We start from the raw sequence: 57,671 nt of genomic DNA on the forward strand, positions 1-57,671 counted from the left end.
ATTTGAATTTTTTAGGTGCTGGTTGTTGGCAGCATTTTGTGCCAGCGGTGTGCGACGAAATTAATTCAAGAGCTGAGTTTTTAACTGCATATGGTGGTGAACCTTACGAAGATCATGGCAGATTCCAAACACTTTTTGAATATCAAAGTCTTGTAGCTGAGCTTGTTGATATGGATGTTGTAAATGTTCCTACTTTTGATTGGGCACAAGCGGCTGCAACTTCTATTAGAATGGCATTTAGAATAACAGGAAGAAATGAAGTTTTAGTTGCTGGAACAATTGATGCAGATAAATTACTTATTATAAAAAATTATTGTGCACCACAAATTAAATGCATACTTGTGGATTTTGATTCTAAAACAGGACAGATAAATTTAACTGATCTTGAAAATAAGTTATCACAAAATACTGCTGCTGTTTATTTTGAAAATCCATCTTTCTTAGGATTTATAGAAGATGCAGGAGCGGAAATATCAAGAAAAGCACATGAAGCTGGAGCAATTAGTATTGTTGGTGTTGATCCAAGTTCCCTTGGAATTCTCCAGCCACCTAGAAAATATGGTGCGGATATAGTATGTGGAGACTTGCAGCCACTTGGAATTCATATGAACTATGGTGGTGGCCAATCAGGATTCATTGCAACCAGAGATGAAGAAAAATACGTAATGGAGTTTCCTTCCCGTTTATTTGGTATGGCTCCAACAATAGTTCCAGGAGAATATGGTTTTGGTGATGTTGCCTATGAAAGAACTTCCTTTGCATTAAGAGAAGGTGGAAAGGAATACGTAGGCACACAAACAGCTAGTTTGGGTATAACTGCAGGTGTTTATCTATCTTTAATGGGACCTAAAGGAATGGAAGAATTAGGACAGACAATAATGCAGAAATCCCAATATACAATAAAAGAATTAAATAATATTAAAAATGTAACAGGGTCATTATTTACTTCAGTATCTTTCAAAGAATTTGTTGTTGATTTTAATAAAACTGGAAAAACAGTTAAAGAAATAAATAATAGGCTTCTTAATAAAGGAATATTTGGAGGTTTAGATCTTTCTAAAAAATTCCCAGGGCTAGGTCAAGCTGCTTTATATTGTGTAACTGAGATTCATTCAAAGAGAGATATAGACAGACTTGTAGGTGCTATAAAGGAAATTGTTGAAGAATAGTAGTTATATTTTTAGGAAGGGAGTATTGTAATGAAAAGAATTGATAGAAGCAATACACTAAGAAAGTTTCATCAGGCAAAATGGGATGAGCCAGTAATATTTGAGCTTAGCAAGAGCGGCGAAAGAGGAGTACTTATACCAAAAGCAGAGAAAGAAATAGTGTCTTCAATTGGAGATGGTGTATCAAAAATTCCTGAAAGCATGAAAAGAGAGGACTCAGTAAACTTACCTGAAATCTCACAGGTAAGAGTTTTAAGGCATTATCTTAGATTATCACAGGAAACACTTGGAGCAGATCTTAATGTGGAAATAGGCCAGGGAACTTGTACTATGAAGTACAGTCCTAAAGTAAATGAACAATTAGCTAGAATGTCAAAGGTTACAGAACTTCATCCTCTGCAGGAGGAGAGCACAGTTCAGGGGACTCTTGAAATAATGTATAAACTAGATCATATGATGAGAGAAATTTCTGGTATGGGGAGATTTTCATTCCAGCCAGGTGGTGGAAGCCAAGCAATTATGACTATGGCATCAATTATAAAGGCTAAGCATATTTTTACTGGTGAAGATAATAAAAGAGATGAAGTTATAACAACAATCTTCTCACATCCATCAGATGCAGCAGCGGCAGCTTTAAAAGGATATAAAATAATAACAATCTATCCTGATAAGGATGGATATCCAGATATAGAAGCACTAAAACATGCAATTTCAGATAGAACAGCAGGACTTATAGTTGCAAACCCTGAAGATACAGGAGTATATAATCATAAAATAAAGGAATTTACAAGGCTAGTACATGAAGCCGGCGGAGTATGCTGCTATGATCAAGCTAATGCTAATGGATTATTAGGTGTAACAAGAGCAAAAGAAGCAGGTTTTGACATGTGTTTCTTTAATTTACACAAGACTTTCTCAAGTCCACATGGCTGTGGCGGCCCAGCTTGTGGAGCAGTTGGAGTGACAAAGGAATTTGAGCAGTTTTTACCTGTTCCATTAGTGGATTTAAAAGATGACAGCTATTTCTTAAACTATAACTTACCAAATAGCATCGGTAAGGTAAGAGCATTTTATGGAGTGCCACAGGTAGTTTTAAAAGCATATTCATGGATTATGAGTCTTGGTGCTGAAGGACTATATGAGGTTGCAAAGATTGCGGTGCTTAATAACAACTATTTATTTAAAAAGGTTCTTCAAATCAAAGGTGCAAGTGCTCCATTTATTGAAGGAAAGCAAAGAATTGAACAGGTTAGATACAGTTGGGAAAAACTTACAGAGGATACTGGTATCACAACAGAAAATGTCCAAAATAGAATGTTTGATTTTGGACTGCACTATTGGACTAGTCATCATCCATACATTGTGCCACAACCATTTACTCTTGAGCCTACAGAATCATATTCAAAAGAAGATCTTGATGAATATATTAATGTATTAACTGAGATTTCAAGGGAAGCCTATGAGGAGCCAGAAATCCTTAAAAATGCTCCACATAATAGTGTTGTCCATAAAATAGATGATTCAGAATTTGAGGACCCTGAAAAATGGGTGCCAACCTGGAGAATGTATTTGAAGAAGACAGAAAATTATTAGTAGTTAGGATGAGTGCTATGAAAAAAGTAGGATTAATTATAAATCCAATCGCAGGAATGGGTGGAAGAGTTGGCCTTAAAGGAACAGATGAGTCAGAAATTGTTGAAAAGGCCCTAAGGCTTGGAGCTGTCCCCGAGGCTCCAGAAAAGGCAACAAAGGCATTAAAGGAATTATTAATACTCAAGGATGAGATTGAAATTTTAACTCTTTCAGGTGAAATGGGTGGAGTTGAAGCAGAAGAGCTGGGTTTTAAAGTGAAACTAATAGGTAATATATTTTCTGATAAAACAACCCGAGAGGATACTATTAGTGCTGCTAAAAAATTGCTTGAGGAAAATGTGGATTTGCTATTATTTGCAGGTGGTGATGGAACTGCAAGAGATATTTATAAGGCAGTAGGAACCAATCTTGTAGCTATAGGAATTCCAACTGGAGTTAAGATGCATTCTGCAGTATACGGAGCTACACCATCTAAGTCCGGTGAGTTAGCACTACAATATCTACAAAATAAAATTCGAAAAGTACAGGATGTAGAGGTAATGGATATTGACGAAGAAGCTTTTAGACAGGGGATAGTTACCGCAAAACTTTTCGGATATTTGAAGGTACCTTCAAGTAAAAAATTTTTACAGGGGCTTAAATGTGGAGCTATTTTAAATGAGGAAGTATCAAAGGAGGCCATTGCTGTAGATATAATAGATAATATGCAGGAGGATGTTTATTATTTAATTGGCCCAGGCAGTACAACAGTTCCAATTATGAAAAAACTCAATCTTCCATATACATTGCTTGGTATAGATGTTATCTATAATAAAAAAGTTATTCAGCTTGATGCAACGGAAGAACAAATCTTAAACATAATCACTGATAAGCCTTTTAAAATTATTGTTACTCCAATTGGTGGACAGGGATATATATTTGGAAGGGGTAATCAGCAAATTAGTCCTAGGGTAATAGAAAAGTCAGGTAAAGAAAATATAATTGTAGTAGCAGTAAAACAAAAAATATACTCACTGGGAGGTCAGGAATTTCTAGTGGATACTGGTAACTCTGAAATAGACAAGATGCTTCAGGGATATATAAATGTTGTAGTAGGGTATGGTGAAAGAATAATTTATAAAATTGGATAATGAAAGTTTAAAACGCAATAGAGTAAAATTTTTATTAAAGTCTGAAGTAATTTGTTTGCTTAAATATTTACTAAGTGTAGAAAATATCTCAATAAAAAGCAGGTATAAGAATTAAATGATTCTTATATCTGCTTTTTTTAATATAAGAGTATTGTGAAAAAGAAAGGAATTTTAAACATCATCAATAAGACTATCAAAGCCAGAACCCTTGCCCCAAACAGATATAACAGGAATAACATTTACAAAGGCATCTGCATCCTTGTGGGCTATAAATCTTTTAATTAACATAGATTCACGTGGGGAGCAAATTGTAACCAACTTAGTTCGGTTCAGATTCATATAGCCACCCTTAATTTGATAGGTACTAACCCCTCTTTTTATTTTATGAAGTATATAATCTGTTATCTCCTCATATTTTTCACTTATTATTTCTATTTGGACCTTTTTAGAGCCAAATCCAAAAAGGACTGTATCTATTGCTTTCATAAGTATTATTTGAGAGATAACTGCATACAAGGCTATATTCATACCATAAATAATGGCTGAAGATATAATTATTGCACCATCAATACCAAGTAAAATCTCACTAATACCAATAAAAGGGAAAAATTTATAATGAAAGATTTTTGCTAAGGTGTCAGTTCCACCAAAAGAAAATCCTCTTTTTAGTATAAGTCCACAACCTAGTCCACTTATTATTCCGTAGTAAACTGAGGCTAGCATTAAGTCATTGTGTATAAAAGAAATATGCAACTTATCAAAGATAATTAGAATTATTGGAAAAAATAGAGATACAGTCATTATTTTAAATCCTTCTCTTTTTCCAAGAGTCATCCATGCGATAGTAAGCACCAATATTGATAGCGCATAGTAAATGTAGGTATACCTTATGTGTATTAACTTGTCCGTTATGATTGATATACCAGTAATTCCTCCAGTGATTAAACCAGCTGGTTTTAAAATTGAAGTAGTTGAAAATGCGCAAAGTATGCATCCAGTTATTAAAAATACTAAGTCCAGCGCAAGTTTTTTATAGTCAATTTTTTGCATATTACCACCCTCTATAATGATTTCATACTGGACTAGTATATCACAGGATACTTTAATATAACATATGTAGAATATTAAATTTATGTTAAGGCATCTGAAAGAAAATTCACATTATGCTCTAAAAATAACATTTTCTTTACTAAACATGTATCTCGAAAATAAAACTGCAGCAACTATATATACTATCATCCATCCAAAGGTTATAGCTATATGTGTTGTATTATGTATACCCACTAAAAACTCTTTTGTTAAACAAGAAACATTAGCTAAAGGTATACTAAAATAATAAGTTTCTATACTTTTACCATCCTTCATCATTGTGGCATAAACTAATATCATAGCTATTATTGTAACAGGACTTAAGTAGGTTTGAGCTTCCTTTGAAGATTTTGCATAAATGCTTATAGATAGACCTAAGGCTCCAAAAACCATTGTTAGCATTATAGGTAAAATCAATATTAAAAGGATAGTTCCTATTCCAATGTTAATGTCCTTTGCGTTTTGAAATATTCCATTAGGTTGGTTCATAGTAATAAGCAATCCGACTAAATACGCTAATGATACTATCATTCCCATTATAGTAATTGCAAGAAATTTACCCCAAAGTAAAGACATTCTGCTTGCTTTAGTAGTTAAGAGTGGTTCTAAAGTACCTCTTTCTTTTTCAGCTACGCCTAACTCCAAAGATGGTGCCACTGTACTACTAACGCTTCCTATTATCAATAACAAAGGTATCATAATATTAAGCATTAACATTCCGGCACCGCTTTCCTTTTTGGCTATAGTATCTTCTATAACGTTTATTGGTGTCAATATTTTTGAATCTATATTTCTTTTTTCTAATCTATTTGAAACTATATATTTTGAATATTTAGTTATGTAAGAATCTAATATTTCAACAGCCCGCATACCATCACTGCTGGAGTTATCATAAGTTAGTGTAATATTTTCACTCATATCCTTACTTATGGTCTCATCGAAACCTTCTGGTATAGTTATTCCTGCTAAGATTTTACCATCTTTTACATCCTGTTTTATATTATTAGAACTAACTATTTTTATATTCTTTTGTGCTTTTAGAAATTCTGTAAAATTGCTATTGCCTTTATCAACTATAGTTATTCTCAAATTATTTTCTACATTTTTATAGCTGTTGCTTGTGGCCTTTCCAATAACGAATGAAAATATAGGGAGAATAAGCATAGGGATTAATATGCTCATTATTATTGTCTTTTTGTCTCTAAACAAATCTAAAAGTTCTTTTTTTAATACTACAGCTATAATATTATTTTTCATTTTTATCACCTACTAACTTCATGAATATTTCTTCCATGTCATTATTATTGTATTTAGATTTTAGACTTTCTATAGTTCCTGTTTCTATAATTTTTCCTTTATGAATTATTATAATTCTATCGCAGAGTTTTTCCACTTCAGCCATACTGTGGCTTGAAAATATAACAGCTTTGTTATCTAATTTACATTTTTTTATAAAATCCTGTACTATTCTAGCTGCAGTAACATCCAAGCCTGATGTTGGCTCATCAAACAATACTACTGATGGATTATGTACTATGGACCTAGCTATAGAAATTTTTTGTTTCATCCCTCTTGAAAATTTACCCACTCTTCTATCTAAATATTCCTTCATCTCAAGATTTTCTGCTAAATATTCTATACTTTTTTCTGTCTCTTCTTTTGACATTCCATTAAGTTCGGCAAAATATTTTATATTTTCTCTTCCGGTCAATCTATCGTAAAGCCCAACTTCTCCACCGAAAAGTATTCCTATTTCTCCTCTCACCATTTCAGGGTCTTTATTTACATCATAATTGTTTATTAAAGCTGTTCCTGATGTAGGCTTGAGCATAGTTGCAAGCATTCTAAGTGTAGTTGTTTTTCCGGCTCCATTTTCTCCAAGCAGTCCTACTATTTCGCCGTTATTAACTTCAAAGCTAATATTATTTACAGCTGAAACTTCCTTAAATGTTTTAGTCAATGATTGAACTTTAATCATATTTTTCCTGCCTTTCTTTTGTATTTAGAACTAATAATAACTATTATAGTAATTAACTAAACTACTGGCAAACATATTTTGTCAGCAATTTGAATTAACAGAATAAAAATTTTTGAATTTTGTATGTTATAGTGTATAATATATGTTATAATATACTCGTAATAAAAAATGACAACATTAAGAAAGGTTGATCTAAATTGAAGGATCCAACATATAATATAGGTTCTGTTTTGAAAAGAGTGCGATTTGAAAGAGAATTGACTTTAGAAGAAACATCTAATATAACTGAAGTAAGTAAAGCAATGCTAGGTCAAATCGAAAGAGGCGAATCAAATCCTACAATATCGGTGTTATGGAAAATTTCTACCGGTTTGCGTATTTCATTTTCTGAGTTATTAGGAAGTGAAGCGAATAATTACGAAGCGGTATCAATAGATGACATAAAACCGGTATATGAGTCAGATGGGAAAATGCTATTATATGATGTATTTCCTTTTAATCCAATGTCAGGATTTGAATACTTTTATATTAAACTACTTCCAGGTGCTGAACATGCTTCTACGCCACATCAAAGTTCAGTAGAAGAATATATTGTGGTAACAAAAGGTACACTAAAGCTCACATTGGAAGATCAAACTTTTGAACTTGCGGCTCCAGCAGCATTAAGATTCAAACCAAATAAGAGTCATATTTATAGTAATCCCTATGATACTGAAGTCATATTTCAAAATGTAATTAAATATTAAAATTGATCTAGAGTATTATGGGGTTTCTAGGCGGTCAGTTAACATATACATTTGTATAAGCTAACTTTCTAGCTAGTTTCCCTATAAAGAGATACTCTGGATTAATTTTAAAAATCTTGTACGTTATAACGCATAAAATATGTTATAAGATAAATATGTGAAGATGAAAGGAGATAATTATGATTACAGAAAGAATCGAATCCGCAAGACAGAATTATATCAATGCAAAGCCAGCAATTTCTTATGAGAGGGCAAGAATTTGGACAGAGTCCCACAAGAAAACAGAAGGGGAATCAGTTGCTATTAGAAGAGCTAAGGCTTTTAAGGACACTTGTGAGCAAATTCAGGTTACAATTTTTGAAGGAGAGCTGATTGTCGGTGCTATTGGCGAATTTAGAAAATGTGGTATTTTAACTCCTGAGTTCTCATGGACATGGGTAGACAGAGAAATGGATAACTTTGATAAAAGAGTCCAAGATCCATATGTTATGACAGATGAACAAAGAGCATTTGTTAGGGAAAATATATTTCCTTATTGGAATGGAAAATCTTTAGAGGAGGCATTTTTAGCCCAATTATCTAAAGAGACTGCAAAAGTTGCTGTTGATACTGGTATAGTTGATAATGATTCAAAATGGAGGCAAGCTGTTGGTGAAATAACACCAGACTATCAAGATGTTTTATTTAAAAAAGGCTTTGGTGGAATTATTAAAGAGGCAAAAGAGCATATGTCAAGGCTTTCTCTTACTTCAGCAGAAGATATGAAAAAGAAAGACTTTTACAATTCAATTATAATCACCTCAGAAGGAATTATTACTCTTGCAAATAGATATTCTGAGAAAGCTAAAGAAATGGCTGAAATAGAAAATAATGTTGTAAGAAAAGATGAACTCTTAAAAATAGCTGAAATATGTAGTAAAGTACCAGAGAATCCTCCTACAACTTTTTACGAAGCTATTCAATTCCTTTGGTTTACTCAAATTGGTGGAATAATATCTGAGAATCCTTTGGCACTAAATATCGGAAGATTTGACCAGTTCATGCATCCATATTATAAAGCTGATATGGATAAAGAAATAATGACAAAGGATCAAATTCAAGAGCTTATCGAGGCACTTTGGATAAAGTTGTCTGAGTGGGTTTGGACAATTTCTGCCAATACTGCTGAGTTCTTTGCCGGTTACAATCAATTCCAAAACCTCACAGTTGGCGGAAAGACAAGAGAAGGTAAGGATGCTACAAATGATCTTTCATATATGTGTTTAAAAGCTACTGAAAGAGTAAAAACCCATCAACCAGGACTAAGTGTTAGAGTTCATCAAGATTGTCCAAGCAGCTTTTTAGAGGAAGTTACTCATCTAGTAAGTAAAGGCACTGGATTTCCGGCAATTCATAATGATAATGCAGGTTATCAAATGCTTATAAATGCAGGTTACGAACCAGAGGATGCTAGGGACTGGAATAACTGTGGTTGTGTAGTGCCTCATTTTCGCAAGACTGGTGAATGGACTTCAGCAGTAAACATTAATTTTACTGCAGCTTTAGAATTTGCATTAAATAAAGGCAAAAGCAGGATTACTGGTGAAGAAATAGGGTTGGACGAAAAAGATCCAGTAAACTTTACATCCTATGAAGAAGTTGAAGAAGCTTTCTATAAACAGTTTGATAATTTAATTGAACACTCAATTATAGCCACTTTAGTAGCACAAAAACTCCATAAGGAGATGGTTCCAAGACCATTTTTATCCTCATGCATAGAAGAGTGTATGATAAAAGGAAAAGATCTAGTTGATGCTGGTGCTAAGTATAATCTAGGTCCTGTGCTTACCGGAATTGGCCTTGCTGTTACATCTAATTCATTAGCTGTAATAAAGAAACTTGTTTTTGAAGATAAGGTTACAACAATGGAAACCTTAGTGAAGGCCCTTGATACAAATTGGGAGGGTTATGAAGAGTTAAGAAGGCTGGCTCTATCTGTACCTAAGTATGGAAATGACATTGACTATGTAGATGATATTGCTATTAAAATGGCAAATCATTATTACAAAGAAGGGCATAAATATAAAGATATTAATGGCAACAACTTTAACACTGCCTTTATGGGAATTTCTAACTATCTTCCAACAGGAAAAGTTGTTGGAGCAACTCCTTGTGGTAGAAAATCCAAGGAACCATTATCAGAAGGGGTATCACCTTTTGCTGGGTCTGATACTTCTACACCACTTGCAGCTATGCGTTCAGCGGCAAAGCTTAATCAGGATGTACATTCTGGTGGAACTTTATTAAATCTAAGATTAAATGAAGATTTAGTAAATACAAAACGAGGGCAGAGTAACTTAGGTTCTATGGTTCAATCCTTCTTTTCTTTAGGAGCCTTCCATGTTCAATTTAATACAATATCTACTGAAACACTACGTAAGGCACAAGAAAATCCTGAAGATTACAAGGATTTATTAGTTAGAGTTGCAGGGTATAGTACACAGTTTGTTAATTTATCAAGATCAATGCAGGATGCAATAATTGCAAGAACAGCTCATGAAAATTATTAAAATTATAGGGTTGCAGTTTGAAAGTTAACTTAAACCCCGGACTACGTCTCCAAGCGTCAGTCCGTTAAAAAATTTTTTGAGTAGGGGGAATTAATATGGACAGTATAAGTGGATACTTTATGGAACCACAAAATTTTTCTGTAAATGATGGAGAAGGAATAAGAACAATAATTTTCTTTGCTGGCTGTCACCTTAGATGTCAATGGTGTTCCAATCCAGAAAGTTACACAAATTGTAACAAGATTGCACACTATGAAAAGACATGCATAAAATGTGAAAGGTGTGTAAAAGCATGTCCCCATGGAGTGGGAATAAACTTAAACAATAACCTTGAACAGAAAAAATGCAAAGCCTGTGGGTTTTGCGTAAAGGAATGTCCGACAAATAGCAGAAAAAATTTAGTTTATCATTATAGCAGTGAACAAATATTAAAAATAATTGAAAAGCAAAAAATATTTTACAGGCATTCAGGCGGAGGTGTTACTTTTTCAGGAGGCGAAGCAACACTGCAGACAGATATGCTGAGAGAACTTGTATACAAACTTTATGACCAAGCTGTAGATTTAGCCATTGAGACATCAGGTTACTTTAATTTTGATGAGATTAAGGACATATTGAAAAAAATGAATTTAATATTTGTAGATATAAAGCATATGGATGATAATAAACATAGGCTTTATACAGGAGTTAGTAACGAGAAGATATTAAAAAATATATGTAGACTTAATGAATTAAAAGTACCTGTAGTAGTTCGAATACCGATAATCGATGGAGTGAATTCAGATATAGAGAATATTAGAAAAACTGCTAAATTTGTTAAAGATAATATAGATGCTCCTAAATTAGAGCTGCTACCATATCATTCCTTTGGTGATAGTAAATATGAAGCCTTAGGATTAGAAAAACCGCCAAGACAGTTTAAAACTCCATCACAGGAAGATATAGGGAAGCTATGTAAAGTAGTTGGGAGTGAAGGGGTCGAGGTAGTCAGCTACAAGTAAGTGAATCGCTTACTCCTCTGACGTAAGGAATTAGTTCACAATCTTCTTGGATTGTTCAAATATCGTAAATTCATGATTAATGAACCTTACAAATAATTTTTTTCACTTTCCCCATAAAAAATAAGCAAAAACAGATTAACTTGCATTTAATATAATAAAGGGGGGAGAAAAATGTCTATTATAGAGTCTTCAAGTCCAGAAGAACTATCAATCTTAGCTAGTGCTGTTGCTATTTCACTAGCAAGAGATAAGACAAGTAATGAGATAAATGTACTTGGTAACTTTACAGCTGCAGTAGGAGCCAGACCATTAACAATTGCTGCACAACAGGAAAGTATAAACACCCTACAAGATAAAAAACAACAACTTAAAGATTTAAAGAAGGAACTAAAACGTTAATAGTTAAGAAGGCATTAGAGCTAAGAGGTTACCTTTCTTACTTTAATGTCTTAATAACTTTAGTTACAAATTTAGATGCAGGATGAGTCCTACTACAAATAGAAAATGACGAACGATATTACTCTGAAAATATTATACAATAAGTATAAGGAAAATTGCCTAATGATTGTAGTGAGGATTACATACTGTGTGGCAACAGTAAAGCACTTGGTTAACTCCAGGTGCTTGTTATATTTAAAATATGTAGTTGTTAAGAAGATTAAAGAAGCACACCAGGAACAACTGGTGTGCTAGGATTCTTATTAATGCTAATCCCATTAGTCTTAATATCTTTCGGATTAGAAGAAAAATGGGAAGAAGAATGGCGATGGAAAAAAGAAACGATCATCAAAACGTGGATGTCTACGTCTACGCCTACGTCTTCTACGATGCCTTTGTCTGTATCCTGGATCATCAGATTCATCTAAATCGTAATATTCATCTGGATCATCATATTCGTATGAATCGTAGTATTCATTCCTCATAGACATTGCATAGTTGCATAGAGGGCAAGAATACATGGGATAAGTAGGAGAATTCATATTTCTAGGCTGATAGTAATTTTCAATTATGTCTTCATTATTGTCATTGTAGTGGTCTGTGATATTCATGAGATACCTCCATAGATTTTACTACAATATTATATTATGCATAAATACATAAATTGTTACAGAAAGTCAAATTTATTCTGCTAATCTTCTTCTTGATTAACATTTACATAAAGAATATAGAATAATAATTGATGAGATGTTAATAGAGGAGTAAAATATTATCAAAGGATTTTTTTATATTGAGGAGGAGAAATTATGAAATTTTGTTGGACTACATTAATGGTTAAAGATTTAGAGGAATCTCTAAAATTTTATCAGGAGATAGTTGGGCTCAGTGTAGATAGAAGATTCAAGGCAGGTCCGGGGGTAGAAATTGCATTTTTAGGAGATGGAGAAACAAAGGTTGAGCTTATGTGCAATGAAGCTTTGAAAGAAGTAAGCTTTGGACAGGATATTTCTCTTGGATTTGAAGTAAATTCAGTAGATGAAATTATGGCACTTGTTAAAGAAAAAGGTATAGATATTCATAGTGGACCATTTCAGCCCAATTCACATACGAAGTTCTTTTTTGTATTAGATCCAAATGGATTAAAAATTCAGTTTGTAGAGAACGCCTAAAAAACATATATGAAGCTAAAAGGTTCAATAAAATGTGATGAAATTCATCACATTTTTGTTTTATCAAATATATTTTATGAATAAATCCATGGACATTTTTATCAATGTGTACTTTACACTATTAGTTATCTGTAAATATAGATTATATTATTTATAGATTACATATATAGGAGGCATATCTACTATGGACAAAATCAAAGAAGATAAAATTAAAAGCATTTTATCAGCCAAAGGTATAGACATTGATAATAATTCTAATGATAACAGCCACCAAGAAGTAGAAAAAAATCCAACTCCTAGAGCTAATGCTCTACGAGATATTTTTTATAATACTCTTGCTACGGCTGATATGGAATTCCCATACTGGTATAACAGAAAGTGGAGAGAATTAGATGGGGAAGTAACAGTTGTTAGAAGAGCGAAAGCTTTAAAAGAGGCATTTTCTCATCTTACACCAAACATTATACCAGGGGAAAAGTTAGTAATGCAGAAGACTCGTCATTACAGAGGTTCTTTTCCAATGCCATGGCTTAGTGAAAGTTTCTTTGTTGCACAAGGCGATGAAATTTCAAAGGAAGCAAATAAGTCAGTTGGAAGTGCAGCAGACGAATTAAGTCATGTTGGACAAGGTGGCGGAAACGTAACTAAGAGTTTTGGAGAAGTAGTTTCAATTGCCGGCAAGTTTGGAATGAGAAAAGAAGAAATCCCTGCACTTTTAAAAGTTGCAAATGAATGGGTTGGTAAGTCTGTTGAAGATGTTAGTCTTAGATATGAAAAGATGGTACCTGGGTACGATACAAAGGAAAAAATAATGAGAAGCTTAGTATGTATGTTTGACTCAGGTTATACAATACCACAGGGTAGAGAAGTAATAAATTATTATTATCCACTTCAGTACGGTTTTGATAAGCTTAAGGAAATAGCAAAAGAGTGCAGAGATAGAGTTGCAGGAAATGCAGATGGTGATGGTTTAATAGGAATGGACAGACTTTATTTCTATGAAGCTGTTATTCATACTATAGAAGGATTACAACAATGGATTCTTAACTATGCTAAGCATGCAAGATTTTTAGAAGAAATATTAACTAGTGAACAAGAGAAAAAAGAATACAATGATATAGCTGAATGTCTTGAATCTATAGCACATAATCAACCACGTAACTTTAGAGAAGCTCTTCAGTTATCTTATGCACTTCACATTGCTGTATTAAATGAAGATGTTATATCTGGACTATCAATAGGAAAACTTGGACAAGTTTTGTATCCTTGGTATGAGCAGGATATTGCAAGTGGTAAGATAACAAAAGAAGAAGTTCTTGAATTAATGGAGCTTTATAGAATTAAAATAACCTGCATAGATGTTTTTGCTTCAGCAGGAGTTAACGGTGGGGTATTATCAGGTAACACCTTTAATAACTTATCCTTAGGTGGTTTGACAAGAGAAAATCAATCTGCAGCAAATGAACTAGAAATGATAATACTAGAAGCTGGCATGACTTGCAGAACACCACAGCCTACTTTAACAATAATGTATGATGAAAAACTTCCAGAAGAGTTCTTAATAAAGGCCGCAGAATGCTGCAAAACTGGAACTGGATATCCTGCATGGGTTAACAACCGCAACGCAATGGATTTTATGATAAATCAATACGCTGAAGAAGGAATGACTATAGAAGAAGCTAGGTCTGTTGCAATAGGAGGATGTTTGGAAATATCTCCTTGTTGCTGGAAACCATTAACGCTAAATGACAAGGCTTATGACATTCCTGGTGGAGCTGGACAGCCTACTAGTGTTGGAGTCCACTTTGTAGCTAATCCTAAAATTCTTGAATTAGTTTTAACTAACGGAAAAGATCATAGAACTGGAATGCAGGTTTATCCACCTCATAATAAGAAACTTGAGAGCTTTGAAGAGCTGTTTGAAACCTTTAAAGAGTATTATGAAGATACTATACAAATTCTAGCCAAGACAAACAATATCGAACATGACATTTGGAGAAAACAGAATATGGCTGTTATAAACTCCTTCCTTAAACCAGATTCCTTAGATAATGGACAGCATATTGGAAACATGGGATATAGATATAATGCAACATTTAATGTAGAGACCTGTGGAACTGTTACCATGGTTAACTCTTTAGCAGCTTTAAAGAGCTTAGTATATGACAGCAAAAAATATACTCTTGATGAAATGATAGATGGTATTTTAAACAATTTCGGTTACAAGCAGGCAGCTGAAATTGACAACTATTCCTTAGCGGAGCAGATAAAAATTAATGGTATGGATAAATATGATCAAATATATGGAGCTTGCTTAAAGGCACCTAAGTATGGAAACAACGACTTCTATGTTGACAGCATTTTAAAGGAATATGAGGACTGGCTGTCAGTAGCATGTCGCAAAGCCGAATCTTTATACGGAAAGAAAATGTATCCTTGTCAGATATCTGTATCAACTCATGGTCCACAAGGTGCAGCTACTTTGGCAACTTCCGATGGAAGATTAGGTGGAACTACTTATTCAGATGGTTCAGTATCAGCATATCCTGGAACAGATAAGAATGGTTTATATGCATTATTTGAATCAGCTAACATTTGGGATCATACTACATCACAAAATTCTCAAATGAATCTTAAAATTCATCCAGTTGCATTAAAAGGAATGCAGGGTACAAGAAAATTATTAGATTTAACAAGGGCATATATGAGAAGAGGCGGCACTCACGTACAATATAATATTATTGATTCTAAGGTACTTAAATCAGCTCAAAATGAACCAGATGGATATAGAGATTTGTTAGTTCGTGTTGCAGGCTTTACACAGTATTGGTGTGAACTCGGAAAACCTATTCAAGATGAAGTAATATCTAGAACAGAACATGAAGGAGTGTAATGATATGGCATTAAAACATAATGATTGTTTAAATTTTTCTAGTATAGATGCGACTAAAGGAGTTTGCAGATTAACTAAAGCATTAATAAATATAGATGGTGATACCTGTGGAAAATTTCATTTAGCTCCAAAGTGCAATAACTGTGAGCATTTTCATAATGAAGATGAAAAGGGTATGGGAACTTGTAAGGGATTATCTAAAGAAGATTGGGTTTATGGCAACTTAAATGCAATAACTTGTACTGGCCATAAATTTAAAAAATAAGAGGTAAAGCAGTGAATACTAAAGGAATAATATTTGATATACAGAGTTTCTCTGTTCATGACGGCCCTGGCTGTAGAACTACTATTTTTATGAGTGGGTGTCCTCTTAGCTGTAGATGGTGCGCAAACCCTGAAAGCTGGAGTAAAAAATCTCGCATTATGTTTAGTGAAATGTCCTGCAAATATAATAAAGGCTGCACAGTTTGCAGAGATAAATGCACTAAAAATGCTTTGAGTTTTGATGAACAAAATAAGCCAGTTCTAAACTTAGATATTTGCAGCTCCTGCACAACCTTTGAGTGTGCTAAGGCTTGCTATTATAATGCTTTAAAGTCATGTTCAAAGGAATATAGTGTTGATGAATTAATGAATATATTAAAAAGGGATTCAAACAATTGGAGAAGCAATGGGGGAATAACCTTCAGCGGTGGAGAACCTCTCGGACAAAGTGACTTCTTACTTAGGGTTTTAAAGCTATGCAGAGAAAATAGATTCCATACAGCTATTGAAACAAGCGGGTATGCATCAGAAGAAACCTTTTTAGAAGTAATGAAGCACATAGATTTTGCATTTATTGATATCAAACATATGAATAGAGAAGCCCACAGGGAGAAGACTGGAGTTTATAATGACTTAATTCTCAATAATATATCTTCACTTGCAAAATCTAATTGGAATGGACGACTCATTATTAGGATGCCTGTTATCAAGAATTTTAATGATGATGATGAAAATATATTACAGCTAATAAATTTTATGAAGTCCAACAATCTTGTTGAAATAAACATTCTTCCTTTCCATAGGTTAGGAGAGTCAAAATGGACGCAGCTCGGTAAAGAATATGATTATAAAGATAATGGAGATATCAGTTACTCTAGACTAGAAGAAATCCAGGACTTATTTTTAGAAAACAGTATAGCTTGTTATATTGCCCACGACACAATGTTTTAAGTAGAGAACCAAAATCCGTATAGAATACAAATTTTATTAAAACTAGTAACCCTACTATTGGGATTACTAGTTTTAATTTATAATATAGATATCCAACATAGATACTGAAATTATACATAGGGATATGTTTCCAAAGCTAAAAGTTTTTAACGGACTGAAGTTTGGAAACATATCCCGGTGTATAACTTAAACATCAAGGTTGGATATCTATAACTTATTTACAAAGGATGGTTTTGATATGGAGTTAAAGGATATCTGCATTTACAGCTACATAAAGGATTATTTAGATGAAATACCTATTGTAAAATATAAAAAGGGAGAGTACATAACTCATTCTGATGAAAATCTTGAAGAAATTTTTTTTATTTTAGAGGGTAATGTTAAAATAGAAATCGTAACTAAATACGGAAAAAATTTTTTAGTAGATACACTTTCCGAAAACGAATTTGTGGGAAAAATTAGCTATATTTATGAACAAAATTTGTTTTGCGACATTACTTCAACCAGCAATTCTTCTCTGCTGAAGATAAATAAGAACATCTTTAAAAGGTTACAACAAAATTCAGAGTTTCTAAATATATTTTTTTACAAGACAAGCAAAAGAATGTATTATATGTATAAAAAATTGATGATGAAAGATCTTTTTAGATTAGAAGAATTACTTGCTTTTTACATTTTGGAAAATTCTCAAGAGGATATATTTAAATATGATAGCATGTATGGAATTTGCAAAACTTTATCGGTAAGTAGAAAGAATTTATATAACACTATTAATAAGTTCATTGAAAAAGGGTGTATAAAAAAAGATGAAAATTCAATTACTATTTTAGATAAAAATTATCTTTATGAGCTATCTACTTATGTAAGAGAATTTAATAAGAAGGATACACATGGCTTTAAGTTTGATATTTAAGCCTTTAGATTCTCAGCAAATTTAAAAAGACATATGTATAATTTAATAAATTAATTAATAGACATATATAAACAAATTATTTATGACTTAGGGGGAACTGTATGAAAGTAACTGATGTCTTAGAAAAGAAAGCTAAGGATACCCTAGTTAAAGCTGGGGTAGAATTACTGAGTAAGAATCCCGAAAAAAATGTTGATAAATTATTTGACTTGTTCAAAAAGGCAGTCCGCAAAGATGAGGAAAACTTAGACAGACTAAAAGTTGTGGAAGATATGTACAATAATAATATTCCTACCCATGAGTTTATTACTGACATTTTAAAAAACACAGATAAAAAATGCTTAAAAAAGCTGTTCACAAATTTTTTTGCTAATGCAGCATGGTATGGTATGCCTAAAAGAGATAAATATTTTCAGGAAACAGGGACAAAGACACCATTTGTACTTTTGATAAGTCCTTCAATGAGGTGCAATTTAAGGTGTACTGGCTGCTATGCTTCTAGTTATAGTAAAGAAGATGATATACCATATGAAGAAATGGATAGAATTATTAAAGAAGCAAAGGAGTTTGGGATATATTATTTTATAATTTTGGGAGGAGAACCTTTCTTTAATGAATATATGCTAGATATATATAAAAAGCATAAAGACTGCATGTTTACCCCATTTACTAATGGTACATTATTTGATGAAACTTTAGCTGATAAAGTTAAGGAGTTAGGTAATATAATACCGATGTTTTCTCTTGAAGGTTTTGAAGAGGATACCGACAAAAGAAGAGGAAAAGGAGTATTCAAAAAGGTTATGCATGCTATGGAGCTTTTAAAAGAAAGAGGAGTTCTTTTGGAGTTTCATCAGCTACAAGTAGAGAAAATATTGATACTGTAACATCCGATGAGTTTATAGATATGCTTGTGGAAAAAGGAGCAAAAATGGGCTGGTACTTTATGTATATGCCTGTAGGAAAAGACCCAGATATAAATTTAATGCTTACATCTGAACAAAGATTGAAATTAGGGGAAAGAGTTAGAAAACTTAGACAGGATAAACCTTATTTCATGATAGATTTCTTTAATGATGCACCGTATGTTGGAGGATGTATAGCAGGCAAATATTATTGTCATATCAACTCTCATGAAGATGTAGAGCCATGTATTTTTGCACATTTTGCAGTAGATAACTTAAAGAATAAAAAGCTTATAGATGTATTTAAATCAGATTTATTTAAAGAACTGAGAAGTAGGCAGCCTTATAATGAAAATTTATTATTGCCATGTATGATGATAGATAATACTAATGTGGTTAGGGAAGTAGTTGACAAAACAGGTGCAAAACCTACAGATGAAGGCGCAAGGATGATGATAGAGGATAAGGATTTTCAAAGAAAACTAGATGGAATAGCGGAAGATTTTAAACCTTTAGCAGAAAAAGCATGGAGAGAACAATTTGATTGTAAAGGAAATTATAAAATGTCAAAAGGATAAAAGTAGCTCTAGCATATATGTGTTATTCTATTTTAGGTCAGTGAGATATTCTAAAGATAGAATAACATAATATGCTGGGGCTTTTTAAGCTTTTACTAAGGTACTAGGTTCTTATAGAATTTAAAATAAATAACTTAAAAAATTAGAGTTTTATATTAATAGAAAAATGACAGAAAATGCAGAATGTATTATAATATATTTGGTTACTCTAATAAAAAATTTAAGCAAAAGGAGGTGTTATTATTAATATAGAAATTAAAAAAGGTGTTAAAGAGTATTTAAATCGAAAGAATGTTCAAGATATTTATATAGAAATGGACAATAGAGGAGGATGCTGCTCCGGACCAGTTTTTGTTCCTGTAATCAAGTTAGGAGAACCAGAGGAGAGCGAAAATTATGAGCACTTTGTCCAAGATGAGATTACAGTGTATGTCCCTAAAACAATAATGACTGAAGAAAATAAAAATGTTAAAATTAAACTTCGTAACATTTTAGGACATAAGTCTTTAATCGTAAATGGGGTACTTGCATATAAACAAAAAACCTGGCAAAAGAAGAAGTACTAAGAATATAGTTATTAGTTCAAAGTACTTCTTATAAAAAATAGTAGCTCTACCTATATATAGAGCTACTATTTTACGTTTCTTAATTCTATTGTATAAAAAGTTCTTCTAGTATTTCATCACAATAAATTTTTTTGCAGACAAAATAATAAACTATTTGTATAAACAAAAATATTAAGGAAACTATTAAATTAGAATATATAGGATACTTTCTTACATTAGATGCTGCATCTTGGCTAAAAATTATAGTATAGGTAAAGGCCAATATAATCCCGATGACAGGTCCTATAAAAAATAAGGGCTTAAGTTCACTTCCTATTTGCTGTTTTATCTCTTCATCTGAAATTCCTATTTTATACATACTGTTAAACCTCTTTTTATCACTATCAATATCTGATAATAGCTTCAAAAACAACACTATAGCTGTAGCAATAAAAAAGAATAGTCCTAAAGAGCCTGAGGTAAATAGCAATAATTTGGCTGATTGCTTATTATAATTGTAACTGCCAATTTTTGAGGCAATCTCTAGAGGATTTTCATGCTTATTTAAAGTTGAAGGTATTCCTTTTGTATTTTTATTTATTATATCAAGCTCACTTTTTAACTCTTCAACAATAGGTTTTGTAGTTTTCCAATCGTTAAAATTATATAGCTGAAATCTACCAAGTGCACAGATGTTTTTTTGATCTTTAATAAAATTATAATCACTCTCATTTAGAACAATAATGTTAGAGTAACAGTAATTGCTGCTTTTAAATAATGCTTTATAAACAACCTCTTGTTCACATAATTCATATATGCCGCTATTAAGACTGAAATTTAGATTAAAGGTTCCTGTATTATTTTTATCAGTTTCATCTATTTTATCAAACTGGCAAAGAGATATGAACTTACCCTTACCAACCTTTAAATTCGTTTTTCCTAATTTATTTATCTCTTTATCGGTCATAAGTATATAGAGATTTGGCATTTTATTAGTCCCATAATAATATATAAATTCAAGCGTCTTATGTTCTTTTATCTTTTCATTGTTTTTAACTGCTATTCTCTCTACTTTTTCATCAGAAATTATATTTTTATCTTTAATTTCAGCATAAGAAATATCATAAGTATTTGTATATACTGCATTTTTTTCAGCTGTGATACAAAAACTAAGCATAGCTCCTACATAAAATATAACCACTGCAACTAGAATTGAAAGAATAAATATTATTTTTCTAGTTTCCTTAAACTTGCTATTCATATAGGTTATGAATATTAATCTATTATAATAGGCTTTTTTGCTTTTTTGGCAAAGCTTTATTAATATTCCTCCAAATTGGGATATTATCATGTACACGCCTATTGGAATTGATATAGTTGATAATAGTAATGCCTGTCCTTGGTATCTGCCCATAAATTCCAGATACAAAAATATGGACGCACACACAACTATGGCTATTCCAACAATAGCTAATAGGGGATTGCCAACCCTGTTGTTTTGAACTTTTCTATTTTCCTTTAATAGTGTAATTATATCAAATTTATAGGTAGTTGTTATTGTTGTAATTAAGTTAACAAAATATATACCTAAAAATATACTAACTGAAAATATAAAGTTTTTAAAACCTATAGTGTAAGCTATTCCTCTAACTTCTAAAAGCCTTGTTATAACAATAAAAAATAGCCTCGAGAAAACGGCTCCTGTTAAGAGTCCTAATAATATTGCACCTAAAGCTACTATTATATTTTCATAAATGATAATTTTTCTAATATCTTCAGTTGTCATGCCTAGATTCATAAATACACCAAATTCTTTTTTTCTCCACTTTATAAATGAAGAATGGGCATAGCTTATAAAAAATATGCAAAATACTGCTAAGGCTACATTAGGAATAATCAACATCTGCAAAACACCTTTTTCTATTTGGGATGTTGTCCATAGTTTCTCATTAAAAATTAATGCTGAATACATAAAAAACATTGTTACAATGAAGCTATTGCATAAGTAATATATCAAGTATTTTTTTATATTTCCCTTAAAGTTTTTAATCGCTATATCTTTAAATGTCATAGCTGTCACCTCCAAGTACAGCTAAGGAATTAAAGATGCTATCTAAGAATTCTTTTCTTGTACCTTTTTTAATAATTTCTGAGTGTATTTTTCCGTCTTTAATAAATATAATCCTGTTGCAAAAACTGGCGGCAAAAACATCATGGGTTACTACTAATATAGTTGATTGGAGTTCTCTATTCATCTTTTCAAAGCATTCCATAATACCTTTTGAGGACTTTGAATCTAAATTTCCAGTTGGCTCGTCTGCAAAAATTATTGATGGGTCGTTAATAAGTGCTCTACTTACAGCAACTCTCTGCTGTTGTCCTCCTGATATGTTATAAGGATATTTATTTGCTATATTATATATTTCAAAAAGCTTCATAAGCTCTCTAGCTTTCTTTTCTATCTCATCTGAGGGTTTTTTATCTAAAATCATTGGAAGCATTATATTTTCCTTTAAGGTTAAGCTATCTAAAAGGTTAAAATCTTGAAATATATAGCCTATTTCTCTTCTTCTAAATAAAGCAAGCTCTTTTTTGCTCATTTCACATATCAATTTATTATTTATTGTTACTTTTCCTGAGGTTAATCTATCAATACCACTCAATACATTAAGCAGTGTTGTTTTTCCGCTGCCAGACGGACCCATTATACCTACAAACTCTCCGGTATCTATACTAAAAGATATTCCGTTTAATGCCTTTGTTGATTCTTCGCCTCTTTCACTACCATATATCTTTGTTAAATTCTTTGCTTTTAAAATTTCCATAATAATCAGCTCCCTTTCATCTACAATCTTAAGGTTATTTACCACATATAAAAATTTATCTATGTGAAAATAACCTTACAATTTTGAAAGGTATTTAACTGTGAACACCGTACCTATATCAATTTTTGATTCCTCTATATATATTTCATGTCCTAGCTTCAGCGCTATTTCTCTGGCTATATATAAGCCTATTCCAGTGGAGTTCCTTATTTTTCTTCCATTTTCTCCTGTAAAGAAAGGGTCAAATATCTTTTTAAAATCATAACTTGGTATACCAATACCTTCGTCTCTTACAGCTAAAAATACATTATTACCTTTTTTAAAAATATTGAAATATATATTTTTACTTTTCTTTCTTAATGAGCTGTATTTAATTGCATTTATAATTAGTTGTTCTATTATTGCCTTGTTCCATTTTCTATCTGTTATTATACAATTATCTTTTTCCTCACAGTTTAGAATAGGAAACATATCATTATTTATAAATGTGCTTCTATTTGTATTGATTATGTCTTTTAGCTCATCATATAAGTTAATAGTTATAGGTTCAAAATCATTACTAAAACTATCAAGCTTTATATAATTTAAAACTTGCTCTAAGGAAGCACATAAATTGTCATTTTCATATTCTATGTCCTTTAAAACTAATTCTAATTCTTCATTTTTATATTTATTTTTTTCTATTATAAGTCCGATAACAGATATATAGTTTTTAAACTTATGTATTGCACCGCTTAAAAAGTATATTTTATTTTTATAATCACTTAAGAGCTTTTGTTCCTTCTCAGAATATTTTAGGTTAATATGTTCAATTGCTTTGGATACTTCCTTTTGTTCTCTTGTGAATGCTTTTAGTCTGTGATTCCCATCCTGTTGCATTGATATAATGTTTTTATTAAATCCGTAATATCTAAACAAATCAATTATCAGCGCAGCGGAAATAAGAAACACAGTTATTATAAAGGGGTATATAATCTCAACATTTTTACCTACAGTAAAGGTATAAAAGGTTGTTATCAAAGTCGAATTTAGTAACATAAAAAATATGTACAAAAGTTTATCTATAAAAAAGTTCTTAATTGTATTTTTCATCTTCGTCCACCTCTATTAGTACACTATCATCAAAAATATATCCAACACCTCTTTTAGTTTTTATAATATCTTTAATTCCTAACTCTTTAAATATGTTCTTAATTCTAGTTATATTAACCGTCAGTGTGTTCTCATCAACAAATGTATCTTCATTCCAAAGCTCCTGAAACAATTCACCTCTTTTAACTACTCTTCCTGGATTCAGCAAAAACTTATTAATAAGCTTAAACTCGTTTTTAGAAAGTTCAACACTTTTATCTTTAAAATGAATAGTAAAATCCATTTCTTCTAAATACAAGGCTAATCTTTCAATGTCTTTATTAGTAGGAGAATATTCACCATAGGTTCTTCTCAAAACAGCCTTAATTTTTGAATGTAGTATTTCTAACTTAAAGGGCTTGGTTACATAATCATCCGCTCCTAAATCAATAGCTAAGATCTGATCCTTTTCTCCACTTCTAGCTGAGATTATTATTATTGGTATATTAGATTTAGTTCTAATATCTCTGCAGACATAATAACCATCAAAATAAGGTAAATTTATATCTAGTAATACTAATTTGGGTTTTTCTCTATTTATTTCATCTAATATATTAATAAAATCCTTTACTATATATATATCATATCCTCTATCTTCAAAATACTCCTTAACTAATTCACATAACTTAAAATCGTCCTCTATTATACAAAGCTTATCCATATTTCCTCCTAGTACTTGTAATGTATGTTTTAAGTATATCATCTTATTTTTTGTATATGAATCCCTTGAAATAGAAAAAGTTTCAAGTATGACCCCTTTAAAATGAGAATAAGTGTTTGTATAAAGAATGAGAATTACACCAATAATATATATAACAAATGCTTGTTGTAATGAAAGAAAATATATATTAATAGGGCAAAAATATGGAAAATGACTTATTAAAATACTAAAATAGCTTGCTTTTTGTAATAAAAGGTGATATAGTTAAAAGATACTTAAATAAATCGTAATTAATTTAAACATAATATATTTGATTAGTATTTAAATATAGTATTTTGCTATTGAAATTTATTAACAAATTATTACAACGAGTTTAAGAAAAACAAAATTTTGGAGGTACACATAATATGACTGGTACAGTTAAATGGTTTAATGGAGAAAAAGGATTTGGATTTATTACAGGAGAAGATGGAAAAGATGTTTTTGCACATTTTTCTCAAATAAACAAAGATGGATACAAATCACTTGAAGAAGGTCAAAAAGTTTCTTACAACGTAGTTGAAGGACCAAAAGGACCTCAAGCAGAAAATATTACTATTATCTAATTAGTAAATATTTTACCCCTTAAACAATAATATTGTTTAAGGGGTTTTTAGCTGTTTAAGATTATATTTTAAATACTACTTCTATAGTTTTTTAATTCAGCAAGTTCAGCAGATTTTGCAGCGTCTTGATATTCTTTTCTAGCATTTCTTTTAAATGAGACACCCTAGCTTGTAAATGTCCAGTGTCTACTAGGTTTAAATATGAAAATTTATGCATAGAAATAACCATTTTATGTTTCACCTGGGTCGTTGTAATTGGTATCTTGAGGAGTATCTAGGTATTCAGCACCTTCAGGAAGACCAACTACGTAGTGAAAAGCAGTTTCGCTTGGATAGGAAAAATGGTCATAACTATTGCTATATGTGCCGATAAGCATCCAGCCTTGTTCTAATCTTCTATTTACATCACTCATAATGGTTAAATCTTCAACTTTTTTAATGTTTTTTAAATCCATGATAATCACCTCTAGCTAATCTATTTTTATAAGCCTGTATTAACTTTTTTATGGATAATTATAATCTCACTAATTATTGTTAGCATAGTCAGATATTTTATTTAAAAAACATTAAGTTTTTAGAAATTAATTATAATGGTATATATGATGAAAAGTTTACAGGCTATACACCTATTGGTTTTTCTCCAGATGGAAAGTATCTTGTATATCTTTCTTTGGAGCATCTAACGCCTATAGGAACTCTTATAGAGGGGTTTACCAAAGGCAATATTGGTAAAACCTATATTATGGACATTGAAACAGGGAAAAGTACTAGATTCATTGATGCTTCAAAAATTCAATGGGTTATAAATTAAACTTTTTCTGTAAAGATTAGATTAGAAGATTATTGTTTTGAGGTGAAGAAAATGAACAAAGATCAAATGTTATCTATGGATCCATATATGCTGCTAAGTTTTATAAATACTAAGCTGAGAGATGAGTTTGAAAGCATCGAAAGTTTAGCTATCTATTATGATTTAAAAGAGAGGGATATTATAGATAAGCTCAGTGCTGTAGGTTATGAATATGACAGAATTACTAATCAATTTAAATGATGGTGACGAAGAAGGTAAAAAGACCCTAGTTAAGCTAATTTTATGATAAAGAACAATAAAAAAAGATAAAATAAAAAATTATAAAATAACACAACATAGTTGACTAATCAACTATGTTGTGTTATTTTATTTTAGTAAGAAGTTTTGCTTTGCCAGTTATAGAAATCTAAATTAAGGAAACAGTAAAATATAGAATAGGAGAAAACATATGGATAATAAAATAAGACCTTTACTTAAGTTAACAAATAGCATATATAGATGTACACAGGTTTATATTGATAAAAAACTCGAAAAATTTAATCTTACTACAGGAACATATCCTTATTTATTTGTATTAAATAAGAATGAGGGGATAAGTCAAAATGAAATAAGCAGGGAACTTAATGTAGATAAAGCCATGTCCGCGAGAACTGTAAAAAAACTAATAGAACTTGGCTACGTAAGAAAAGAAGAAAATGAAGAGGATGTACGAGCTTATAAGCTTTATATAACAGATAAAGCAAAGAGCATAATTCCTGAAATTACTGAAATTCTTGATGATTTTGCTAATATTTTAGTACAGGGAAATGACAAAGAAGCAATAGAAACTTCTTTGGACTTTTTAGAAAGTGTTTTAGAAAATGGCAAGAGACACAGAAAGAAATGTTGTGAAAGGATGAAAAACATTGAATAAGGTAGAAAATGAAATATATAAAAAAAGATGGATAATTCTATTTACAGTCTTATCTGCAACATTCATGGCCACATTGGATGGTAGTATTGTTAATGTAGCACTGCCGGATATGTCAGATAAATTGAATGTTAGTATGGCGGCTATTGAATGGGTAGTGACTAGTTTCTTAATAGCTATTGCAGCTACAATCTTAATATTTGGAAGACTTGGTGATATAAAAGGAAAGACAAAGGTCTTCAGATTTGGCGTAGTTCTTTTTACTTTAGGTTCATTATTATGCGGATTTACAAATTCGCTGCCAGTACTTGTGGCAGCAAGAGTAATACAAGCTATAGGGGCTGCTGCTACTATGGCTACTAACCAAGGAATTATAACTCAGGTTTTCCATCCAAATGAGAGAGGAAGAGCACTTGGAGTTTTAGGAACTTTCGTTGCTTTAGGTGCTATGGCAGGTCCTCCACTAGGTGGTATGATTGTTTCAGTTGTAAGCTGGAAGTATATATTCTTAATAAACGTACCAATAGGAATAGTTGTTTTTATACTTACATTAAAAGTATTTCCTAAATCAAATACAGTGCTTAACGAAAAACTTGATGTAAAAGGCTCCTTTTTATTTACTGTTTTCACTGTATTATTATTTGGAGCATTAGTTCAAGGTCAAAGCACAGGGTACGGCAATCCAATAATGATTTTAGCTTTTGTTATTGCCTCTATATCCTTTGTAATTTTTATTATTATAGAGAGAAAAATGGAATTACCGCTGCTTCAATTGAAAATTTTTGATAACAGTTTATTTTCAATAAGTATAGTATGCGCGTTTATTTCCTTTATTGCAATTAGTGCATCAAATATAATACTACCTTTTTATTTTCAGGATATCTTAAAGCTTTCTCCAGCGAAAACTGGATTTTTTATGATGGTATCCCCAATTGTCTTAGCGGTAGTAGCTCCTTTTAGTGGTTATTTATCAGATAAGATTGGGTCAGAGATTCTTACAGTAATTGGTCTTTCATTTACAAGTTTAGGATTATTACTTATATCTACTTTAAATGAAAAATCCTCAGTTATTATTTTAATGGTTTATATAGTAATTATGACCATAGGAAATGGAATGTTTCAGTCACCTAATAATTCTCTAATAATGTCTACAGTTCCGAAGGACAAACTTGGTATTGCAGGAAGTGTAAATGCACTTATTAGAAATCTAGGAATGGTTATGGGTACTTCTCTTGCAACTCTTTTACTATACAATAGAATGAGTTACAAGATTGGGTACAGAGTAGTTGACTATATGAAAGGCAGAGAAGATGTATTTATTTATGGAATGAGATATGTATACTTATCTGCAGCAATTATGTGTGTATTTGGAGTTGTTATAACTGCATTGAGATTATATAATAGCAAAAAAGCTGAAAAAGAAAGTGTAGCTTTAAACTAACTCTTAGAATATATAAGTTAACTTTCTAGTTAGTTTATCTATATTTCAAAGGAAGTTTTCAGAAGCTTCATCAATTTTTGCCCATGTATGCTAAAACTTACATTTGAAATTACTTAAGATATTATACATAATGGTTATGTTCCTATTTAAACTGAATGGGTATGAATAGAAGCCTGTTACGTATAAAATCTAGGAGGAAATCTTATGTTTAATAAAAAAAGACTATTACCAGTTATTTTAGCTGGAGTTTCTATTTTTATAATTCTTATTACATCATTTATAGTTTTTCATAAATACAGTAATAAAGAAAATACGACAGTAAAAACATCTACTAATAAAGATAAAACTGTTCTAGCATTTACAACTTACTATTATCCAGAGGATAAATCCTCTTATAATCAAATGGTGCAAAACACTAGTTCAATAAATAATATAGCAACGGATACTTATACTATAGATGCTAAAGGTAACCTATCTGGTAATGTTCCAAAAGAACAAATTACGTACGCTAATAACAATAAAATTAAGCCTTTAGCTATGATAACGAATAAGTTTAATTCTGACTTAGCAAAGACCTTGCTTGAAAGTCCCGCTAATAGAAAACTGTTAATAAATAATATATCGAATACCTTAAAAACAAATAACTATAAAGGCGTAAACATAGATTTTGAAAATGTCTATTACTATGACAGAAACTACTATACAAGTTTTTTAAAGGAACTTTATGGGGAACTTAAGCCAAAAGGTTTTACTGTTACAGCTTCTGTGCCAGCAAAAATTAGTGATGATCCTAAGGCTTCTTGGATTGGTGCGTATGATTATAAAGAAATTGCAAAATATACAGATGAAGTTATATTAATGACTTACGATGAACATTCTCCAGATGGTTCTTCTGGACCTGTTGCTTCAATCAATTGGGTAAAAAGTGTTATTAAATATGCTTCCTCTAATATACCAGCATCTAAAATAGTTTTAGGTGTTGCGAGCTACGGATATGATTGGTCTTCAAAGGGTTCAAAAGCCTATGGTATTGATGCAATATATAAATTAGCAGAAGCTAATAATGCAGAAATTGAATGGAATGATGCCTATAAAAGTCCATTCTTTAAGTATAAAGATAAGTCAGGAGTCAGTCATACTGTATGGTTTGAAAATAGTACAAGCCTTTCTTATAAATTAGATATCGTCAATGATAGCAATTTAGCTGGTATAGCTATCTGGAGACTTGGGCTTGAGAATGAAGAGTATTGGTCAACTATTAAGGCAAAGTTAAATAGATAAGCATACAAAATTAATGAAAGCATAATTTAGAAGTTAATAATATAAACTATGAAGCTAGGATGTGGTGAAATTCACCACATCTTTTTATTTCACATTTGCTAATTAGTTTTGAATCAATATTTTTTAAAGAGGAATCATAATTACAGTATGGTATTATTAATATAGATAGTGATAAAAAGGAGAGGATTATTTGGAGATATTTATAATTATTTTGATTTTACTAGCAAGTATTGGGGTTTCTAATATTATAAATCGTTTTATCCCCTCATTTCCTATTCCATTGGTTCAGATTTCCTTAGGAATGATACTAGCAATCCTACCGCTAGGTATACATATGACATTAGAACCGGAGTTATTTTTAGTATTATTTATTGCTCCACTTTTGTTCAATGATGGAAAACGAGTATCAAGAAACGAATTATGGAGTTTAAGAACTCCAATTTTATTAATGGCACTTGGATTGGTTTTTGTAACTGTATTTATTGTAGGACATGTTATTCACTGGATGATTCCATCCATAACTTTATCAGCAGCATTTGCATTAGCAGCAATTTTATCACCAACAGATGCAGTAGCCGTTCAAGCTTTATCCAAGAGAATCCATTTACCTAAAAAGATAATGAACCTTCTTGAAGGAGAAGCATTAATAAACGATGCTTCAGGATTAGTAGCATTTAAATTTGCGGTTGCTGCAACTGTTAGTGGAAGTTTCTCATTAATTAAAGCTACTGCTAGTTTCTTTATAATTGCCATTGGTGGCCTTTTATGTGGTGTTGTTCTATCTTTTTTAATTATTCATCTACGTAGATTTATTCGTCGTTTAGGTATGGAGGACGTTACAATTCAAATGTTGATTCAAATATTAACCCCATTTTTCATTTATTTAGTTTCAGAACATCTAGGGGTATCAGGAATTTTGGCTGTTGTTTCTGGAGGGATTATACATTCTATTGAGCATGAGCGCATGGAATCTTTTATGTTAAAATTACAAATTGTTTCAACTAGCACTTGGTTTGTAATCTTGTTTATTTTGAATGGTCTTGTTTTCTTGATTCTTGGATTGCAAATTCCTGGTGTAATAAAAATAATATTTGAAGATGAGAAGTTTAATAACTTACAGGTTTTTGGATATATTGTGGTTATTTCCATCATTTTAACTATAATTAGATTTTTATGGGTTTACATATTTGGCGAAGGAAAGCTTAAGTTTAGAAAAGAAGAACTTTTCGATAAATCGAGATTTAAAGCAGCTGTTTTAACGTCACTTTCAGGTGTTAGGGGAGCAGTAACTTTGGCGGGAGCATTTTCAATTCCCTATGTTTTACAAGGAGGGGCACCTTTCCCTCAACGTGATTTAATTATATTTATATCAGCAGGAGTTATCCTTTTCAGTTTACTTGAGACAAGTATAATTTTGCCTATTCTTGTGAAAAAAGAGGAACATTCAAAAGGGGAAGATAAAAATAAAATTGAGCGAAAAGCACTTATAAAAGTAATAGAGGCTTCCATTAAAGCATTAAAGGAAGAGATAGATGATGAAAATAAAAAAGCTGCTTTAAATGTTATTGATAGCTATAATAAATATATTAGGAAGAGTTATAGAAGTGAAAATCAAGTTGAGCTAAATTTACAGTCTAGTGAAATGAAAAAGAACATTTATGCTAAGGCACTTAAAGTAGAAGAAAAGGAAATTGAACAATTATTTAAAGCAGGAGAGATTTCTCAAAATGTCTACAACATTCTTAAAGAAAAATTTAATCATACAGAAAGTATTTTATCAAATGAGCTAAACCATAAAGTTATCCTGGCTATTTCAATAATAAAAGGAGTTGCGTCAAAAGTATTTTCTTCATATAAAAATGATTCTATGACTGATGTTAAGGAAATTGAAACAGCCAAAATATCAGCGTATAATGCAGCCATAGCAGCTATTAGAAAAGAAATTAATGATGAAAATAGAGGAGCCTCATTGGAGATAATTGCACATTATAACGAAATTATTAGAAGAATACAAAAAGGTAGTCAACCTAAAGATAATGAACAATTTAATAAACATAAAAGAGAGCTCCAATTTAAAGCTATTGAAGTACAGAGGAAAGAAGTTCAATCTCTCTTTGAAAATGGAGAAATCAATCGTGAACTTGCAAATAAATTACGGAGATTTATAAACTACTGGGAAGCTACCCTAATGGAATAAGAATTTATCTTCCTTAAAAGAATTTTATATAAGTATTGTTAAATTATGATGTAAAAGATTGTGAAATTTGGTATAATAACATTGGTAAATATCCATAAGGTGTACGTACAACAAAGTTTCTATAGCAACAAAAACCAAAATAGTTTTTGTTGCTAAAATTATTTTAAGGTTAACTAATACTAATCACAGCAATGAAAGACTTATTTGGGGGAATTTCTAATGAATAATAAAGCTAAAAATATTGTAATAATTATAAATTACTGCGTATTTACATTAATTATGCTAGTTGACTGTATATATAATAGTACAAATTGGTTTATACTGATGTCTTTATACTTTATTCTTCTAACGGCATACTCAATTAATACATTTTTTCTACATGATCCCTTGAATAAGTGGGGAATTTTAAAAAAGCATAATCTAATGATTTTGGCTGTATATATTTTAGAGGTATGTTTAATATTTTTAATTAATAGATTTGACAGTACCCATGTATCTATAGGATTATATCTTTTTATGTTAGCTGACATAGTTGTAAATCAAGGTTTTATAGGAGGAATTATTGCTTTTTTTACATTATATTCTATATCTGGTGTTTCCATTTTAAGCAAATTAGATTATGATAATGTTAGAGCTATTTCTTCAACACTATTAAATTTGCCAATTTTTATTGTAGTGTATATAATATTTTTCCTAATTAATCATCTTTTAAAGCAGACGGAACTTATAGAAGCAGCACTGAAGGAAGTTACTGTTAAAAAACTAGAAAAAGATTCTATGTATAATGACCTTAAAGAAGCTTATGAAAGAGTAGAATCTATAACTGCATTAAAAGAGAGAAATAGGATTGCTAGAGAAATACATGATACAGTAGGGCATACTTTAACTACAGTTTTAGTCGAAATGGAAGCGGCTAAAAGACTTATAAAAAAGGATGTAAATCTTGCAGAGAGCAAACTTAATCTAGCTCAGGGGCAGGTTAGAAAAGGTCTTAATGATATAAGAAGTTCTGTACGTGTGCTTGAAAATGGACAAGATATACTTGATTTTTATTCTGATATAAAGTCAATCATAGCGGAAACAGAAAAACATTCAGGGGCAATAATTAAAGCACAAATAGATTATAATATAGCTCTTACCAAAGCCCAGGAAAAGGTTATTATATCAACACTTTTAGAGGGTCTCAGTAATGGTATAAGACATGGAAAGAGTAGTGCCTTTTTAGTTAAGTTGTATTTAGATAATGAAAGAGTATTCTTTTCTCTTGAAGATAACGGAGGAGGGGCCGACATAGTTACTTATGGCTTTGGGCTTAGAGCTATGAGAGAAAGAATATTAGAACTTAATGGAAGCCTTGATATATCATCAAAACTTGGAGAGGGTTTTAGTATATATATTAGCTTTTAATATAGGGAAAAGACCGAAAGTCAACTTATACGTCGGTCTATGTTTTCAAGTTTCAGTGCACTACAAAATGTATTACTAATGTTTTTGCACGATAAATACTTTTAATGAGGTGAACTGTGGGATATGGACGAAATAAAAATACTGATAGCAGATGATCAAACTTTAATGAGAGACGGATTAAAGACAATTTTAGAGTTAGAAGAGAATTTTAGAGTTGTAGGCACGGCAAAGGATGGTGAAGAGGTATTAGATTTTTGTAAAAAGAACCCTCCAAATTTGGTATTAATGGACATAAGGATGCCTAAAATGGATGGAGTTAAATGTACTAAAATATTGAAAAGCTTATATACTGAAGTTGTTGTTTTAATCTTAACTACATTTAACGATGTGGATTATATTGTTGAGGCTTTAAATTATGGAGCGGCGGGATACATACTGAAAGACATAGAAGGAGATGAACTTGTTAAGGCTATAAATGATGCCTACAAAGGTTCACTTATGCTCCCTTCAAGTGTAGCTAAAAAGCTTGTTGAAAAGCTTTCTGAAAATGCCATAATTAAACCTAAAGAAAAAAAGATATTGCATGATTTTTCAGAGAGAGAAATCGAAATTGCAAAAATGCTGTCAATGGGTTTCAATAACCGCCAGATAGCTTCATCACTTTTTATATCTGAAGGTACAGTTAAGAATTATATAAGTAATATTTACAGTAAACTTGGAACTTCAGATAGAACTGCAGCTGCAGTTGAGATAAACAGAGTCCTTGGTACCAGATAAAAAAAAGAATTAAATCATAATAAAAAAGTTACCACAGTCATAAAAAAATGTGACTAAGGTAACTTTTTTATTGTCGTAATTTCGCTTATTATTATATTTGGAAGTAAACCGGATAAGAAATACAGGTAAGGAAAATAAATGCTTACTTAGAAGGGAATATAGTAATGAAGGTTTTATCAATTTTAAACTATAGTAGAAGAAATAAAGATAAAGTTATAAGTTCTATTATTCCGGTGTTAATTGCAGTTTCTTTTTTGTATTTGATTAATACCTTTGTGAAGTCAGTAGAGAACTCTTTGTATAAACTTAGTATAGATTCTTATAAATACCATGCTACCATTATGTCCTGTGATGATGAAAACATAATTAAAAAAGTTAAAGATAATGAAAATGTAGAAAGATTAGTTCCTTTTATGCAGTATGGGATAAAGTACAGTATTCCAGGAAGCTTAACTTGGGCGGAGGTAATAGGGGTAAAAGACAAAGATATGAATTATTTTTTAGAGAAAGAATCTATACAGGTTATGATCGGAAGATTGCCGGAAAAAGATAAAAAGGAAATTGCAGTAAATTACTTGGTCGCAAAAAATAAAAAAATAACTATTGGAGATAGCGTTGGAAATGCATTCGATAAGTTTGATGGGATAAATGGAGAATATAAGGTAGTCGGAATACTAAAGGGTGCAAGTATGTTGTCTGTTGTACCTTTTAATAATGAAATTTTTAAGGATTATAGTGATAATGAAAAGTCTTTGAAGAGAGGAATAATAGTTTTTCCTAAAAGAAATAAGATTAATGAGGTTAACAAGCTAGTTGAGAGCTTACCAAAAGGGAAAGCAGTATATAACACTTTTAATACTTTGGATAAAGAATTTCATGAGGTTGAAGGTTCTATGAAAATTCTAGAGGTCATAAGTATATTATCTATATTTCTAATGGTAGTTACAGTTGGAAGCTCAAAATATGTTGAGTTTTTTAATAGAAAAGAGGGCGTTGGAATACTAAATGCTATTGGTTACACCAAAGGTCAGATACTAAAGATGGCAGTATTAGAGGTTACGATAGTTAATACAATTTCATATGTTTTAGGACTACTTTTAGGCATTGGGATAAGTTACTTGGTTAAAAAAAATATTTTTGAGAATATCGGTGCTGTAGGAGTAGTATTTGACGGAAAGGCTTTTCTTGTATCTTTATATATACCTCTATTCACTACATTATTTACTATAGTGCCTGTAAATGAAATGATAAACAAACTTAATCCTATTGGGATGATTGAAAATAACTAACTTTAGATTTAGTATTAGCATTTTGAGGATGCCTAAGGAGAGAATATTATGATTTTTAAAATGGAAAGCGTAAATTTAGTTTATGACATAGGTAAAGAAGCTGAAACCTATGCACTTAAGGATATAAATCTTTCTCTAGATGGTGATAGATTTATTGGAATTATGGGACCTTCAGGAAGCAGAAAAGCTCTCTTCTTTATGCACTAGCAGGTTTTAAAATACCTACTTCAGGAAAGGTTTATTATAAAGATATAAATTATAATAAAATTTCTCCCTCTGAAAGTGCTGGTATAAGAAGAAGAGATTTTGGTTTTATTTTTCAGAGACATTTTTTAATTGAGTATATGACTGTACTAGAAAATGTATTAGTACCAATAAATGATGATAGCAGAGAGGCAAAAGAAAAAGCAGTATCCATACTTAGTAATTTTGGGGTTGCCCATCTTGCAAACAAAAAACCTTATCAACTGTCTGGAGGTCAAAGGCAAAGAGTTGCTATCGCGAGAGCATTAATAGGAGATCCAAAAGTAATTTTTGCAGATGAACCAACAGCAGCATTAGATTCTAGTGGTGCTATAGAGGTAATGAAATTTCTTGAGAGCTATAAAAAAGATAAGATGATTATAGTAGTAACTCATGATCATAGTATTTTAAAGAATGCCAATTATGTCATTAACATGTTTGATGGTGCCATTGTTTCCATTGATAAAGGCAGGGGAGGAATATAATGAAACCTCTCTCAACGGCCATTTATCTAAAAAATAACATAAAGAAAGTTCTGCCAGGTTTTGCATGTATGTCCTTAGGTGTATTTATTATATATTTCTTTTCAATAATATTATACAGCAGCATACTTCAAATAAACCGGGGCTCCTTAAATATGTTTGAAAAAGCAACAAGTGTTGAGTCTAATACTAAAGATCCCATACCAGATAAAATTTTAAATAAAATCGAGGAATGTAGTAATGTAGAGTATATAATACCCATTATAAATAATATTGGAAGTTTTCGATATAAAAGCCCCTTTGGTGACATTAGTACTGAAGGTTTTAATGTTTTTGAAGAGGATATGCCTAAAATTCTTAAAGCTTTTGATATAAAGCTTGTGGAAGGAAAACTTCCTTCAGCAAACAGTAATGAACTACTTATACCGCTTAAGATTGCCAAGCAAAATAAGATTAAAATAGGAGATTATTTAAGTAAAGATACTGATTTAAATGTAATTTTAAATAAAAGATACAAGGTATGCGGTATAATCGATGGAACTGTAGATATCATGCTAACAACTAATGCTGGGCATACAAAACGAGAAGAGATGCTAAACCACAGTTTAATATTTTCTCTAAAAAATAGAAATGACAAAATGATTAATGATGAACTTGCAGCTATGAAAGAAAGTAAGGTTACTATTATTGATTATAAGTCTGCATATGAAGAGATGAATGAAGTACTTCAGGTTGTGAATTCTCTTAAATATACTCTAAATTTTATAGTAATTACAGTTTTATGTATTTCACTTGGTAACTTAAATCATATACTGTTTTCAAACAGAAAAGGTGAATTTGCTATTTTAATTGCTATTGGGTACAAAAAACGACTATATATAAGAAGCTTTTAAAAGAAAATATAACCTTAAACCTATTGGCATTTATTTTTGGTATTACATTCACAATAATAGCAGTAGAATTGTTAAATATAGTAGCCTTTAAGCCTAATGGTCAGTATGTCTATAGTTTTCATGTAGGCAGCATTTTTACTGCTTTTCTAGTTCCACTATTTGTATCGATAAGTAACATGATTTCACCCTTAAGGAATTTTAAGGCTATGGATTATGAATATCTTAGTCTTTAAAAGATAGATAGTATTAAAAAGGAGGACAAACATGAGTATAACCGAATTATCAGTAAAAAGACCAACCGCAATATGGATGGCAGTAGTGCTAATACTTGCACTAGGTGTCATTGGATATAAAAATATGGGATCAAATTTATTGCCATCCATGAATATACCTGTTATATCAATAACTACTTCTTATAATGGAGCTAGTGCAGAAGATATAAAGAAGGATATTATAAAACCTATAGAAGATTCTGTATCTGGAATTAGTGGTATTGATACAATTAACTCCAGTGCAAAAGAAGGATATGGTACAGTTACAATAACTTTTAAGATGAAGGTAGATACAAACACAGCTTATTTAGATGTTCAGAAAGCAGTTGAGAATGCATCAAGCAAGCTTCCCAAAGATGCTGATAAACCTATCCTGTATAAAATGAGCGCCAGTGATCAACCAATTTTAATTCTATCTGTAAATGGAGCTGCTAATTATGACGAGCTTTATAATGAATCTGATAGATTAAAGGATGAGATAGAAAAGGTAACAGGGGTAGGAAGAGTTACATTAGTAGGTGGAGACAAAAAACAACTAATGATAAAACTTGATAAAACAGCTATGAGCTATTATGGAGTAAGTGTTAACTCTATAGAACAAAAACTTCAATCAAATAATTTAAACATACCAGGTGGAGAAATTAAACAGGAGGATATGGATGAATCCGTAAGAGTAGTTGGTCAATTCAAGAATATTAATGACGTTAAAAATTTACAAATACCAACTTTAGCAGGAGGAAATATACATCTTTCTGATGTAGCTAAAATAGACATGGAAGTTCCAGAGTCTAATACTACAATAAGATTTAAGAACAATAAGACTATAGGAATAATGGTTACAAAACAAAGTGATGCCAACATAGTGACAGTAGCTGATAATGTAAAAAAACAGCTAGATGAAATTCGAAAAACTATACCTAAAGGAATAAACATAGATGTTGCATTTGATAATACTATTTTTATTACTTCTGCATTGACAGAGATAAAACATAACCTTCTAGAAGGAATAGTAACTACAGCAGTAGTACTTTACTTATTCTTTAGAAGTTTACGTTCATCACTGGTGGTGTTAGTTTCTATACCAACGTCCCTTATAGCTACTTTTTTCCTTATGCATCAATTCCATTTTACCTTAAACTTAATGTCTCTTTTGGGGTTATCTTTAGTTATAGGTACTCTGGTAGACGACTCTATAGTAGTACTGGAAAGTATACAAAGACATTTAGACATGGGGAAAAATCCTATAGAGGCATCTATTACTGGTCGTAGAGAAATAGGACTTGCAGCAATTGCTATAAGTTTGTGTGATATTGTTATATTTGTGCCTATTGCTTTTATGTCAGGTACGGTAGGACAAATTTTTAAAGAATTTGGATTAACAATAGCTATAGCTACAATATTTTCTCTTATAGTTTCTTTTACCCTTACTCCAATGCTTTCTTCTAAATTACTTAAAAAAACAGATGTTAAAAAGAAAGAAGAGGCAGAGAAAAATGGGTTGTTTAGCAAGGTTTTAAAATTATATAAAAAGACTCTTCTGTGGTCATTAAATAATAGGTGGAAGGTTTTAATTATATCTATATCAGGCATAGTATTCAGTATAGCACTCTTTTTTACTGGAGCGATAAATACAGAATTTATGGCTAAATCTGATGAAAGCTTTATCACTATAAATATATCACTAAGCCCTGGTTCTACACTAAAACAAACAAATGAAAAGGTAGTTGAAGTAGAAAACTATTTGCATAAAACTAAAGAAATAAAAAACTATTTTACGATAGTTGGAGGAAATGGTGAATCAGGCTCGGATAAAGCTGTTGCTAGACTTTATGTTAATTTAGTTCCTAAGAAAGAACGTAAAAAGAGTCAAAGCGAGGTTGCAAGTGAGGTTCGTGAGTTTGGTAAAAAGATACCTGGAATAGATTTTCAAGTAGCAGAATCTGATAGCGGCGGTGGAGGTGGTAAACCAGTATCTATTAAAATAAAAGGAAAAGATGAAGACACCTTAAAAGCATTATCAAATGAGGTTGAAAAATTAATAAAAGCGACTCCAGGAACAACGGATATAGGAAATTCAACAAAAGTGAGAAATAGTGAAATAAGAGTAAGTGTAGATAGATTAGCTGCTTCTAACTATGGACTTAATACTTCAGATATAGGTGGGGTTATAAGAGTTGCATTATCAGGTAATCAGGTAGGAGTTTATAGAGCAAATAATGAAGAAAATAATATAACTCTTAAATTTATGAAGGGAGAAGTTCAAAGTGTTAATGATATTAAAAATATAAGAATATCTAATACTTTAGGACAGCAAATATTACTAAGCCAGGTTGCAACTATTGAAAAAACAGATACTCCTCCATCTATAGAAAGAGAGAATAAACAGGATGTAGCTGTTGTAGAGGCTAATGTTCAAGGTAGAGCAGTTGGACCAGTTATTAATGATGTTAAAGATAAATTAAAATCACTTAAAGTACCGACTGGATATACTATAGGCTTTGGTGGTGAAGATAAAAATATGAATGAGTCCGGTAGATCTCTTATGCTGGCACTCGGAGCATCTATAGCGCTTATATACATGATACTAGTAGTACTTTATGAATCCTATTTAACACCAGCCATAAGAATGGTTGCATTACCTTTTGCTTTAATGGGAGCGTTGATTGCTTTAGCAGTAACTAAACAAAGTTTAAATGTAATGTCGGGAATCGGAATAATAATGCTTGAAGGACTATCCTCTAAAAATGGTACATTACTAATAGATTATACGAACACACTGATGAAAAAAGGTATGACTTTAAAAGATGCCCTTATAGAATCAGGTATGACAAGATTAAGACCTATAATAATGACAACTGCCACAATGATAGTTTCCATGCTTCCAGTTACATTAGCACTAGGAGAAGGAAGTGAGATGAAAAGGAGTATGGGAGTGGTAATAATAGGTGGTATGATTGTATCAACTGTAGTTACGCCTATTGTACTGCCAGTAGTATATACATTTATAGATGATTTTAAAAACTTTATTTTTAGAAAGACTAGAAGCAAAAAGGTAAAGGGGGCAGGAGAATATGAACTTTAAAGGAATTAGTGTAAAAAAGATTAAAAAGAAGCAAGTAATATCAATTGTAGTTCTGATTTTAATAGTTGCTGCTGCATTTCAGGGTATTCGTTCTTTAAAGAAAGATAAAGGAATGGAAGCAAAGCAAGAACTAAGAAATGTTAAGGTACAAAAAATAAAGAGCGGAAGTATATCAGCAGATGTAGAATTCCCAGGCAATTTAAAAGCCAAAACCCAAGTGGTTGTTTTCCCTAAGACTGGTGGAAGAGTTGTTAGTGTCAATGTTAATGTAGGAGACAAGGTTACTGCAGGACAATTACTATACACATTGGATACAGCAGAGTTAGAGGCAAATCTTCAGTCACAACAGGCAGGGCTTCAAGCAGCAAATGCTAACTTAGAAAAAACAAGTGATTCAGCATTGGCACAGCAAGTATCTCAATCGGAACAGGCTCTTCAAAAATCAAAAGTGAGATTTAATGATGCACAAAACAATTATGATAAAATGCAGAAATTATATGCAGCAGGGGCTATATCAAAAAAGACTTGGATGATGCGAAAACTCAATATGACAATGCATCTATAGATTTAAATGCAGATCAAACCAGCTTAAATTTAGTACTCGATAAAATTGGTCCGCAAAACACAAAAGCTGCAGCGGCTCAAGTAGCACAGTCACAAGCAGGAGTAAACTCTGTACAAATTCAAATAGATAATGCTAAAATTACATCACCTATTTCAGGGATAGTAGCAGCAAAAGATGTTGAAGTAGGTCAAATGACAGGCGGTCAATCCGGTTCTGTTACTGTTATAGATTCAACTAGTGTAACTGCAGAGATTACTGTTCCAGATAAAATTTTGGGTAGACTTCAAGTAGGACAATCGATACCAGTAGTTGTAAGTGCACTAGAAAATAAAGAAATGCCGGGAGTTATAGAGACAATAAGTCCAGAAGCTAACTCTAAAGACAACTCTTATATTGTTAAGATTAAAATTGATAACGCTAACGGAGAGATAAAATCTGGTATGTTTGCAAAAGTATCTTTACAAACGGAAAGCAAGGATAATGTGTTAACTGTTCCTAATCAAGCTATCAAAATAGAGAATGGCGTAAATTATATTTATATAGTAGAAAATGGTAAGATTAAAAAGGTATCTGTAAACATTGGAATTTCAAATAATAAATTCACAGAGGTATCAGGCAATATAAAAGAGAATGATGATATAATTACCGAAGGACAAAGTATATTAGCTGATGGTGAAAAGGTGAATATAGTAAAATAAACATAAAAGGGGATGTCTCATAATGCATAAAAATGCAATATGAGAAGTCCCTTATCTGTTTTATCCGATGACTACCCGCTCTAATACTCCCCCTTCTCAAAGTGGGAGTAAAGAGCGGCTACGTCCCTGGATAACGATTTCTAAGCATAAGATGGAGTTAAAACTCCATCTTATGCCAAGAACTCTGTTTATAACCGAATTTTATTTGAAAAGTTAATTATTTATAATATATTTGGGGCTATTTTAAAATATTTTTGTATAATAATTTATTTTGATGCAATCCCTTTTAATGCAATTGAAGTACAAAAAAGGAGTTATTATAAAAAGTGACATTTCGTACTTAAATATGTATAATTTGTATCATATTGGTTTAAAATTTTTGCTTATATGTTATTATAAATTAAATGGGTATAAACTAAAATATTATAAATGGAGGGATATGTGTGAAAACTTTAAAAAGTTACTTAAGAATTTTATTTTCTATATTATTTTTAAGTCTCATTTTATTTAATTGGGGGTGCATAAGTGGAAAAGCAGAAGAGGCACAAAGTGTTGATTTGCAAAATAAGATAATACCATTAAAAACTACAAAAGCTGGGAATGGATTTGAGGACTTAGATAAACTTCAAGAAATACTAAAAGATAAAAAAATTGTAGCAATGGGAGAAGCCACTCATGGTACTAAAGAATTTTTGAAATGAAGCACCGCATGTTTGAGTTTTTAGTTGAAAAAATGGGATATAGACTTTTTGCCATAGAAGCTGAATTTGGTGGCGCTCAAGATGTTAATGATTATATACTTTATGGAAAGGGAAATGCAGAGGATGCCATTAAGTCTATGAAATTTTGGACATGGTCAACAGAAGAAGTAGTTGACATGGTAGAGTGGATGAGAAATTATAATGAAAATCCTGAACATAAAACAAAAATTAAATTTTATGGGTTTGATATGCAGTCTGGTGATAAAAATAGTGCTAGAGTTTTAGAGTATATAAAAAAAGTTGATAATAATAAATTGTCAGAGTTTAAAGGGAAATTATCAGATGTGAACGATAATCTGTATTCATTAGATAAAGAAAAATTAGAGAATATTAAAAAAGGTACTGAACAATTAAAAAATATCTTTGAAGAGAAAAAACAAGATTATGTTAACAAGAGTTCTATTAGTGAATATGAAAAAGTACTTCAGGATTTAAATGTTATTAATCAATGCGTAGAATATGTAATAATAACAAAAACTGAAGGTTGGGGAAAAGCAAGTAATACAAGAGACCATTACATGGCACAAAATGCTAAATGGATTTTAGATTATGAAAAACAATTTGGTAATGATAAAATTATGCTTTGGGCACATAATGGGCATATAACTAAAAAAATTAGTAACTATAAATCAATGGGACAGAATCTTAAAGAGATGTTTAATGATGAGTATTACGCAATAGGATTTGATTTTTATCAAGGCAGTTTTAGGGCTATTCCATGTGATAGTAGAGGTCAAACAATAGGTTCAGGTTTAGCAAAATTTAATATATCCAGCTCAGATTCGAATTCTTTTGCATATAGTTTTGAAAAGACAGGTGTTCCTTTAAGTTTTATAGATTTTAAATCAGCTTCGAAAGATACAAATGTTTCAGCATGGTTATCACAAAAACAACTGATACACAGCATTGGAGCTATTTATAATGGAAGACCTAACCAATGGATGCTGCCAGAGGTACCTATAGAATCTTATGATGGCTTAATATTTGTTAAGAAAACCACAGCAGCCATAGGAATTAAAGGCTATGAGACAAAAATAGAGGATGGAGATGCTGAAACATCTATATACAAAGGAATATTTAGAACAATAAAAAGTTTAACACAATAATTAATTCACCCCCGGGGATAATGGATTTTTAATTTTACCCCTGGGGGTTGTTATGTCAACAAAAGTATTGAAAAATATGGTATTATAATATTTCCAATGTTTAAAAGTAATTTTGAAAACAATCCAATTGTGAAGCGTTTTACAGCCCATGCATTATTAGTAATTTAAGCTAATATTAGGTAGTGGGTATTTATATAGAGAAACTAACTTTCGGCCTAGTAACTCTATATAGAAACCCAATCGGATGCCTATAATACTGTTACTCTTTTTAATGAGTAGTTTTCAAATTCTTTATCTTTAACAATACTTTCGAGAATTTCTACTAAATGATAAACCTCTTCGTATGAAACATATAATGCAACAGGAGCTAGACGAATAACGTTTGGCTCACGATAGTCAGGAAGTACATTATTATCACGTAGTGCCAGACTTATTCTATATGCTTCATCATGCTCTAAACAAATATGACCTCCGCGGCGATGATCCTCACGAGGATTGCCAATTGAATATCCATATTTAGATAACTTGTTATCGATTAAATACATTAAGTATGCAGTAATATGCAGCGATTTAGCACGTATGTTTTTCATCCCGACTTCATTAAAGACATTTAGAACTCCATCTAAAGGTGCCATTGAAAACATACTATGAGTTCCGAGTAGCCATCCATTTGCATCTTTGTCTTGATCAAAATCATGACTCATTAGAAATTGGCTTTCATCTTTACATCCAAACCAACCTCTAAATCCAGTGCTTTTATTAAAGTGCTTTCTATTTATATACATACCAGCAGTTGCGCCAGGTCCAGCATTTAGATATTTATATGAGCACCACACTGCAAAATCAGGATCAATTTTTTTAAAATCATGAGGAACAGATCCAATTGAATGGGCTAAATCCCATCCTATAATAATTCCACGCTTATGAGCCTCTTTAGTAACTATCTCCATATCTAAAAGTTGAGCACTGCGATATAGAACTGCTGGCAATAGGATTAGCGCAACATCATCATTCATTTTTGATATAATATCTTCTTCAGAAATAGTACGACCATCTCTGCTTTTGATTTCAATTAATGTATCTTCAACATTGTAACCTTTAAGGTCAATCATACTCTTAACAGCATAAATATCTGTAGGAAAATTTAATTCATCAACAATAATTTTGTACTTTTCTTTTGTAGGTTCATAGAAAGTCGCCAATCCTTGATGAATATTCGAAGTAATACTCCCAATTATAATGATTTCATCTGCATCGGCATTAATTAAATTTTTTAGTTTCTCTGCAATATTTCTTGAAAAATTAAAGTAACGTCCATTTTCAACACCCCATATTTTGATTCCTTCCTTACGCCAAACATTGAAGACATTTAATAAAGATTCCTCTGCGTCCTTGGAGCTTAATCCTAGAGAATTCCCATCCATGTAGATTTCACCTTCATTTAGATAAAAGCGCTTTCTAATATGATGGAGCTTATCTAGCTTGTCTAATTCTCTGGCAAATTCTAATCCATCCTTAAATTCATGCTTCATATCATATTCCCCCTTAAAAATTTAACTGTATACAGAAATAATAATATAAACAAGTTAATTTAAACATAAACATTTGAAGAATATTACAGTGTATTTCCTTCGAAAGGAAGATGTTATTTACAGATAACTTACAACATGAAGGAATAGATAAGAGCACTAGACGGTCAGTTAGTTTCTCTACAGAATTTAAGGAGAAATAAGTTTATGATTTTAAAGCAAATCAAATATAAAGTAAAAAATCTTAGCAATAAATAGATTTTTGATTAAGGTTAAAGTGGCTTTATTGGTCTATGAGCTAGAGGTGAATGCAGAACTATTGATGTAGTTACATGGCTATATTTCATTAGTTCAGATAATAATTGGTTCATCATTTCAATATTTGGCATGGATGCCCGCACAATATAATTGGTATTGCCAGTTACACAATGAATTTCAGTTATATATTCATTGGAAAGAAGAATATTAACTATTTTATCAAAGGAGATCTTTATATTACTAATCTCCATAAAAAAGCTGACCTCATGACCAACTTTATGGGCAGGTATATAGGTCGTAAATTTTTCTAACACACCTTTTTCAATTAATTTTTCAATTCTTTCACTAACGCTTGGTCTAGAAAGATTAATTATTTTTGCAATGTCAGTAATTGAAATACGAGAGTTCTCTTGTAATAATTCAATAATTTTTTTATCTATTTCGTCCATAATAAAACCATCCTTTATAATTTATTATTATTTTAATTTAAAAAATTATAAAATAAAAGAGACTTTTTATGACTATTTTTTCCTATGGAGTACACCCCTCTTAAATGTGCTTTTTTAGCCCAATGAGTATTATGGGATACTAGCACAACGCTTTTACCATTATCTACAGCTTCAGATAGAGGACTTAGCAATGTATTTCTTTTGATAAGTTTGCCACGTTAATGTCTATTTTGGCATAATATGGTATAATGAAATCAAAAATGTTACAGCATGTTATTATTACTGGAGGAATATGAGCATGAAAAAAATTTTAGGAGTTCTAGTGTTAGTATTAGCATTAGGAACAGTTGGGTGTGGAAAAAGCACTGTAAAAAATACGGATAACGACACATCAAATAGCAAGGTAGAGGATAAGGTAAAGGTTAAAGAAGAAGTTGACAATAGTATCAATAAAGTGAGCAGCTTAATTGATGAAAAAAAATATGATGAGGCTAAGGCTTTAATAGAGCAGTTAAATAGTAAGGAATTAGAAGAAGCCCAAAAAGCTAACATTAACAAATTGAAGGGGAGAATTGACTCTGAGTTAGCTGAAACAGAAAAAGAAAAAGAAAAAAATAAAGAAAAAAAAGTAAGCAAGAAAGAGGAATATAGAGCTAAACTAGATAAAATTCAACTGGAATTAAAGGCTTTAGATGAAAAAGATGCTTCAGGAAAAACATTATATATGAGAGAGGCCGCAAATGAAAGATACAAAAGATGGGATGCTGCTTTGAATGAAATTTATGGTGTATTAAAAGGACAACTATCAGCTAGTGATATGAAAAAACTACAAAGCGAAGAAATAAAGTGGATATCAAATAGAGATGCTAAAGCCAAAGAAGAGTCATCTTCAATGAAAGGTGGAACAATGGAATCAGTTATATATATGAACTCCATGGCAAATACAACAGAAAATAGATGCTATGAATTGGTGGAAAAGTATATGCAGTAATAAACTTTAGGCCAAGAAAGAGTCAATATTTTTGTAAAATATTATACACTTGTATTTTATTATGTCTTACTATTATAAAAAAACATAGAAGGGGAGAGAAAATTGAAAAAGCAAATCTTTTCTTTGTTTTTAATTTGTATAGCTCTTTTAATTGGTTGTTTAAAGGAAGAAACATTTGAGAATTTCTTTTACACAACTATGAATAAAATGCATAAAGGAGAAAAGAATTATTCGCTCATCCATAAGGAAATGAATGTTGCACGCGAAAATGATGCCATTGCGATATTTATAGAGAATAACCTACAAGAAGAAATAATTTTTATTGCATATTTTGAAAAAGAAAAGGATAAGTGGAATTGGAGACAAACAAGAGGAGCAAAATGGGATTCACCTATTAAATGGTCTTCAATGAATCAAGTCCCATATATTTATTCAGGAGCAATTGATGATAAATCTATTTCTGAAGTATATGCAGGTGAAAAACCAGCGAAAATAATTGAAGTTAAAGGTGATAAAAGGTTTTGGTATGCTATCAGTGATGCCAAAGATGTACAGGTGAAGGCAGTAAAAAGTGATGGTACTCAAGAAATAATTGAAGAAACTGATAAAAATTGGCATAAAGTAGACTATTAATATTATGTTCACTATAAATTGTAAAAGAATTTTGTACTATTATTTTTTGAGATTTTTATAAAAACTGTCCCAGTAAGTGTATATTTATGGTAGTATGTACGATATAGAATCTAAGGGGATGAAAATTAGAATAGGAGAGTGATCAATATGAAAATAATGGTTATAACAAGCAGTCCAAATGAGGACGGGCTCACTGCGGCCTGTGGAAAAGCAGCTTTAGAGGGGGCTAAAGAAGGGGGCGCAGAAGTAACTATTGTAAATTTAAACAGTTTAAAGATTGGAACTTGCCATGCATGTGGTAATGGCTGGGGGCCTTGTCTTAAAGATCATGAATGCCAGGTAAAAGATGGTTTCCAAGAACTTCATCAATCCATGAAAGAGTTTGATGGCTTTGTGATAGTTACACCGGTTTATTGGGGAGACCTTAGCGAATCTGCCAAAGCTTTCTTTGATAGATTGCGTAGATGTGAAGCTTGGAAGGAAGAAACCTTTTTACAACAGAAACCAGTAATTTCAGTAGCAGCTGCTGGTGGAAGCGGGAACGGAGTAGTCCCATGCTTAACTTCAATGGAGAGATTGTTAACTCATATCAAGGCTGAAAGATTTGATTTTATAGGCATTACAAGAAAGACTCGCAAATATAAACTTGATACTATAAAGTATGCAGCAAAAGAAATGGTAGAAAGCATAGTAAAAGCTTAACTTATATAATATAGCTATAATAAATAGAGTTTAAAAAGCAGGTATAAGAATTAAAGAGTTTTCGTACCTGCTTTTTATATATTTTATTTATTTCGTGAATTTAGTTAACAATTACAATATTATGTCAACTAAACTCTAAAGTAAACCATGAAATTTCAAACAAGAAAAATGACTTATACTCCGGAATATATTTACGTAAAAAAGAGCTATAAATATATTCCGGAGTATAAGTCATTTGATCATCTTGTAACCCTATATTAAATTATAATTTATTTAAATATCTTAATGCGATTCTCTAATGGTTGGAATTGCTTTTCATCTGGTTGCGCTGTTGGTTTCCCAAAAGGCATTTGCGCAATAAGCTTCCAGTTATCTGGTATTGACCATTCTTTCTTTACATCAGCTTCAATAAGTTCATTATAGTGTTGTAAGGATACTCCAAATCCCTCAATTTCTAATGCAGTCCAGATAACATATTGATGCATGCCACTTGACTGCTCTGACCAGATTGGAAAGTTATCCTTATAAAGGGCAAACTGTTGTTGAAGAGATTCAATTACACTATTGTCTTCAAAGAATAAAATTGTACCATATCCATTACGGAATGAATTTATTTTATTTTCAGTAGAACTAAAATTATCTGCTGGTACAATTTTTCTTAAGGCTTCTTTTGTAGTGTCCCATAATTTATTATGATGTTCTCCTAATAATAGGACTACTCTTGCACTTTGAGAATTAAATGATGATGGTGTATGTTTTACAGCATGTTCAATAATCTCTTTAATTCTCTCGTCTGAAACTACTGCCTCCTTGCTAATTCCATAAAATGTACGTCTGTCTGCTACAGCAGTATAAAAATCCTTTGCCATTTAATCATTCCTCCAATTTTATATAAAATATTTTTTTATTATTTGCAAGTAGTATTTAATGTATTCCAATTTTTTTTGATTTAGAGAAGTTAATCTTGTTTATTCATTTCTAAAATTAAAATATGAGAAGTTTCTTTAGAATGTATCAAAATGTCTTCTTCGACTATTTCCATTCCATCTCTATCTGCTAACTCAATATTGTTTAATTCAGATTTTCCTTCTATTTGTACCAAATACGCCTGTCTTCCTTTCTTTACTGGGAAACTAATTTCTTTTCCCTTCTCAAGTTCTAAGGAATAAATATTAATATCTTGATTTATTTTTATTGGTACGTTTCCAGCCTTGCTTGAAACCATATGAAGCCACTTATTTTTTCTATCATTCCAGTTAAACTTGTGGTCTCCATAGTTAGGTTCATAACCTTTCTTATCAGGGAATATCCATATTTGTAAAAGCCTTAATATATTTTCTCCAAAATTATGTTCACTATGATACACTCCTGTTCCTGCACTCATATATTGTACATCACCACGAGTTAAAGTATTCTCATTACCCATACTATCCTTATGAGTAAGCTTGCCATCAACTACATAGGATATTATCTCCATATCTTTATGAGGATGAGTATCAAATCCAGTGTTAGGGTCAATTAAATCGTCATTTATAACTCTTAAAACTCCAAAATTTATATTGTTTGGATTGTAGTACTCTGCAAAAGAAAAGTGGAATTTGCTTCTTAGCCACCCAAGATTACTGCTGCCCATATTGTTACTTTCTATCTTTCTTAACATTTTATATTTCTCCTTTAACTGTTATTTAAAACTTTAACTTAATACCTAAATAAAATTTTTCTAATACTTATTATTAGCATATCAAGTTGCAAATATTTATTTACAAAGTTTATATTGATTAGCAATAATTTTCAAATATTTAGCTATATTATCTCATAAATATAATTATTAGTCAATAATGATTATTAAAAAACTGATAATCTTGAACTCTATGTAAAAATAAAGCTATATTTGAAGCAAGGAAAAGGATACAGCATCTTTATGATACTATATCTTTTTCCCTTTCCTTGTAGATATATACTGTTGAATACTGTGACTTTTCATAAGTTGCATGAGAAGATATAGTCATGCTAAAATAAGTTAGAAATAAGGGCGTGCTATAAAATTCTTTAAATGTAATATATTTGCTAAGGAGTGTTTGAATTGAAAAAAAGTAGTTTAGGATATATGTATGTAGCTTTAGCAGCTTTTTTCTTTGCTTTAATAGCTATAATAGGGAAGAGTGCTTTTAATACAGGAATGAAAGTGTATGATCTTTTAGTCATGCAGAATGCAGTAAGTGCAGTAATAATGTTTGTATATCTTTTCATTAAGGATAAAAAGTCAATGATACTTACGAGGGGACAACTTAAAAGAGTAATTATTCAAGGGACTTTTGGCAGTACAGCTACTACAGTATTTTTTTATTTAGCTCTTGAAAAGATAAATGCAGGTATTGCATCAATGCTTATTTTTACACATCCAGTTTTTGTTACATTATTTTTTGTTATAACTGGTATACGTAAAATTAGTTTGGTAAATAATTTGGCACTGATGCTTGCAGTAATAGGAAGTGGAATGGTAATAAATCTTTTTAACTTAAGTGTTGCTCAAACACCTGTTACAGGCCTTGTTTATGGAGTTATATGCAGCATATCGTACGCCTTTTTTAATGTATTTGCTGATTTAAAGCTTAATGACGTAAAGTCAGAGGTTTTGGCAATGTATACATCTGTTGTTATGTTCGTAATTTCGGCTATTATTAATCCAGGCTTTTTTAGCTTTAATATAACTTTGAGTCCACAGATGATATTTTATGTTTTTGAACTTGCGGTTGTTTCAGGAATTTTACCGGTTATTTTTTTGTACAAGGGTATTGCTTTGGTAGGTTCCGAGAAAAGTACAATAATAGCAACAGCAGAACTTCCTATAACATTAATTCTTGCTTTTTTAGTGCTTAAGGAAACAATGGTATTTACGCAAATTATGGGAGTAGTTTTTATTATTGGAGCAGTACTTGTACTGCAGAATGAATCAGTTATACTGGAGAGACTAAGAAAAGTATGATATATTTATTTTATAAACAGACAACCAAGTGAGGGGGAATAAAGTATGAAAATTTCGAAGTTAAATGTTGCGAGGGAAGGCTCCGTGCAAAGCTGCGCGAAGATATAGAACATAGTTTTGTTCGGAGCCGAATTTAAGAATTTTATTTAGGCTAAGATATTTTTGTGCAGACTTTGCTTCATTATTTACAAAATGAAATGTAGATAGGAGCAAGTATCATGAAACATGAAAAAGCACAAAATATATTACCAGAAGATGTGGTTGAATTAATTCAGCAATATATAGATGGTGGTTATTTATATATACCGAGAAAATGTGAAAATAAGAAGGCTTGGGGAGAAAACAGCGGCATAAAGAATGAATTAAAAGACAGAAATATAGAGATTTTTAATAGCTACAAAACAGGAAGTTCTATTAAAATGCTGGCAGAGAAGTATTATCTCACTGAGCAGACTATTAGGAGAATAATTAGAGAAGAAAAAAAGAAAATATAGGTTAAAGAGATAAAGCGATATTTTGAAATTATCAATTATGATATTCAAGTATCGCTTTTTATATGGTGTAAGTAAAATGATCATCTTTATTACAGAAATGCTTATGAACTTGAGATAAGAGAAAAAATTATAATAAATATTATTTTTGAAGTAGTAGATTAATTATTTTACAATTAAGGAGAGATTTATAATAACATAGAATATATATGATAGAGAGGAGTTCTGTTAATGCTGCAGGTCGTAAGACTTGGCCTATCGATAGCTACTTAGATGAAGGTTCTCATTCTACAGATTGGTTTGCTAAAGGTGTAATAAAGCAACACTGAATAATTGCAACCTAACATTAATATGTTGGTCCGACTTGGATTCACTATATCCTACGTTGAGGAGTGGGGCCCAACACAAGAGCAGATAGAATTGCAGCGAAACTTGTCAGATGAGCATCAGCGCCCACCGTTCTTAATTATGCCATCTTCTTCTGTTGGTCTACAGATTTTGGCATACAAGTTCTGTTTTATACACGCAAAGAGACCATCTCAAAATTTTATTTTGAGACAGTCTCCTATTACATAATAAAGCGTAGAAAAGTAGTCATATGGATTTATAACTAGGATCTAATCACGTTTAACATTAGTAATTTTATTTTTTTAAAAGGTTTGACCAATGAACTTTTATTTGCTGCTTCCATTGAGACTAAATTTGCAGAGGGTATTATAGCTTTAGTATTATTTTCTATACTTAAGATAAAATCCACAATGTTTTTTGCAACATTAGGATTGCTATAGCTTCTTTGGGAACTTTTAATTTGGTTTAATTTTTCTGCGTTATTTGCAAGTAAATCGCTTATAGTATTTGGTACATTTTTAATATCTTCACATACTACCCCAAGTTTATATTTTTCAGCAAACTTTGGATTTCCCTCTTCTTGCCCAGGCAAAGCACTTGTTATTATTAATGGTAAATTACATGCGATAGCTTCCATCATTACATTTGGACTTCCTCTTGTAAATGCAATATCAGAGGAGAACATTAAATCTTGTATATTTTCCATAAACCCGTAAATTTCAACCTTGTTACCATAGGATTCAACTAATGATTGCTCTAGTTTCTTTCTTAGTCTTGTGTTTCGGCCTGCGATAATTTTTACAGTGCAATTAAAGTTATTAAGAAGAAGTTCAGCTAACTTTCTCATATTACCTACACCTTCTCCACCACTCATTATTAAGCAACTTAAAGGCATGTCAGTATTATAGTTATTATGTTCTTCGTCATCTCCAATATCTTTATAAAACTTTGAACGTACCGGAAATCCTAAAACTTTTACTTTTTCTTCAGAAACACCGTATTCTATACACTTGTCTTTTGCTTCTTGTGTTGGACTTATAATATAACTGGCTCTAGGATCTGCCCATAGGGGATAAATGCTTACTAAATCTGCAATTAGAGTAATAAATGGAATTTCAATTTTATAATTTTCTAATATGTTTATAATTGAGCCGTTAAAATTTGGGTGTACAGATAAGATCAAGTCAGGAGTTACATCTCTTAATAGTTGTAAAAAATTATCTTTTATTATTAATTCAATAAACTCGTTAACCAACGACGGTCTAATAGAAGATACATCCCAAATTAATTGCCATAAGTTCTCGGAAGCTCTAGTTATTGGTCCATATGATTTGCCTATCTTAAGTAGAGTAGTTCCTCCAAGTGAAAAACCATCTACAACATGAACTTTAATATCATCATAGTTTTCAAATTTTTCGCATAAAGACTCGGTTATACTTTTATGTCCATGGCCTGTAAAATTAGATGAAATAATAAGTATATTTCTAATCATGATATTGCTCCTTTCGTCAATTAGATTAATTGAAAACTAAAATTATTTTAAGGAACATACGCTAAATGTATTAATTATTACAAGGATTGTACTTTTGAAACTATTTTTCCCCAAAGATTATTTTTTATCTATACCAATAAGGTTAAATAGATATATTAATAAAAATAGGCTATAATAATATATCAGTTAGGTAAAACTTTACTTCATCATATTGTAAATCGTACTTAAAAGGAGCTGTAAGTATTAATGAACACTCTTAATATAAAAATGATTTATACTATATTTGTTTTTGTAGCCTTAGCTGCTTTTGATAACATTATTATAGGACTGTTTCCGCCACTTTTTTCTTCAATCGCAAAGGATTTAAATGTCAATATATCAGCCCTTGGAATGGTTTCAGCTGTTAATATTTTAGTAACATCCATTTCCTCAGTTTACTGGGGTTACCTTTCAGGAAAATTTAATCGTAAGAATCTTATTATTATTGGTACTGTTTTATGGTCAATATCAGTATTTTTGACATCACGCAGTAGTACTTATGTTCAGCTTTTTATTTTTCAAATTTTTACTGGAATCGGGCTAGGATGTATTGCGTCAATTGGATTTAGTGTTTTAACTGATTACATTCCACAAAAATTCCGTGGAATGTTGTTAAGTCTTTGGGGAATGTCTCAAGGCTTTGGCGGAATTGCAGGAGCATTAATGGCATCACTTATTGCTACAGCAGCAAACTGGAAAAAACCATTTGAAGTTGTAAGTATAATAGGCTTTTTCTTAACTATTCTATATCTCTTCATAAAAGAACCTACTTTGGGAGAATCGGAACCGGAATTGCAGGAACTTGTTAAAGAAGGATATGAATATAATTATAATATCGAGTTTAAGCATTTTTCTGAAATAATCTCAAAACGTAGTAATATTCTATTATTTTTTCAAGGATTTTTTATGAATATTACAACTGGAAGCTTAATTTGGCTTCCAACATTATATATATCCAAAATCCAACATCAGGGATACAGTGCCCGGATAGCAATCATTGCATCAGGATATTTATTTGCTTTGTTTCAAATAGGTGGCCTTTCATCAGCATTTTTTGGTTATCTAGGAGACGTATCCCAAAGGAAAACCTACAAAGGGAGAGCTTTACTAACTTCATTTTTTGTCTTTATTACTGCGCCACTTTATTTAGCAATGTTTATAATTCCAATGAATAATCTATCATTGAGTAACAGTAATAATTCTTATTTAATACTGATAAGTATACTGAAGCAAATAATTATGAATCCATGGATGGCTGCGATGTTTGTTTTATCTGTTCTTGCTTCTGCGGCCCAATCAGCAAACACACCAAACTGGCTTGCTCTGATAACAGATGTGAACCTTCCGGAACACAGAGGAACGGCCTTTAGTGTAGCTAACATCGCTAATAGTTTAGGGAGAACTTTTGGTAATGTCGGTATTGGTTATTTGCTTGCCATCGTGTCTAAATATGTAAAGGAACCAAATAACTATATGATTACGCTGATAATCTTTCAATTATTTCTTATACCTTCAGCCTTATTCTACATAAAAATGGCGAAAAGTAATGTTAAGGATATTAGTGAAGTTAAGTCAACGCTGCGTAGTCGAGCAAAGCTGACTTAATTTAATCCAATGAAGTAAACTTATAAACCTATTAGAATTTAATAAAAGCTGAAGTGAAAAATTTATTGCTTAAACAATATATTAGCTAACAATATTTAAAGAACAATTAAAATATTATTAAAACTAGATTAAATTTAAAACAATTTATTCATTATGCTTTCTGATTATTTAGAGGTAAATGGCGCAAATAAAAAACTATCAAAACTAACTGATCAGTTTTGATAGTTTTTAGATTAATAGACAAATTTTTGAATTTACGAGTATGCTTCCTTAGCATTACCTTTTCCTTTTATTTTTTCTAATCATTTTAATAAAAAAGTATATGGCAATAATTAAAATAGTTATGTAAGTTAAAAATTCACCAATTTGTGTTACTAGAGGAACTATGCTTTCCCAAGAATCACCAAACCAATAACCTAATTCTAAATAAATACAAGACCATAATAACTCGCCTAAAGCAACAAATAAACAGAAGGTCGCCAATTTGTATTCTGTAATACCTGCTGCTGCATTAACGAAAGGTCCCATAGCTGATATTAAAAACCTAGTAAAAAAAATCGCACCTTTACCGTGTTTTTTTAGATAATTTTGTGCTTTCTTTATTTTAGGTTCAAAATAAGTTTTTACTCTTAAAGATTTATTTAAAAATTTGTGTCCAATAACCTTCCACATAATATAGGCAATACTATCACCAGCACATGAAAAAAACCAAATTTCTAATAAAAGAATCACTATATTAAATTCACCAGCATAAGCAAAAGCTCCAGATGCTATTACTACCAAACTTGCTCCAGTTGGAATTCCTAGACATCCGAGTATGATTAAGATACTTAGAAACCAAATATTATAATTTCTAAAATATGTTATTAGTAAATAAGTAAAACTACTCATGTTTTGTACCTTCTAAATCTTTATGATTTTCCCTGAATTTCCTTAAATTCTTTTTAATTTCTTCTGGAGCTTTATTATATTTTTTAGCTAATTCAATAATAGGTATATTTTCATCGCCTCTATGAGGAATAATTTCAAGATTTTTAAAAATCTCCTGTTCGCTTATATTATATTTGTGAGATAATTTTTTTACAGTTAACCATTTATAAGTACTCATATTTCCCAATTGTCTACTTTCCCTAGTAGGAATTTCAATATTCTTAAAATCTCTATGCAGTACTATAGATTGTCTGACTATTACAAATGTAATTATAATAATTAAAATTGATAATATATTTATTTTAAAATTTTTTATCATAAATATTCATCTCACTTAAATTATTTTAGTTTTTATATACAATATATTCTTTTCATTTAAAACTTTAGTTATATACCCAAAGACGGTACAGTGATTGCTCCCTGTACCGTTTATTTAATTTAAGATAAATAATTATTTGTATTTATTTAGTAGAACCTTCAAATTTTTTAATCAAATTATGGTTCAAAACATCATCAGAGTAACTGAGGTCATTTAATATTTCTTCCTTTTTCTTCTTAAGTTCTGGGGTTTCAGTAATGGGGTTACCAGTTGCTATATCGTAGTAGGCATTAGCCCATGATATATAAAAAATCTTTCCATCAGTAAAAGAACCTTCTCTAAAAATAACATATTGAGTATTGGTATTCAAAATATCTTTACCAAATACATATTTAACGGGGAGATTAAACATATTAGCTAAGGTTGGTAACAAATCCATCTGACCGGAATAAGTATGATTTATGCCCTTATGATTATCATTAGGAAAATGTATAAACATAGGGACCTTTTGATACTTATACCAGGTCAAATCTGACTGCTCACTTACGTTTTCAAACTTATATAATTGATCCACATCAGTAGTAGGTATAGCGTAGTGATCACCATATACTACTACAATTGAATTTTTCATAATTCCTTCTTGTTCAAGTTTATCTAAAAAATTTCCTAATTGAGCATCAGTATAATGTATACCTTTTAGATAATCTCCAAGCAAAGTATTTTCATATTCTCCAACATCGAAGTTTCCGTAACCTTTAGTATCATTAAAAGGGAAATGACTACTTAAGGTTACTAGAAATGTATAGTAAGGTTGCTTGAAAGTTTTAAGTTTTTCAAATGATTGATTTAAAAATGATTTATCGCTAAGTCCAAGCCCTACAGTTTCATTAATATTATAACTGTGTTCTCCATAGAATTTATTAAAACCTTCTGTTTTATACATTGATTCTCTATTCCAAAATCCTTCAGCATACCCATGCAATGCAGCTGTATAATATCCTTTATTATTAAATAACTTAGGTGATGACTCTAAAGTATCTGCTACATACCTATAGTAAGCTGCGCCAGATTCTGCTGGATATAATGAGTTCATTGACATAAACTCTGCGTCAGAAGTAGTGCCTGATGCTACCTGATAAAAATAATTATCAAAGTAAAGACTTTTATCTATCCATTTATTTAAGTTAGGGGTTATTACATTTTCATTTATTTTAGAATTAATGACAAATTGTTGAAGTGCTTCTACTTGGATAACAATTAAATTTTTTCCTACGCCTTCTCCACTTAGATTACCTGAAATTTTTGTTTGATTATTGTTAAAAAAAGCTTTTATTTCATTGATTCTTTGAGTGCTTATATTTTTATTTTTTATACTACTGGAACTAAAGTCATATAAATCTAATATATGATAATTTAACACACCTAATGCGTTAGCTATATAAAGCTTATTAGACATAGTTTTTAAGAGTAAAGGCTGCTGTTTATTAAGCATACTTATGCTATAGCCATCTACTATAAATCCTATAGAAAATATAAATGCAAATAAACCCA

General features: G+C 31.0%; 55 protein-coding genes and 1 pseudogene (2 of these 56 only partly in view). 39 read left to right on the forward strand and 17 right to left on the reverse strand.

What is annotated here, in order from left to right; translation table 11 throughout:
* The 3 genes in view from gcvPA to RCG18_RS19960 are tightly spaced (at most 30 nt apart) and all read left to right on the forward strand, a layout consistent with a single transcriptional unit that may run on beyond the window.
* Nucleotides 1-1,169 carry the 3' portion of an aminomethyl-transferring glycine dehydrogenase subunit GcvPA gene (gene gcvPA, locus RCG18_RS19950; protein ID WP_308037775.1) on the forward strand. It extends 232 nt beyond the left edge of the window, so 1,169 of the gene's 1,401 nt are visible here — the last part of the coding sequence; the start codon falls outside the window, past its left edge; its stop codon occupies nucleotides 1,167-1,169.
* Between the two features lie 30 nt (nucleotides 1,170-1,199).
* Nucleotides 1,200-2,762 (forward strand): aminomethyl-transferring glycine dehydrogenase subunit GcvPB, encoded by a 1,563-nt coding sequence (gcvPB, locus tag RCG18_RS19955; protein WP_308037776.1) that lies wholly within the window; start codon nucleotides 1,200-1,202, stop codon nucleotides 2,760-2,762.
* A 17-nt stretch (nucleotides 2,763-2,779) separates the two neighbouring features.
* The gene (locus RCG18_RS19960) at nucleotides 2,780-3,892 is read left to right on the forward strand and encodes an ATP-NAD kinase family protein (protein ID WP_308037777.1); all 1,113 of its coding nucleotides are present in this window, start codon (nucleotides 2,780-2,782) and stop codon (nucleotides 3,890-3,892) included.
* 171 nt (nucleotides 3,893-4,063) lie between these two features.
* Here RCG18_RS19960 and RCG18_RS19965 read toward each other — a convergent pair whose 3' ends face one another.
* The 3 genes from RCG18_RS19965 to RCG18_RS19975 form a co-directional block, all read right to left on the reverse strand.
* Entirely contained in the window at nucleotides 4,064-4,942 is an 879-nt protein-coding gene (locus tag RCG18_RS19965) for a YitT family protein (RefSeq protein WP_308037778.1), read from the reverse strand.
* A gap of 111 nt (nucleotides 4,943-5,053) precedes the next feature.
* On the reverse strand, nucleotides 5,054-6,238 hold the full coding sequence (locus RCG18_RS19970; RefSeq protein WP_308037779.1) for an ABC transporter permease: 1,185 nt from the start codon (nucleotides 6,236-6,238) through the stop codon (nucleotides 5,054-5,056).
* A complete protein-coding gene (locus RCG18_RS19975; protein WP_308037780.1) occupies nucleotides 6,228-6,959 on the reverse strand; it encodes an ATP-binding cassette domain-containing protein in 732 nt (243 codons plus the stop codon). The genes RCG18_RS19970 and RCG18_RS19975 overlap by 11 nt, the downstream gene beginning before the upstream one ends.
* A gap of 197 nt (nucleotides 6,960-7,156) precedes the next feature.
* On the opposite strand from RCG18_RS19975, the gene RCG18_RS19980 reads away from it, so the two are divergent.
* The 4 genes from RCG18_RS19980 to RCG18_RS19995 all read left to right on the forward strand — a co-directional run bounded on the left by RCG18_RS19980 (nucleotide 7,157) and on the right by RCG18_RS19995 (nucleotide 11,654).
* Nucleotides 7,157-7,705, forward strand: coding sequence for an XRE family transcriptional regulator (locus tag RCG18_RS19980; protein WP_308037781.1), 549 nt, complete (start codon nucleotides 7,157-7,159; stop codon nucleotides 7,703-7,705).
* Nucleotides 7,706-7,884: 179 nt separating this feature from the next.
* A complete protein-coding gene (locus RCG18_RS19985) occupies nucleotides 7,885-10,254 on the forward strand; it encodes a formate C-acetyltransferase/glycerol dehydratase family glycyl radical enzyme (RefSeq protein WP_308037782.1) in 2,370 nt (789 codons plus the stop codon).
* Between the two features lie 95 nt (nucleotides 10,255-10,349).
* Nucleotides 10,350-11,255, forward strand: coding sequence for a glycyl-radical enzyme activating protein (locus RCG18_RS19990; protein ID WP_308037783.1), 906 nt, complete (start codon nucleotides 10,350-10,352; stop codon nucleotides 11,253-11,255).
* Nucleotides 11,256-11,426: 171 nt separating this feature from the next.
* Nucleotides 11,427-11,654, forward strand: coding sequence for a hypothetical protein (locus RCG18_RS19995; protein WP_308037784.1), 228 nt, complete (start codon nucleotides 11,427-11,429; stop codon nucleotides 11,652-11,654).
* 338 nt (nucleotides 11,655-11,992) lie between these two features.
* Here the strand turns inward: RCG18_RS19995 and RCG18_RS20000 are convergent, their stop codons facing one another.
* Nucleotides 11,993-12,235, reverse strand: a complete 243-nt coding sequence (locus RCG18_RS20000; protein ID WP_308037785.1) for a hypothetical protein — start codon at nucleotides 12,233-12,235, stop codon at nucleotides 11,993-11,995.
* Between the two features lie 264 nt (nucleotides 12,236-12,499).
* Between RCG18_RS20000 and RCG18_RS20005 the strand changes: the two genes are divergently transcribed.
* The 7 genes and pseudogenes from RCG18_RS20005 (at nucleotide 12,500) to RCG18_RS20035 (ending at nucleotide 19,932) form a co-directional block, all read left to right on the forward strand.
* Nucleotides 12,500-12,862: a VOC family protein gene (locus tag RCG18_RS20005; protein WP_308037786.1), complete on the forward strand. Its 363-nt coding sequence runs from the start codon at nucleotides 12,500-12,502 to the stop codon at nucleotides 12,860-12,862.
* A 184-nt stretch (nucleotides 12,863-13,046) separates the two neighbouring features.
* Entirely contained in the window at nucleotides 13,047-15,755 is a 2,709-nt protein-coding gene (hpdB, locus tag RCG18_RS20010; protein ID WP_308037787.1) for a 4-hydroxyphenylacetate decarboxylase large subunit, read from the forward strand.
* 4 nt (nucleotides 15,756-15,759) lie between these two features.
* The gene (gene hpdC, locus RCG18_RS20015) at nucleotides 15,760-16,020 is read left to right on the forward strand and encodes a 4-hydroxyphenylacetate decarboxylase small subunit (protein WP_308037788.1); all 261 of its coding nucleotides are present in this window, start codon (nucleotides 15,760-15,762) and stop codon (nucleotides 16,018-16,020) included.
* An 11-nt stretch (nucleotides 16,021-16,031) separates the two neighbouring features.
* A complete protein-coding gene (hpdA, locus tag RCG18_RS20020; protein ID WP_308037789.1) occupies nucleotides 16,032-16,970 on the forward strand; it encodes a 4-hydroxyphenylacetate decarboxylase activase in 939 nt (312 codons plus the stop codon).
* Nucleotides 16,971-17,208: 238 nt separating this feature from the next.
* Nucleotides 17,209-17,883 carry a Crp/Fnr family transcriptional regulator gene (locus RCG18_RS20025; protein WP_308037790.1) on the forward strand — a complete coding sequence of 225 codons (675 nt, stop codon included), beginning with the start codon at nucleotides 17,209-17,211 and terminating at the stop codon, nucleotides 17,881-17,883.
* Between the two features lie 101 nt (nucleotides 17,884-17,984).
* Nucleotides 17,985-19,366: pseudogene (locus RCG18_RS20030) on the forward strand (radical SAM protein).
* Nucleotides 19,367-19,620: 254 nt separating this feature from the next.
* On the forward strand, nucleotides 19,621-19,932 hold the full coding sequence (locus RCG18_RS20035) for a CC/Se motif family (seleno)protein (RefSeq protein WP_308042064.1): 312 nt from the start codon (nucleotides 19,621-19,623) through the stop codon (nucleotides 19,930-19,932).
* Between the two features lie 85 nt (nucleotides 19,933-20,017).
* On the opposite strand, the gene RCG18_RS20040 is transcribed toward RCG18_RS20035, so the two are convergent.
* The 4 genes from RCG18_RS20040 to RCG18_RS20055 form a co-directional block, all read right to left on the reverse strand.
* Nucleotides 20,018-21,982 (reverse strand): FtsX-like permease family protein, encoded by a 1,965-nt coding sequence (locus tag RCG18_RS20040; protein ID WP_308037791.1) that lies wholly within the window; start codon nucleotides 21,980-21,982, stop codon nucleotides 20,018-20,020.
* Complete coding sequence (locus RCG18_RS20045) at nucleotides 21,972-22,736, reverse strand: ABC transporter ATP-binding protein (RefSeq protein WP_308037792.1); 765 nt, start codon at nucleotides 22,734-22,736, stop codon at nucleotides 21,972-21,974. Before RCG18_RS20045 ends, RCG18_RS20040 begins: the two co-directional genes overlap by 11 nt.
* Before the next feature lie 75 nt (nucleotides 22,737-22,811).
* Nucleotides 22,812-23,828, reverse strand: a complete 1,017-nt coding sequence (locus RCG18_RS20050) for a sensor histidine kinase (protein WP_308037793.1) — start codon at nucleotides 23,826-23,828, stop codon at nucleotides 22,812-22,814.
* Complete coding sequence (locus RCG18_RS20055) at nucleotides 23,812-24,528, reverse strand: response regulator transcription factor (protein WP_308037794.1); 717 nt, start codon at nucleotides 24,526-24,528, stop codon at nucleotides 23,812-23,814. The genes RCG18_RS20050 and RCG18_RS20055 overlap by 17 nt, the downstream gene beginning before the upstream one ends.
* Nucleotides 24,529-24,935: 407 nt before the next feature.
* Between RCG18_RS20055 and RCG18_RS20060 the strand changes: the two genes are divergently transcribed.
* Nucleotides 24,936-25,133 (forward strand): cold-shock protein, encoded by a 198-nt coding sequence (locus tag RCG18_RS20060; protein WP_308037795.1) that lies wholly within the window; start codon nucleotides 24,936-24,938, stop codon nucleotides 25,131-25,133.
* 230 nt (nucleotides 25,134-25,363) lie between these two features.
* Here RCG18_RS20060 and RCG18_RS20065 read toward each other — a convergent pair whose 3' ends face one another.
* Nucleotides 25,364-25,588, reverse strand: coding sequence for a hypothetical protein (locus RCG18_RS20065; RefSeq protein WP_308037796.1), 225 nt, complete (start codon nucleotides 25,586-25,588; stop codon nucleotides 25,364-25,366).
* A 215-nt stretch (nucleotides 25,589-25,803) separates the two neighbouring features.
* Here RCG18_RS20065 and RCG18_RS20070 point away from each other — a divergent pair, with 215 nt between their 5' ends.
* The 18 genes from RCG18_RS20070 (at nucleotide 25,804) to RCG18_RS20155 (ending at nucleotide 43,348) form a co-directional block, all read left to right on the forward strand.
* Nucleotides 25,804-25,944 carry a hypothetical protein gene (locus tag RCG18_RS20070; protein ID WP_308037797.1) on the forward strand — a complete coding sequence of 47 codons (141 nt, stop codon included), beginning with the start codon at nucleotides 25,804-25,806 and terminating at the stop codon, nucleotides 25,942-25,944.
* 51 nt (nucleotides 25,945-25,995) lie between these two features.
* Complete coding sequence (locus RCG18_RS20075) at nucleotides 25,996-26,184, forward strand: DUF4250 domain-containing protein (protein WP_308037798.1); 189 nt, start codon at nucleotides 25,996-25,998, stop codon at nucleotides 26,182-26,184.
* A gap of 208 nt (nucleotides 26,185-26,392) precedes the next feature.
* Nucleotides 26,393-26,857 carry a MarR family winged helix-turn-helix transcriptional regulator gene (locus RCG18_RS20080; RefSeq protein ID WP_308037799.1) on the forward strand — a complete coding sequence of 155 codons (465 nt, stop codon included), beginning with the start codon at nucleotides 26,393-26,395 and terminating at the stop codon, nucleotides 26,855-26,857.
* Nucleotides 26,850-28,295: an MFS transporter gene (locus RCG18_RS20085; protein WP_308037800.1), complete on the forward strand. Its 1,446-nt coding sequence runs from the start codon at nucleotides 26,850-26,852 to the stop codon at nucleotides 28,293-28,295. Before RCG18_RS20080 ends, RCG18_RS20085 begins: the two co-directional genes overlap by 8 nt.
* Before the next feature lie 204 nt (nucleotides 28,296-28,499).
* Complete coding sequence (locus tag RCG18_RS20090; RefSeq protein ID WP_308037801.1) at nucleotides 28,500-29,576, forward strand: glycosyl hydrolase family 18 protein; 1,077 nt, start codon at nucleotides 28,500-28,502, stop codon at nucleotides 29,574-29,576.
* A 190-nt stretch (nucleotides 29,577-29,766) separates the two neighbouring features.
* Nucleotides 29,767-31,773, forward strand: a complete 2,007-nt coding sequence (locus tag RCG18_RS20095; protein WP_308037802.1) for a Na+/H+ antiporter — start codon at nucleotides 29,767-29,769, stop codon at nucleotides 31,771-31,773.
* Between the two features lie 219 nt (nucleotides 31,774-31,992).
* On the forward strand, nucleotides 31,993-33,180 hold the full coding sequence (locus RCG18_RS20100) for a sensor histidine kinase (protein ID WP_308037803.1): 1,188 nt from the start codon (nucleotides 31,993-31,995) through the stop codon (nucleotides 33,178-33,180).
* A 123-nt stretch (nucleotides 33,181-33,303) separates the two neighbouring features.
* A complete protein-coding gene (locus tag RCG18_RS20105; protein ID WP_308037804.1) occupies nucleotides 33,304-33,957 on the forward strand; it encodes a response regulator transcription factor in 654 nt (217 codons plus the stop codon).
* Nucleotides 33,958-34,121: 164 nt separating this feature from the next.
* Complete coding sequence (locus RCG18_RS20110; protein WP_308037805.1) at nucleotides 34,122-35,246, forward strand: FtsX-like permease family protein; 1,125 nt, start codon at nucleotides 34,122-34,124, stop codon at nucleotides 35,244-35,246.
* Between the two features lie 48 nt (nucleotides 35,247-35,294).
* Nucleotides 35,295-35,453 (forward strand): hypothetical protein, encoded by a 159-nt coding sequence (locus RCG18_RS20115; protein WP_308037806.1) that lies wholly within the window; start codon nucleotides 35,295-35,297, stop codon nucleotides 35,451-35,453.
* Between the two features lie 11 nt (nucleotides 35,454-35,464).
* On the forward strand, nucleotides 35,465-35,974 hold the full coding sequence (locus RCG18_RS20120; protein ID WP_308042065.1) for an ATP-binding cassette domain-containing protein: 510 nt from the start codon (nucleotides 35,465-35,467) through the stop codon (nucleotides 35,972-35,974).
* Nucleotides 35,974-36,864, forward strand: coding sequence for an ABC transporter permease (locus RCG18_RS20125; RefSeq protein WP_308037807.1), 891 nt, complete (start codon nucleotides 35,974-35,976; stop codon nucleotides 36,862-36,864). The genes RCG18_RS20120 and RCG18_RS20125 overlap by 1 nt, the downstream gene beginning before the upstream one ends.
* A gap of 23 nt (nucleotides 36,865-36,887) precedes the next feature.
* A complete protein-coding gene (locus RCG18_RS20130) occupies nucleotides 36,888-37,097 on the forward strand; it encodes a hypothetical protein (RefSeq protein ID WP_308037808.1) in 210 nt (69 codons plus the stop codon).
* Between the two features lie 31 nt (nucleotides 37,098-37,128).
* A complete protein-coding gene (locus RCG18_RS20135; protein WP_308037809.1) occupies nucleotides 37,129-40,218 on the forward strand; it encodes an efflux RND transporter permease subunit in 3,090 nt (1,029 codons plus the stop codon).
* Nucleotides 40,208-40,783, forward strand: a complete 576-nt coding sequence (locus tag RCG18_RS20140; protein ID WP_308037810.1) for a biotin/lipoyl-binding protein — start codon at nucleotides 40,208-40,210, stop codon at nucleotides 40,781-40,783. The genes RCG18_RS20135 and RCG18_RS20140 overlap by 11 nt, the downstream gene beginning before the upstream one ends.
* The gene (locus tag RCG18_RS20145; protein ID WP_308037811.1) at nucleotides 40,744-41,481 is read left to right on the forward strand and encodes an efflux RND transporter periplasmic adaptor subunit; all 738 of its coding nucleotides are present in this window, start codon (nucleotides 40,744-40,746) and stop codon (nucleotides 41,479-41,481) included. Before RCG18_RS20140 ends, RCG18_RS20145 begins: the two co-directional genes overlap by 40 nt.
* 443 nt (nucleotides 41,482-41,924) lie before the next feature.
* The gene (locus RCG18_RS20150; RefSeq protein ID WP_308037812.1) at nucleotides 41,925-42,182 is read left to right on the forward strand and encodes a hypothetical protein; all 258 of its coding nucleotides are present in this window, start codon (nucleotides 41,925-41,927) and stop codon (nucleotides 42,180-42,182) included.
* Between the two features lie 8 nt (nucleotides 42,183-42,190).
* Nucleotides 42,191-43,348, forward strand: a complete 1,158-nt coding sequence (locus RCG18_RS20155) for an erythromycin esterase family protein (RefSeq protein ID WP_308037813.1) — start codon at nucleotides 42,191-42,193, stop codon at nucleotides 43,346-43,348.
* Between the two features lie 248 nt (nucleotides 43,349-43,596).
* Here the strand turns inward: RCG18_RS20155 and kynU are convergent, their stop codons facing one another.
* Together kynU and RCG18_RS20165 are read right to left on the reverse strand one after the other, a co-directional pair.
* Nucleotides 43,597-44,880: a kynureninase gene (gene kynU / locus RCG18_RS20160; RefSeq protein WP_308037814.1), complete on the reverse strand. Its 1,284-nt coding sequence runs from the start codon at nucleotides 44,878-44,880 to the stop codon at nucleotides 43,597-43,599.
* A 269-nt stretch (nucleotides 44,881-45,149) separates the two neighbouring features.
* Nucleotides 45,150-45,584: an Lrp/AsnC family transcriptional regulator gene (locus RCG18_RS20165; protein WP_308037815.1), complete on the reverse strand. Its 435-nt coding sequence runs from the start codon at nucleotides 45,582-45,584 to the stop codon at nucleotides 45,150-45,152.
* Between the two features lie 298 nt (nucleotides 45,585-45,882).
* Between RCG18_RS20165 and RCG18_RS20170 the strand changes: the two genes are divergently transcribed.
* From RCG18_RS20170 to RCG18_RS20180, 3 genes are all read left to right on the forward strand, one after another.
* Nucleotides 45,883-46,575 (forward strand): lysozyme inhibitor LprI family protein, encoded by a 693-nt coding sequence (locus RCG18_RS20170; protein WP_308037816.1) that lies wholly within the window; start codon nucleotides 45,883-45,885, stop codon nucleotides 46,573-46,575.
* Between the two features lie 102 nt (nucleotides 46,576-46,677).
* A complete protein-coding gene (locus RCG18_RS20175; protein WP_308037817.1) occupies nucleotides 46,678-47,208 on the forward strand; it encodes a hypothetical protein in 531 nt (176 codons plus the stop codon).
* Between the two features lie 147 nt (nucleotides 47,209-47,355).
* Nucleotides 47,356-47,910, forward strand: a complete 555-nt coding sequence (locus RCG18_RS20180) for a flavodoxin family protein (protein WP_308037818.1) — start codon at nucleotides 47,356-47,358, stop codon at nucleotides 47,908-47,910.
* Nucleotides 47,911-48,179: 269 nt separating this feature from the next.
* Here the strand turns inward: RCG18_RS20180 and RCG18_RS20185 are convergent, their stop codons facing one another.
* A complete protein-coding gene (locus RCG18_RS20185; RefSeq protein WP_308037819.1) occupies nucleotides 48,180-48,779 on the reverse strand; it encodes a nitroreductase family protein in 600 nt (199 codons plus the stop codon).
* Nucleotides 48,780-48,868: 89 nt separating this feature from the next.
* Complete coding sequence (locus tag RCG18_RS20190) at nucleotides 48,869-49,570, reverse strand: pirin family protein (RefSeq protein ID WP_308037820.1); 702 nt, start codon at nucleotides 49,568-49,570, stop codon at nucleotides 48,869-48,871.
* Between the two features lie 423 nt (nucleotides 49,571-49,993).
* On the opposite strand from RCG18_RS20190, the gene RCG18_RS20195 reads away from it, so the two are divergent.
* Nucleotides 49,994-50,896 (forward strand): DMT family transporter, encoded by a 903-nt coding sequence (locus tag RCG18_RS20195; protein WP_308037821.1) that lies wholly within the window; start codon nucleotides 49,994-49,996, stop codon nucleotides 50,894-50,896.
* A gap of 218 nt (nucleotides 50,897-51,114) precedes the next feature.
* Nucleotides 51,115-51,390 (forward strand): CD3324 family protein, encoded by a 276-nt coding sequence (locus tag RCG18_RS20200; RefSeq protein WP_308037822.1) that lies wholly within the window; start codon nucleotides 51,115-51,117, stop codon nucleotides 51,388-51,390.
* A 607-nt stretch (nucleotides 51,391-51,997) separates the two neighbouring features.
* Here the strand turns inward: RCG18_RS20200 and RCG18_RS20205 are convergent.
* The gene (locus tag RCG18_RS20205; protein ID WP_308037823.1) at nucleotides 51,998-53,227 is read right to left on the reverse strand and encodes a glycosyltransferase; all 1,230 of its coding nucleotides are present in this window, start codon (nucleotides 53,225-53,227) and stop codon (nucleotides 51,998-52,000) included.
* A 246-nt stretch (nucleotides 53,228-53,473) separates the two neighbouring features.
* Between RCG18_RS20205 and RCG18_RS20210 the strand changes: the two genes are divergently transcribed.
* Complete coding sequence (locus RCG18_RS20210; protein WP_308037824.1) at nucleotides 53,474-54,871, forward strand: MFS transporter; 1,398 nt, start codon at nucleotides 53,474-53,476, stop codon at nucleotides 54,869-54,871.
* A 276-nt stretch (nucleotides 54,872-55,147) separates the two neighbouring features.
* On the opposite strand, the gene RCG18_RS20215 is transcribed toward RCG18_RS20210, so the two are convergent.
* The 3 genes from RCG18_RS20215 to RCG18_RS20225 all read right to left on the reverse strand — a co-directional run.
* The gene (locus tag RCG18_RS20215) at nucleotides 55,148-55,762 is read right to left on the reverse strand and encodes a DedA family protein (protein ID WP_308037825.1); all 615 of its coding nucleotides are present in this window, start codon (nucleotides 55,760-55,762) and stop codon (nucleotides 55,148-55,150) included.
* A complete protein-coding gene (locus RCG18_RS20220; RefSeq protein WP_308037826.1) occupies nucleotides 55,755-56,120 on the reverse strand; it encodes a hypothetical protein in 366 nt (121 codons plus the stop codon). Before RCG18_RS20220 ends, RCG18_RS20215 begins: the two co-directional genes overlap by 8 nt.
* Nucleotides 56,121-56,262: 142 nt before the next feature.
* Nucleotides 56,263-57,671 carry the 3' portion of an LTA synthase family protein gene (locus RCG18_RS20225; protein ID WP_308037827.1) on the reverse strand. 229 nt of this gene lie beyond the right edge of the window, so 1,409 of the gene's 1,638 nt are visible here — the last part of the coding sequence; its start codon lies beyond the right edge, outside the window — the gene reads right to left on this strand; the stop codon is at nucleotides 56,263-56,265.

The organism is Clostridium sp. OS1-26 (assembly GCF_030915445.1).
GTDB lineage: Bacteria > Bacillota > Clostridia > Clostridiales > Clostridiaceae > Clostridium_AM.

Coding starts and splice junctions, on each gene's coding strand:
- RCG18_RS19970 (WP_308037779.1), bottom strand. CDS start 6,238: ATGAAAAATAATATTATAGCTGTAGTATTAAAAAAAGAACTTTTAGAT.
- RCG18_RS20045 (WP_308037792.1), bottom strand. CDS start 22,736: ATGGAAATTTTAAAAGCAAAGAATTTAACAAAGATATATGGTAGTGAA.
- RCG18_RS20080 (WP_308037799.1), top strand. CDS start 26,393: ATGGATAATAAAATAAGACCTTTACTTAAGTTAACAAATAGCATATAT.
- RCG18_RS20180 (WP_308037818.1), top strand. CDS start 47,356: ATGAAAATAATGGTTATAACAAGCAGTCCAAATGAGGACGGGCTCACT.
- RCG18_RS20040 (WP_308037791.1), bottom strand. CDS start 21,982: ATGACATTTAAAGATATAGCGATTAAAAACTTTAAGGGAAATATAAAA.
- RCG18_RS20125 (WP_308037807.1), top strand. CDS start 35,974: ATGAAACCTCTCTCAACGGCCATTTATCTAAAAAATAACATAAAGAAA.
- RCG18_RS20075 (WP_308037798.1), top strand. CDS start 25,996: ATGAACAAAGATCAAATGTTATCTATGGATCCATATATGCTGCTAAGT.
- RCG18_RS20210 (WP_308037824.1), top strand. CDS start 53,474: ATGAACACTCTTAATATAAAAATGATTTATACTATATTTGTTTTTGTA.
- hpdC (WP_308037788.1), top strand. CDS start 15,760: ATGGCATTAAAACATAATGATTGTTTAAATTTTTCTAGTATAGATGCG.
- RCG18_RS20065 (WP_308037796.1), bottom strand. CDS start 25,588: ATGGATTTAAAAAACATTAAAAAAGTTGAAGATTTAACCATTATGAGT.
- RCG18_RS19960 (WP_308037777.1), top strand. CDS start 2,780: ATGAAAAAAGTAGGATTAATTATAAATCCAATCGCAGGAATGGGTGGA.
- RCG18_RS19990 (WP_308037783.1), top strand. CDS start 10,350: ATGGACAGTATAAGTGGATACTTTATGGAACCACAAAATTTTTCTGTA.
- RCG18_RS20205 (WP_308037823.1), bottom strand. CDS start 53,227: ATGATTAGAAATATACTTATTATTTCATCTAATTTTACAGGCCATGGA.
- RCG18_RS19995 (WP_308037784.1), top strand. CDS start 11,427: ATGTCTATTATAGAGTCTTCAAGTCCAGAAGAACTATCAATCTTAGCT.
- RCG18_RS19985 (WP_308037782.1), top strand. CDS start 7,885: ATGATTACAGAAAGAATCGAATCCGCAAGACAGAATTATATCAATGCA.
- RCG18_RS20155 (WP_308037813.1), top strand. CDS start 42,191: ATGTTTGAGTTTTTAGTTGAAAAAATGGGATATAGACTTTTTGCCATA.
- RCG18_RS20055 (WP_308037794.1), bottom strand. CDS start 24,528: ATGGATAAGCTTTGTATAATAGAGGACGATTTTAAGTTATGTGAATTA.
- RCG18_RS19965 (WP_308037778.1), bottom strand. CDS start 4,942: ATGCAAAAAATTGACTATAAAAAACTTGCGCTGGACTTAGTATTTTTA.
- RCG18_RS20185 (WP_308037819.1), bottom strand. CDS start 48,779: ATGGCAAAGGATTTTTATACTGCTGTAGCAGACAGACGTACATTTTAT.
- RCG18_RS20190 (WP_308037820.1), bottom strand. CDS start 49,570: ATGTTAAGAAAGATAGAAAGTAACAATATGGGCAGCAGTAATCTTGGG.
- RCG18_RS20170 (WP_308037816.1), top strand. CDS start 45,883: ATGAAAAAAATTTTAGGAGTTCTAGTGTTAGTATTAGCATTAGGAACA.
- RCG18_RS20090 (WP_308037801.1), top strand. CDS start 28,500: ATGTTTAATAAAAAAAGACTATTACCAGTTATTTTAGCTGGAGTTTCT.
- RCG18_RS20220 (WP_308037826.1), bottom strand. CDS start 56,120: ATGATAAAAAATTTTAAAATAAATATATTATCAATTTTAATTATTATA.
- gcvPB (WP_308037776.1), top strand. CDS start 1,200: ATGAAAAGAATTGATAGAAGCAATACACTAAGAAAGTTTCATCAGGCA.
- RCG18_RS20135 (WP_308037809.1), top strand. CDS start 37,129: ATGAGTATAACCGAATTATCAGTAAAAAGACCAACCGCAATATGGATG.
- RCG18_RS20105 (WP_308037804.1), top strand. CDS start 33,304: ATGGACGAAATAAAAATACTGATAGCAGATGATCAAACTTTAATGAGA.
- RCG18_RS20200 (WP_308037822.1), top strand. CDS start 51,115: ATGAAACATGAAAAAGCACAAAATATATTACCAGAAGATGTGGTTGAA.
- RCG18_RS20060 (WP_308037795.1), top strand. CDS start 24,936: ATGACTGGTACAGTTAAATGGTTTAATGGAGAAAAAGGATTTGGATTT.
- kynU (WP_308037814.1), bottom strand. CDS start 44,880: ATGAAGCATGAATTTAAGGATGGATTAGAATTTGCCAGAGAATTAGAC.
- RCG18_RS20005 (WP_308037786.1), top strand. CDS start 12,500: ATGAAATTTTGTTGGACTACATTAATGGTTAAAGATTTAGAGGAATCT.
- RCG18_RS20000 (WP_308037785.1), bottom strand. CDS start 12,235: ATGAATTCTCCTACTTATCCCATGTATTCTTGCCCTCTATGCAACTAT.
- hpdB (WP_308037787.1), top strand. CDS start 13,047: ATGGACAAAATCAAAGAAGATAAAATTAAAAGCATTTTATCAGCCAAA.
- RCG18_RS20165 (WP_308037815.1), bottom strand. CDS start 45,584: ATGGACGAAATAGATAAAAAAATTATTGAATTATTACAAGAGAACTCT.
- RCG18_RS20025 (WP_308037790.1), top strand. CDS start 17,209: ATGGAGTTAAAGGATATCTGCATTTACAGCTACATAAAGGATTATTTA.
- RCG18_RS20140 (WP_308037810.1), top strand. CDS start 40,208: ATGAACTTTAAAGGAATTAGTGTAAAAAAGATTAAAAAGAAGCAAGTA.
- RCG18_RS20215 (WP_308037825.1), bottom strand. CDS start 55,762: ATGAGTAGTTTTACTTATTTACTAATAACATATTTTAGAAATTATAAT.
- RCG18_RS20100 (WP_308037803.1), top strand. CDS start 31,993: ATGAATAATAAAGCTAAAAATATTGTAATAATTATAAATTACTGCGTA.
- RCG18_RS20110 (WP_308037805.1), top strand. CDS start 34,122: ATGAAGGTTTTATCAATTTTAAACTATAGTAGAAGAAATAAAGATAAA.
- RCG18_RS19975 (WP_308037780.1), bottom strand. CDS start 6,959: ATGATTAAAGTTCAATCATTGACTAAAACATTTAAGGAAGTTTCAGCT.
- RCG18_RS20115 (WP_308037806.1), top strand. CDS start 35,295: ATGATTTTTAAAATGGAAAGCGTAAATTTAGTTTATGACATAGGTAAA.
- RCG18_RS20050 (WP_308037793.1), bottom strand. CDS start 23,828: ATGAAAAATACAATTAAGAACTTTTTTATAGATAAACTTTTGTACATA.